This window comes from Paenibacillus baimaensis (assembly GCF_025567575.1).
In genome coordinates, this window is record NZ_JAOQIO010000124.1 from 115,344 (window position 1) to 173,014 (window position 57,671).

Consider the following 57,671-nt stretch of genomic DNA (forward strand, 5'->3'; position numbering starts at 1 on the left):
AGAGATGGGCACTATTTACCGGTTTCGTAATATAGTCAGAGGCTCCTGCTTCCAGACACTGCTCCCGATCTCCCTTCATGGCTTTGGCTGTCAAGGCAATAATAGGCAAATCCTTGAACTCAGGCTTTTCACGTATAGCTCGTGTAGTTTCATATCCATCCATTACTGGCATCATAATATCCATCAATACGATCTGAATATCGGGATTTTGCTGCAAAATAGTAATGGCATCATTACCATTCTCCGCCGCATACACCTTCATGCTGTGACGCTCCAATATCGTGGTCAGGGCAAAGATATTACGTATATCGTCATCGACAACAAGCACCTTTTTGGATTCGATCATCGCATCAGACTGTAAATGCTTTACGAGCGTTTCCCGCGGCCCTTCTGGAAGGTTCTCGGCCTTACGATGCAGGAACAAGCTTGTCTCATCCAAGATTTGGATCGGTGACTTGATTTCCTTTACAACGGCTGTTTTCATTAGATCTTCCAGATCGTTTGCTTCTTCAACTGTGTGTTTTCTGCTTGGATTGATAACAATAGGAAGATATTTGTTTTTGGAGCTCTTTTGCATTTCGCGAACCAGCTGAATGAATTTCATATCCGTCAAGTCATTGTCTACCAGCACACAATCAAAGCTTTTCGTTTTAAATTGATTAAGTGCCTTACGGGACGTGTCCACTGCCGTGATCTTAATGTCCTTATTATCAATCATGCTTACAAATTCTTTACGTCTTTGCTCATCACGTACCACTACTAACAGCTGACGAACCGTTTTATCCGCAAAGCTGTTCAGCTTATCGAGAGCATTGTCCAGATCTTCCTTCGTTACCGGTTTGCAAATGTAATCAAAGACGCCCTTCTGCATCAGTTGAATGACATCCTCCTCGACCGAGATGACACATACCGGAATGTCACGGACACTCATATCATTTTTGAGATGCTCAATGACAAGCCACCCGTCCGTATCCTTCAGATGCAAATCGAGAGTAATAGCGACTGGCTTATACTGACTAACAAGCTCCAGTACATTTGAGCCTTTATTAGTGATGATCGCTTTGATCCCTTTTTTGTGAAGTACATCCAGCAAAATTTCGTTGAATTTCTGATCATCTTCAATAATTACGAATACACGATCTCCAGGCTGAATGTCGTCCCGATCATCGATAATCAATTCCTCTATATTATTCTGGTAGCTGCGGTTCCGCTTCAATGGAGTTACATCTATGACTTCCGGGATATACTTCTGCTTCACATCGGAATCCGGCACATCGACATCCAAAGGCAGATAGAGGTTAAAGGTACTTCCTTTACCTGCTATACTGAACAGAGTCAGTTCACCGCCGAGCATGGTCGCAATTTCCCGTGATATGGCTAACCCCAGACCTGTCCCCCCGTATTCCCGATTCGTACTGCCGTCCGCTTGCTGGAAGGCTTCAAAAATAATTTGCTGCTTTTCCTTCGGAATTCCAATTCCTGTATCACTAACTGAGAAGCACAATACCATTTTGGCTCGATTCAGCAGATCATGATCAGGACTCCAATCATTCAATGCTCTGCGGATCAGCAGCATGACCTGACCTTGCTCCGTGAATTTGAACGCATTGGACAATAGATTTTTCAGAATCTGCTGAAGCCTTTTGGAGTCGGTCAATATGGTTTTAGGTACATTGGGTTCGATCTTGATCAAATAATCAAGTCTCTTGTTATCGATCATATGGCGGAAGGTACGATCCAATCCGTCGGTAATCTCTTTAATTGAGGTTTCGTTGAATTCAGGTGTAACCGTTCCCGACTCGATCTTGGATAAATCCAGGATATCGTTGATCAGATTGAGCAGATCGAATCCAGAGTCCTGAATCGTTTTGGCAAATTTCACCTGGATATCGGTCAGGTTCTCATCCGGATTATCGACAAGCTGTTCGGCGAGCAGCAGCAGCGAATTAAGTGGTGTTCTCAGCTCATGCGACATATTGGCCAAAAACTCCGATTTGTATTTGGAAGTCAGCACCAACTGCTCGGCTTTTTCCTCCAGGAAGCGCTTCGCTACCTCGACCTCATTGTTTTTGCTTTCCACCTCTGCCTTTTGAATAACGAGCAGCTTGGCTTTATCCTCCAGCTCTTCGTTAGTCGTTTGCAGCTCATTTTGCTGTTTCTGAAGCTCTTCGGTCAGAGATTGCGACTGCATCAACAGCTCCTCCGTCCGTTGGTTCGCCTGCATCGTGTTAATCACGATTCCGATGGATTCCGTCAATTGATCCAGGAAAGCCAGATCGATTTCGCTGAAGGCACGGAAGGAAGCCAATTCCAGGACAGCCAAGACCTGTTCCTCGAATATAATCGGGAGCAGCACAATATTAAGCGGTGTCGCTTCTCCCAAGCCTGAGGAGATCATCACATAATCAGATGGTACATTGGTTAGCAAAATCCGTTGATTCTCGATCAGACACTGCCCGACAAGACCCTCGCCTGCACGGAATTCATTCGATAGATGCTTACGCTGATGATAGGCATAGCTCGCAAACAGCTTCAATACAGGGACGCCGCTTACAGGCTCGTTAATATAAAAGACACCATGCTGCATAGATACCAACGGAGCCAGCTCACTCAAGATCATCCGGCACACGGCAAACAGGTCACGTTGACCCTGCAGCAGTCGGGAAAACTTCGCCAGGTTGGTTTTCAGCCAATCCTGTTCCGTGTTGATTCGGGTCGTTTCCTTCAGATTGCGAATCATTTCATTCATGTTATCTTTCAGCGTTGCTAATTCACCGGCTGTAGCGACATCAATGGTTCTGGACAAATCACCCTTCGTAACGGCCGTCGCCACGTTAGTGATCGCTCGAACCTGTGTAGTCAGCGTACTCGCCATATAGTTAACGTTGTCCGTTAAATCACGCCAGGTTCCCGCGGCACCCGGAACGTTCGCTTGCCCACCCAGTTTACCTTCCGCGCCTACCTCACGAGCAACTGTCGTAACCTGGTCGGCGAAGGTAGCGAGCGTATCGATCATATTATTGATCGTATCCGTCAACTCTGCGATTTCACCTTTGGCTTCCACTGTCAGCTTCTGCTTCATATTACCATTGGCAACGGCGGTTACGACCTTCGCGATTCCCCGCACCTGATCGGTTAAGTTCGTCGCCATAATATTAACGTTATCCGTCAAGTCCTTCCAGATCCCGCCTACGCCACGCACCTGGGATTGACCGCCAAGCTTGCCGTCCGTACCTACCTCACGGGCCACACGAGTAACCTCGGAGGCAAAAGAATTCAGTTGATCCACCATCGTATTGATTGTGTTTTTCAGTTCAAGCAATTCACCTTTAACATCTACGGTAATTTTTTTGGAAAGATCGCCATTGGCAACTGCTGTCGTCACTCCGGCAATATTGCGCATCTGAATGGTCAGGTTGCTCGCCATGTAGTTAACAGTGTCCGTTAAGTCCTTCCAGGTGCCGCCTACGCCTTTAACCTGCGCCTGACTGCCCAGCTTCCCTTCCGTACCTACCTCACGGGCTACACGCGTAACCTCGGAAGCAAACGTTGAGAGCTGATCCACCATCGTATTGATTGTGTTTTTCAACTCAAGGATTTCCCCCTGAACGTCTGCCGTAATTTTCTTCGACAGGTCGCCGTTCGCTACTGCTGTGGTGACGACTGCGATATTCCGCACCTGATTCGTCAAATTGGACGCCATGTAGTTAACGCTTTCTGTCAGATCGCGCCATGTACCGGCAACGCCTGTAACCTGAGCTTGTCCACCCAGCATCCCAAGCGTACCCACCTCACGGGCTACACGCGTAACCTCGGAGGCAAACGTCGAGAGCTGCTCCACCATTGTATTGATCGTGTTTTTCAATTCCAAAATTTCACCGCGCGCATTAACGGTAATCTGCTTGGATAGATCACCCTTCGCTACTGCCGTTGTGACTTCCGCTATGTTACGCACCTGGTCGGTCAATGTACCCGCCATGAAGTTAACGTTGTCCGTTAAATCCTTCCAGGTACCCGATACGTCCTTAACGTCGGCTTGTCCGCCCAGCTTCCCTTCCGTCGACACCTCACGCGCTACACGAGTTACCTCAGAGGCAAACGTCGAGAGCTGCTCCACCATCGTATTGATTGTGTTTTTCAGTTCCAAAATCTCGCCGCGCGCATTAACGGTAATTTGCTTCGACAGATCACCTTTTGCAACCGCTGTCGTAACTTCCGCTATGTTCCGTACCTGATCGGTCAATGTACCCGCCATGAAGTTAACGTTGTCGGTTAAATCCTTCCATGTGCCCGATACGTCCTTAACATCTGCTTGTCCGCCCAGCTTCCCTTCCGTGGACACCTCACGCGCTACCCGAGTTACCTCAGAGGCAAAGTTACTGAGCTGATCGACCATCGTATTAATCGTGCTTTTCAGCTGCAGGATTTCACCCTTGGCATCTACGGTTATCGTTTTTGACAAATCACCCTTCGCAACGGCTGTGGTCACTTCCGCTATGTTCCGTACCTGATTCGTTAAATTACTGGCCATGTAGTTAACGCTTTCTGTTAAATCTCTCCATGTGCCGTCAACTCCGCTTACCTCTGCCTGTCCACCCAGTATCCCTTCCGTGCCTACCTCACGGGCCATCCGGGTTACCTCGGAAGCAAATGTAGACAACTGGTCTACCATCGTATTGATTGTATTTTTCAGCTCAAGGATTTCACCCTGTACATCTGCTGTTATTTTTTTGGATAGATCTCCATTGGCAACCGCGGTGGTAACAACTGCGATATTACGCACCTGATTCGTCAAGTTGGAGGCCATATAGTTAACGCTTTCCGTTAAATCTCTCCACGTGCCGGATACACCCTTAACATCTGCTTGTCCGCCCAGCTTTCCTTCCGTACCTACCTCACGGGCAACCCGTGTAACCTCGGAAGAAAAAGTCGACAGCTGATCCACCATCGTATTGATCGTATTTTTGAGCTCCATGATCTCGCCTTTGGCATTAACGGTAATTTGCTTGGATAAGTCGCCATTCGCAACCGCCGTGGTCACTGCAGCTATGTTACGCACCTGATCCGTTAAATTGCTAGCCATATTGTTAACACCGTCGGTAAGATCCTTCCAAGTACCCGATACACCTTTAACATCCGCCTGACCACCCAGCTTGCCATCTGTACCTACCTCGCGCGCTACCCGTGTGACTTCCGAAGCAAAGGTGCTGAGCTGATTCACCATCATATTAATGTTGGTTGCCGTTCTTTGAAATTCCCCTGTCAGTGCGCGTCCTTCGAACTCTAGCTCGACCTTTTGCGACAAGTCTCCCTGGGCTACCGCGTTTATAACACGCACCATCTCACTGGTCGGCTGAATCAGGTCAATGACGAGACCATTAAGCGATTCGACTACGGTGTCCCATGAGCCGCCCGTATTTTTGTGTGAGAATCTTCGGGAGAGCTGCCCTTCCTTACCTACAACCTTGGCCACGGTCTGAACCTCGGTCACAAGGTTTTCCTGCATATCCATGATCTCGTTGAATGTATCAGCAATCTTGCCTGCAACACCTGTGTGATCATAAGGTAATCGATAAGAAAAGTTACCTTTTTTCAGTGCCATTAACGCATTAAGAAGCTCTCCAGTATCCAATACATCTTTGACCGATTCTCCATTCCATTCCTGCTCCGGCATTGTCAAGGTCCTTTCTATCCATAAATTTATAATCAGGTAAATGAGTTCCTTTTTCAGTTCGATCCAATGTGTAAGTTCCAGGCACAATAGTAGAGGAAATAAAGACACTAATACCCTATATTCTACACATTTTTACCCATAGTTACAAACCTCCTAGGTCCTTAAATGTGTAAAATGACACAATAAAAAAGAAGCCCATTTCGGCCCCTTTTTTAAGCAACAATTGGTGTAATTATCAGTCTTGGATCGATAGACCTATAGTAAGAATTCAGAGCTTTATTCCAATTTGGCACTCGTATAATCGTGGATAAGATCCATCTTCTGCTGCCATGCCTTGGCGCTTAGGTCAACCAGATACACCTCCGGATTGAGCTTCCGCAAATATTCCGGCCAAAACTGGGTAAGCTGCTGACGGTGGTATTCGCGAATTTGCTCCAGTTCAGGAAGCTCATATACCTGTTTGCCAGCTTGAAAAATCGGCTTGAGCAGTTGAACCGCGTCATAATTGTCAACATATTTGAATAAGTAAGGATGCAGCTTGTCGTACAGCTTCAGTCTCTTACCCTGTAATACTTCCGTTTCCCCAATAAGAGTCACACAATCGGCTTCTGCTTTACCGGTTTGCTTGCTTATAAGCCGATAAGCTTCCTTGATGCCAGGAGTGGATACCTTCTCGGGATTTCCCGAAATTTTGATCACAGGGACGAAAGCTCCCGCTTTTTCACGCGCAACGAGCTTGTACACACCTCCGAGAGAAGGTTGATCAGCAGCCGTAATCAGCTGTGTACCTACCCCCCAGCTATCAATCCGGGCTCCCTGAGCCTTAAGATTGAATATGATGTTCTCATCAAGATCGTTCGAAGCCACAATCTTTACGTAAGGCAAGCCCGCTTCATCGAACATCGTCCTTGCCGTCTTCGAGAGGTACGCCAAATCTCCGCTGTCCAGCCGAATCGCAGACATCCTTTTTCCTTGCTGCTCCATCCATTTGGCAACCTTGATCGCATTGGGAACTCCATATCTCAACGTATCGTACGTATCCACAAGCAGCGTCACCTGATTTGGCAGCGCTGCGGCATAATGGCGAAAAGCCTCTTCCTCCGTATCATGGTCCTGTACCCACGCATGAGCATGTGTACCTTTTGAAGGTATCCCGAACAGCATCCCTGCCCGCATATTCGAGGTCGCATCGAAACCGGCAATGTAAGCAGCCCGTGCCCCCCATATTGCAGCATCCGCTTCCTGGGCTCTGCGAGTCCCGAATTCCATTAACGTATCCTCGGGGGCAACCTGACGAATCCGCGAAGCCTTGGTCGCAATCAAGGTTTGGAAGTTCATAAAATTCAACAGTGCCGTCTCGACAAGCTGCGCTTCAAATATTTTTCCTTCCACACGGATCAGCGGCTCGTTAGCGAACACAATCGTTCCTTCAGGAACTGCGCTAATATTGCCTGTAAAGCGGAAGCCGCGCAGCTTTTCGAGGAAAGCCGGATCATATTCTTCCTCCTGCTCCTGTAAATAACGGATCGTTTCCTCATCAAATTGCAAATGGTTTATATAGTTAATAATTCGCTCGAGTCCGGCAAATACAGCATAACCATTACCAAAAGGGAGCTTGCGGAAAAAAGCCTCGAATACCGCTTGATGGGAATCCGTTCCGTTCTTCCAATGCGCATACATCATATTAATCTGATATTTATCCGTGTGCAGTGTCAAGTTATCATACGACATTTACAACCTCTCCTTCCACCACTCATCGTACACAGTGACAGCGGCATTCCGCTTGTGCTCGGTCCTTTGATAGCGTCGTTCAATAATATCCTTGGCAGCATCGGACAGCACTCCGCCTTCCAGATACGTATCGATTTCCTCATAGGTTACACCCAGGGCAACTTCATCCGGCAGACCCGGCTTCAAATCCTCAAGGTCCGCCGTCGGCTTCTTCAAATAGAGCAGCTCCGGACATCCCAAATGCTTGAGCAATTCCTTACCCTGACGCTTATTTAAGCCAAATATAGGGGCTGCATCGCAGGCACCATCACCATGTTTGGTAAAAAAACCGCTGACGGCCTCTGCCGCATGATCGGTTCCCAGTACCAGCATCCGGTAGTGGGCAGCCAGATCATACTGCACCTTCATCCGTTCTCTGGCTTTAATATTTCCCTTCAGAAAATCGCTCAGCTTCTCACCTGTCGCTTGCTCAAACTGGGCTGCTGATGCATCCACAGCAGGTTGTATATTGACAGTAATGTTTTTCGAAGGTTGAATGAAGGATAAGGCCATCTGTGCATCCGCCTCATCCTGCTGCACGCCATAAGGCAATCTGACTGTAATGAATCGATACCCTTCTCCGGCAATACCAGTAGGATCGGTTATCTCTTGATTCAGCTCATCTACAGCAATTTGCGCTAGCTTGCCCGTAAGTGTCGAATCCTGCCCTCCTGAAATACCGAGAACATAACCCTCCGCCTTGGTGGACAGCAAATAGCTTTTCAAAAAATCGACCCTGCGGCGAATTTCCTGGTCAGCATCAATCCTGGGAAGAACATGCAGCACTTCTTGAATGTGTTGTTGTACAGTTGGTTTGGTCAATATCTTCATCCCCTATATGATAAAATAGTTGCTCCAAGCGTATGTTGAAAATGCCCCAGCGCCCACTCATGTCCTGCCGGATTAAAGCTCGCAACCGCATCGCGATGCACAACAAGTTCAAAGCCTCGATTGTAAGCATCCACAGCCGTATGCAGCACACAAATATCCGTGCAGACCCCAATCAGGTGAAGCTCTTTAATGTCCCTTGCCCGCAGTTGAAGCTCCAGGTCCGTTCCGGCAAATGCGCTGTACCGGGTTTTGTCCATCCAGTAGATCTGGTCGCGATGGGTTTGAAATACTTCATCCAGTTTACCATATAATGCCCTTCCTTCCGTACCCCTAATATTATGAGGTGGGAACAGTCGGTGCTCCGGGTGATAGACGTCAAGCTCATCATGCAGATCGACTGCCATAACGACAAAATCATTGTGATTGACAAAATTGTCCGTAAGCTCGGCAATCCGCTGTTCAATCTCGATTCCCGGCTCACCGCAAGGCAGCTTCCCAACAACAAAATCAACCGTGTAATCAATGACAATAAGTGCTTTCATCGTAACCATCCTTCCACGAGTATAGTCTCAATAATATCATTATGACATTATCAGATTGTAAAAAGAAATCCGCAGCAGCTAAGAGGCTATATGCGGGTTATGAGTAAACCAATAAGAAAAGCTTCTGATCGAAGCCTATTCGGTCAAGATACATCCGTGTTTTAAATGTAGCTTTTCTTGCAATATCAGAATATTCAGCTCCGCTGAAAACTTATACATTCTGATATTATAAACAAGGTTTCAACTATCTCTTTTTGATACTTTCATTATGACATATTAAAAACATTTGTCAACCAGATTTTTCTTTAACCTCCGCCCATTAAACGAAGCAGTGCCTCCGGGAGCTGAAATTGCTGGTTGCTGACACGAATCTGATTCAGTTCCCCTTCAGAGCCTTGATCCTGATCCTCTTTGATTTCGGTAATTTCCTTATGCAGCCGCTCCATTTGCAAATCCAGCGCAGTTGCAGAATCTGCAGCCGTCTTCAATTCCTGAAGAAGCCGTGTCGGAACGGCCTGATTGTATTTATAAAAAATCTTGTGCTCCAGACTCGCCCAGAAATCCATCGCAATCGTCCGAATTTGCACCTCGACACATACTTGCTCCTGCCGATCAGACATGTATACTGGGATTTCAATCAGCAAATGCAAGCTGCGATAGCCATTGGGCTTGGGATTGCGAATATAATCCTTCACCTCAAGCAGTGTAAGATCACTCTGACTTTGCAGCATATCGCTGATTCGATATATATCGTTAATGAATGAGCAGGTTATCCGCATACCTGCAATATCCCGAATATTGTCTTTGATACTGGGCAATGAAATGCCAAAGCCCTTTTTGTACATTTTTCTCATAATGCTTTCAGGAGATTTCAATCTGGATTTCGTATGCTCAATGGGATTATAGTCATGCAAAAATTGAAATTCCTCTTTTAAAATTTCCAGCTTCGTATCGAACGCATCCAACGCAAATTTGTAAGCCATCATAAATCGCGTGATCTCATTTTTTAATAATTTGAACTGTTCCATCTGATTCGTTGACAAAGTTAATCTTCCTTCCTTAAGCCTAGTAGGAGAGCTATTTCAGCCTAACCATAATAAGTTCTTAAGAAAGCTTACACAACTCCGGGTGACAAAGCAACATTTGCTATTTAAATTCAATCGGACCCACATTCATTTTAAAAGTCCCGTCCGGGTAGAGCAACGGCGAATTCTCCGAGCCGCTCTTGGAGTACGTTTCAACATGGCTAATCCTCATCTCATCCTGATCGCTGAAATCAATTTGCGCAATGGCGACCCAGTAGGCAAATCTGTTGTTTTGCAATAGAGGAGCAGTCACTGTTTGTCCGGCATGATTATCCACCACAGCACGAGCCTTCATGGATTTAAAGCTGCCAATTCCATTGGACAGTGCGCTGTAAGCCGCAAAAAGTACATACCTCAGATCCGACGTGTTGTGAATGGTGACGGTTTCCATCCCTCCTGTTCGTGAATCCTTATCAAGCTCGATATACGGTGACTTGGAGGAGCTGCCCAACCGGCGGTAATATATTTTATTCGCTTCGCCCTTTTTCGTTACATAAAAGCAGTACAAGTCCAGATCCTTTTTCGGATTATCCCACTTCAGCTGGGCTGTAACCTTGGAGGTCTTCGCGATCGAAACGGACTCTTGTTTCTTCAGCTCTATTTTTCCGAGTAAAAAAGGCTTGGCAGTTGGGGCTGCGGAAGGCTTGGGAGTAACAATTGTCTCCGGGACAGGTTTTGTGGGACTAACAGGAATCTCGACAGTAGGCTTTGTTGGAACTATTGGTGCTTCACCAACAGGCTTGGCTGATGTGTCTGCCTGCTGCGGCTCATTGTCTGCTTCCTCAATCACCTTGATTCCATAATTGCTGCATAACGCCGATAAGCCACCATTAAACCCACTCCCGATAGCATTAAACTTCCATTTACCCTTATGCAAATAAAGTTCTCCTACAACTATCGCTGTTTCCAGCTTGAGCTCACTGCCGAATTCGAACCTGAACAGCTCCTTATGATTTAACGGGTCCTGAAACCGAATGTAGATTCGCGAAACCTGGCTAAAATGCTGGCTAAGCTTTTCACCCTCATAGATCGTCAGCGTAATGGCAATCTTCTGAATATCTTGAGGTAATCGGTTAAAGGCTATCGAAATTTGCTCCTTATCCCCTTGACTTGATTGTGTATGGGTAATTGCTCCATCCTTACTGCTCGGATTCCCATAAAAAATAAGGTTGTCATCCTGCTCACAAACTCCAGCGGCAGATAGCAAAAACGCAGCCCCATCTATGTCCATAGCCGAATTGGAATGCTCCCAACCCAAACCAATCATCACACTGGATAAATGATTGTCCTGATTGATATCTACCTTTTGTCCCTTTTGAATATGCATGGAAACCTCCTACTACATTTGCTTTTGTATAACGATCAGACATGTGCTGTCCGGCAAGCTCACAGGCTCGCGCTGCTCATTGAATATCCGGATTCTCGGACTTAGCGCCTCCGTATAACCGTCCTGAAGCAGGTGTCTGCTGACCACGATCCGGGCCTGCGGGCCGAGCACCGTATGAATGAAGCTTTCGTAAGCTGAGGGTGTAAAATATCCGAATTGCTCCTGTACCTCATGTACATAAGCCTCTTCACCCCACGTATATGTATACAAAAACTCCATCGCATCGTTAATCGGCATCTGCACCTCATGAGTACCCAGTCGCACGAATTGAATCTCTCTTCCGGCAAAATCCTTGGCATACCTCTCCAGCCATTGCATGCCTTCCCCATCCAAAAACGTGATGATCCGCTGCTGTTCGGTCGGCTCGCTCATAATGCCATCACGGATAATGATTCTCCCGCCGATGGGGATTACATCGAAGGCACTGCGCAGCGCTGCCGCAACTGTAGCATGATTATAGGTTTTACCCTCATATTCCACATACGAAAACAACTCATGCAAAATCGAAGAAAAAATGACAGTGTCAATGGAACCGGGTTTCACATATTCCTTCAAATTGAGTGCGTCACCCTGCAGTACCATCCACTGGCGATTTTCCAGCTGCCGCTTTCGCTCAAGCGCCTCAATCACATTTTGCGAAATATCGATGCCTATTACCTGTTTATCGGGAAACATATCCTCGATCAGATCCAGCATGACTCCGCCCCCAGGGCCAATGTCGACAACTTGATTACCCACAATAAAATCGAGAATAACCTTTTTGTAATCAGCGGTTTGATTCATCATCGATAAATATTCCTCTTCATTATGAAACCTGTCATAGGCATCACGACGCAGCTCAAACAGGTCAAACAGCATGAGTACCGCTTTCTCATACAAAGGTGATTTTTCGGCCTCTATACAAAACTGGATCAGCTTATCCGCCGCCGCGGAGAACTCCATATGAAAATAGACTGTATCCGATTGTGGACCTGCCTGCTTTAACTGTGGAGATAAATGCCCGCTCTTCGGAAAACGTGCCGAAGCAATGTCTTCAAAGGAGCATTCGCGCAAATATTTTTCTATGATTCGTTTCTTGTAGACATTGATTTTCTTTTGACCCCGATAATCATAATACATATCATTCATCATACGTTCGAAGCTGATATGGTCCGCCTGCTGCGTCGAATCCGAGCTAAGAATGATGAGAAACAGCTTGGTAAATTCCTCAAAAGAGAACTCATGAAGAGCCGCCTCTACGAACCACAGCGTCTTGCTGTCCAGCGCTTGAAAAGCCTCAATAACCGCTGGCTGCACTGACAGCTTGGCAAATTCTTGCTCAAAATTCTCACCTCTGGAAATCGAGCTGGCCCGCAGCCGCTTCAGCCTGTTGTGGAGCGAAAACCCACAATCTTCCTCCTGATCTATGATAAGCTCAATGACCTCAGCAATCTGCTGCGCTATCTCTACCCACAGCTCCGTCGAAACTGCCTCAAGAATGCATTGATTTAACACTAATAATAGTTCCTTTAGCTCACTAGCCGCGAGCAATCCATTCTGAATAAGCTCCATTAATGGGCGCTGAACCGCGAATGGAACCTCCCCGCGCAAATACTGGCCAATTAACCCGTGAGTCTGGATCAGCGTGCGGATAACGTGCCTCCTCGCCTCGCTATGCAACGGACTCGAATGCCACTCGTAAATTTCACTGGAACCGATATTATGAGCCATCAAATGTACGCCCTGCTTCTGCCACAGCACTCGCTGTCGTACCGTCCCGCCCTTGGCCACCTCAGACCAGATGAGCACCTCTTCTACAACTTCTTGAATCCAAAAGGACATCTGCAGTCGGTCGAGCGCTTCCAGCGACTTCTCCACATAATCCAGAACCGGATTCGCGTTAACCAAATCCTGAAGCGATTGGACCCGTTCGAGATTGACCATTCGTTCTTCCGCCGAGACGATATATTGCAGCCATGGATGCTCATTTAAGGACATGCTCTCATCTTGTTTGTAGGCTTGGATCGTTTCAAGTGAACGCAACATGAGTTTCTCTCCTTCTCTATCAATCTCTCTTCTAAAATTGAGCTGACCTCAGCGGAATGCTGAGGTTTTCTTGAAAGCGGATCGATCGTAACAACACCTCAGCCGTGTAACGCAAACGTTTACTTCAATATTTAGAACGTCGGACCTATTCGCCAAATCCCAAAATCGTTCTGCTTCAAGATTTCTGACTTTGTCAGTTTTCCCGAGCACACCTCGATAATCTCCTCGAAAATCCGATCTCCTACCTGTTCAATCGTTTCCGTTCCATCAATAATCGTACCTGCATTCATATCAATATTATCGTTCATTTTCTCAAATATGGCACTATTGGTCGCTATCTTGATTACTGGGACGATTGGAGAGCCAGTTGGTGTGCCCCTGCCTGTTGTGAACAATACGATCTGTGAACCGCCTGCTGCCATCCCCGACAGCTGTTCAATATCATGGCCGGGTGTATCCATCCATACGAGACCCTTTTTGGTCGGTTTTTCGGCATAATCAATCAATTCCTGCAGAGGCCTCGAACCGGACTTGTTCGACGCACCCAATGATTTTTCCTCCAATGAGCTAAGTCCGCTTTTAATATTACCCGGACTTGGGTTGCCGGTACGAATATCGATATTCATGGAGAAGGCCCGTTTCTCCATCGCTTCAATGACCTGATACACACGCTTCGCTACGTGATCATTAACCGCTCGCGCTGCAAGCAAATGCTCAGCCCCGATCAGCTCCGTAGTTTACGCCAGAATCGCGGTCCCCCCATGATCAACGATTTTATCACTGCAAAAGCCTACTGCTGGATTGGCTGACAGCCCCGAACAGGCGTCTGATCCCCCGCACTCCGTACCTACGATCAGCTCGCGAAGTCACATTCCACCCACCGCTGGCGCGAAGCCTCCTGTACCATTCTTGCGGCAATTTTGGCTACCTCGGCTATTGTGTACAGCGTACCCCCATGATCCTGGATCGAGACGGACCTCTACTGGCTTTCCAGTCTTTTGCAGCTCGGACGCTACACTTCGTGCCTGATGCGTTTCACAGCCAAGACCAAGCACAATCACCCCGTATACGTTGGGGTTTGCGGCTGTGCCTACATAGGTGCGGAACGTTTGATCATAATCCGTTCCTACCTGAGCACAGCCATGCTGATGTATAAAAGTAACCGTTCCATTCACAAGCTCTGTCACCCGCTGAGCCGTTTGGGTAGCACATACTATTGTTGGCAGAATCAGCACGTGGTTACGCGCCCCTACACTGCCATCTGGTCTACGGTATCCCCAAAACGTCCGTGTCTGTACATTAGCTGTCATGCTGCAAATCCCCTCTCCCTCTTTTACCTTCCAGATTATGAACGTGCACATGCTCACCTTTGCGGATAATACCTCTGACTGCAACTCCAATAACCTTGCCATATTTAATGATATCTTCACCAGCCGCAATCGGTACGACAGCAAATTTATGCCCGAACTCAATCGCCTCCGCCAGCTCTACCTGAACCTCAATTCCTTGACAGACAACATTCAACTGAGCACCAGCCGGAATTTCCGTAAGCGCTACCGCGACCTTATCCTGCGGTTTCATCATGACAGTGTGATAAGCGGTCATTGGGTTACCTCCATTCTATCAAAAGAAAGTATGATAACGATTACATACCCACTATATCACTCTTCTTTTCCGCGTATCAACCATGGATTTGAAAGCATCTATGACATTATACTCAACAAAAAAGAGCCCTGCTCAAACAAGGCTCCTTCGTTTCCCAACAACAGTCAGGGGTTTGCAATTTAATTTCTGCTAAATCCAACAATCGCAGCTAGAAAACGCAAAATGTATATAAACAAATTAATAAAATTCAAGTAAATATTCAAAGCAGCCATTGGCACAGCCTCAGGGCTTACTCCACCTTTATACTGGGACACATCGTACAATACCCAGCCGCTGAAAATAACAATTCCCAGCACGGACCATACCAAATTCATAGTCGAGCCCATCGGTATAAACAGCGAGAACAGGCTCATTACAATTAAACCGATCGTAGCGGCAAACAAAAATCCACCCAGAAAGCTGAAATCCCTTTGCGAGCGATAAGCATACAAGGCAAGCCCTCCGAATATACCCGCTGTTGCCAGGAATGCGGCAGATACCAGATTGGCCCCAAGGATGCCACCATAATTCGCAATGATCGGATACAGCGTAACCCCTGTAACTGCAGTAAAAATATACAGAAACGGATAACCGATCATTTTTCCGCGGAAACGCATGATGAACACGGATACGAGCATGACCAGCTCAATCACAACGAACAAGCCGATAAGTGAAGGTGGAATCAGCATAGCACCTGCAAGTGTCCCAACAAATGAGACCAGCAGGGATACCGCAAAAATCTGCATGATGTGTCCAAAGCTGCCTGTATGGGATTCCGTTAAAGTTCTATCCATCATTGTATTCACTCCTCTTCATATGTACTAACATTTTGAAACTATTCCTTGATTATACGACGGTGAAGTCAATCTCCAGAAAACGGACTACTTCATTTTTCCAAATATGTTCCACATAATCCACGTGAGCCGGATGGGTATTGTAGGCATCGTAGGCTGCTTGATCCTCAAACTCCATTGAAAATCCATAATCGTAATCGTTCTTGCTGCTCACCTGACGTAGCACTTGAAAATCGTATACACCTGGAATAACTTCAAGAATTGCTTTGCTTTTTGATAAAAATTGATCCGCCTGTTCCGACCCAGCCTCAACCTTTAAATTAAAAATAACCTTATGTTGAATACGTGCCACTGACATGGTATTTCCTCCATTCTCTCTATTCATATCCATTCCTTCTAATATCATACCAGAAATGCTACGTATCGTTCTACAATTAACTCTGTGCAAACAACGTTTTTTTGAAAATAACTGAATCATTCGATCCAATTTGGATCATTATGAAAAATATTTAAATAAATCAGACCAAAATGTATGAATTCATAGCAATAAAATGCATTTTATGATACATTATGTATCATGACGAATAAAGTAAATAAATGAAGGAAGGTTCGATTTATGTTCAATAGGCTGAGAGGTTTACTCGTATTCATTGTATTAGGACTCGGGCTCATCTACTGGATGATATGGACTTTGCATCCGGATAAGCATTTTACTGCAAAAGCTTTTCCCTTACTTGCTGTGCCAACCTCTTATACTGCAAATCATCATCCGAACGATGGCTCTAGCTACACCTTCCAGCTTAAACACCAGAACTATGCACAGCAATTAGTAAATACCTATATGGATACTTCAGCTCCAACCTCCTCGTCCCCAACTTCGGATCCCGACCTGAAATCTTTCAATGCTCTGTTAATTGGAGTGGATGCATTAGGCAACGAGAACTCACGCAGTGATGTCATTCTCCTGGTTCATGTCATACCTTCAGCACATAAAGCCGTCATCATTTCAGTACCACGTGATACGCAAGTCCATATAGCGGGAATAGGCAACACCAAAATTAACCATTCCCACATCCTCGGTCAAGCCCATGGCGGCAGTAAGGGCGGAACTGAAGCCGTCATTCAAGCCGTAAGTGATTTGCTGCAGCTCCCTATTCATTATTATGCGAAGACCAATTTCACAGGGTTTGAGCATTTGATCGATTCAGTTGGCGGTGTTGATGTGGATGTACCACACAATATGCTGATTTCGGACTCTCGCATTCTGCTGCGAGCAGGCACCCAACATCTGGACGGCAAGCAGGCTCTGTCATTTGTTAGGGAACGGTACTCTCTTGAGGATGGTGACTTTGGACGACAGGTGGATCAAACTCTATTGATCAAAGCCGTTGTTCATAAAATGCTGCAGCCAGAGCATCTGTCCGAGCTTCCCGGTCTGCTAGCCAAAGTAAAAGATGAAGTCGTTGAAACCAACTTTACAGACAGCGACCTCATCAGCCTAGCCTGGTTGTTTAAAGAGATCGAACGGGATCAAATCAGTCATATTCGGGTTCCGGGGCATCCAGGTATGGAACGCGATCCTTTAGTCGGGATGCCATTGTGGTACTGGATACCTGATTCGCAGCAGATCAGGGAAATCACACGCAAGCTTTCGCAATCCTAAACTCCAGGATTGTTCGAGAGGTTCAAATCATGGTATGATAGCTAGCACAATAATATCATGTCCGACAAGGATTAAGGAGCTGCCCATCATGAGTGTTCACGAAGCCATTACTTCCCATACCCAAAAAATGCACGCGCACCTGGAGGTTTTCCAAGTGCTGGACCTTAAGCGTGAACAAGCCATTGATCAAGCAGTCGCCCAATACGCAGCAGGTGAAGCGTTCACTGTTGACGAGATCAATCGATACGCTGTCGCTATTAATGAGCATGCCAAGCACGGCATCTCACCAACACGGACTTACATTACCAAAGACATGCTTATCGAATATGTGCAGCGAAGCAGACGTTAGTCTGCCTATCGCTGTAGCCCAAAACCCTTTAGCACCATTTCGTAATAATCCGCAGGATGCGGAACAAATTCGTCACATGTAAAGCTGCGGCTGACAACTCGCAGAGCTCCTGATTCATCAGGCTCAACACCAACAGCTTCAATGGTATCCTGACTGATTATTCCGTGGACAAGCCGCAGCACATCATGAATGAATACCCGATACAATCCCGTCACTTCATCCCCCTGAAGTCTATACGTAGTCAGTGCCTGATTCGTTCGAAGCCCATACACATGACAAAACTCCCTATCTATTAATTCAGGTTTAATACATTTATCACTACGATATATACCACACGATATCAGTTGATCGAACGGTACACCCAGACCTAGCTCCTCCTCCAGCTCCCGATTTCCGTCTTCCACACGTTCACCTGCCTGGAGATGACCGGCACAAGAAATATCCAGCATCCCCGGATACGTATCCTTGTCAGGATGCCGTCTTTGGAACAACAGTGCTGGACCGTCCTCTGAATCTGTTAATATCCAGCATTGAAATGTCTGATGCCATAGACCCTCCCTATGTACTTCTTGTCGAGACGCTGTTCCGATCCAATTCATCTTATTATCATAAATATCAAACCGTTCCTCTTCCATATCCCACCTCTTTTTTCTTATTGCCCTTAAACTCAAAGAATTCAACGAATAGTATAAAAAGTGATTCATATGAGAAAGAATAGGTTAATTATACAGGAAAATGATCTGCAAAAACGATAATGCTGCGCTACTTCACAATTACCTTGACTTACATAGGAGGCTAACTTAGAATGCGTTCACTTAACGAGCAATTCGCCAATGCCACTGAGGGCATGTTTTATACTTTTGAAGAAAAGGGTACATCCAAATTTATTGAGGTCAATAATGCATTCACCAAGCTTCTTGGTATTCCAAAATCCCGAATATTGAGCATGGAGCTTAACGATATTTTCGCGCCGGAATCTTTAAAAAAAATGCCACAAAAACAATTACGCCTGAATCAAAAAGGGTATTTGTACGCGGAAGAAACCCTGTGCGGAGATAACGGAGATAAGCTGACTGTCGAAATTCACAGTAGTAAAATTCGATGGGAGCAAAAGGACCTATACTTCCATGTCGTCAAAGAGATTTCCGAGAAAAAATGGCTTACCAGCCAAATTCGCAACAAGCCTGTCGTTGCCTCCGGTCTATTGACTGAGGATCTGGACATCACCGAAATAACTAACCATTATGAGCCATTGCCTTTTATCGAGCCCGCTCAAGGATTTGGTGGAATCTCCTTGCTTACCTTTATTGAGCAAACAGATTGCTTGAAGGTCAAACGATGCATTTCCAAGGTACTGGAATACCGTCAGGAAAAGCAGGTTACTTTTCAAACAGGAAGCTCCTATGCTGCAGATAGCATCAAACTGCGTGCGTTCTTTAAGCCTATTTTCAATGGCAACAATGAGCTTATTAAAATTGCTTTTGTACTATGTAGAGCCGATGGCGTAGAACAAGTAAGTGAAATGCCTATCTCACCCTTGCTTTTAGCATGTTTGTAGAATTTTCAAAATTAACTTGCAATTTGAACTGATAGATGGTATAGTTTATCATTGTATCAATGAATGCACCCCCATCTAGCTTTTCCTCGGTTCACTTATTGTTTCTCTACTCATAAAAATCATTCAAATTCCAACAACCCTAAGAATTTGTAACTGTGTTAACTGATTCACACTGGCGCGGTCTAGGAGCCGCAAGGATGAAAGAGAGGTAGGGCTTTCATTGTTTTAGAACACCTTGTTTTTATGTTTGACCGTAGTAGGCTGCATGACCTATTGATACACTCCAGAAGAGCTCTTTTATTCATTATGGCAAACCTTTGGCTGCAAGTAAGCTGCGTTGGAGCTCTTCTGTTTTATTTTCTTCTATTTTGTACCCAATTATTTACATAGTAGGACTAATATATCTGAAAATTCATATAAATCTTTCATGGCTTGTCACCTATTGACGATTTATGTTTAAAGGGATACAGTGTAATAAGGTAATTTTTTACACTACATATATAAGAGGTGGATGAAATGAATCAAGAAATTCCTTTAAACAAACCTGCGAATGGTTATCAGGATTCGTATGGACCCCAGGCACCGGTAGTACCCGTCAAAGAATGGATTATTGCACTAATTATTTCAGCTATTCCTATTGTCAACATTGTGATGTGGTTTGTATGGGCATTTGGCGGTAACGCGAATCCTAACAAACAAAGCTTTTTTAAAGCTTATCTACTGCTAGCCGCTATTGTTTTCGTTATCTACGCAGTGATTGCTGTCATCATTATAGCTACTGGTGTTACTGCTGGCTTAAATTCAGGAGTTTTTAGCGATATTTAAATCATTTAAACAAACGTATGAAGAGACTTACTCAATAAACGGGCGCAAGCCCGTTTTTGCGCGTTCAGACGCCTCCGGGACGGTAATCAATGAACATATCTGCTCTCCTGTAATGCTTTCACCATAAAGAAAAAAGGCACAGTCTTCTCATTGGTCGTGAGTGACAGTGCCTTTCTCATAGCAAAAGAACTTTTCAGCGGTCTTGGTTTGGCTTGGGCTTCCTCAGGTGGAACCTAAGGAGTATTATTCTCCAGCAAGCTGCTCATTGCATCAATGGCCTCCTGCTCATCCCTTCCTTTGGTTTGAATCGTAATTCGGGTACCTGTACGCATGGGGATCAGCAGCATTCCCAGAATGCTTTTTGCATCTAAATTTATGTTTTCCCGCTCAAACTTGATCGTGATATCCGAACGGTACGTGCTCGCTTTCTGGGCTACCATTTGTAAATATTGAGGCTGCATGTCGTGAGTAATTTCGATATCATGAACTCTCATTAAGACTCCTCCGTTCAAAGGTCTGCGTTGTTTAGTAGGTTCAATCATTATTGACTCCATATTACAACACAATTCCCGTTATGAGAAGTACATGCAATCGTTTTCATTGAATTTCATTGAATGCCTATAAGAGCGATGACTCAAAACAAAAAAACACCAACCCAGCAAAGCTTGCGGGCTTGGTGTCAGTGTTCAATATTCTTGCTTAGGACGAATAGATGGACTATTATCAACCTGATCCTGATTATCCGACTCAACGTAGTGCTTGAGTATTGCCAATTTATTTTCCCAATGCCGTTCATAGAAGGACAGCCAGCTCTTTAATTCAACTAAAGGCTCCGAAACAAGCTGATACCTTGTCTCTCGTCCAACCTTTCTTTCCCGGACAAGCCCTGCTTCTGCCAAAATTCGCAGATGTTTTGACACCGCTGTTCGGCTGATTGGAAAATGTCCACTTATGACTGTCACAGACAGCTCCTGGTCGACAAGCAATTGCAGCAAACTGCGCCGGGTAGGATCTGCTATCGCTTGAAACACATCATGCTTCGGTGAAACGATCGCATGATCAGGCTTCGACATAGGTGGCCAGTGATTTGGCAAGCCCAACCCAGCCTTGGGCCATATTGTCTCGAATCATCGTGTGAGATAACCCGAACTCTGTAACTTTCTCAGCATCCCAGCCGGAATGCGTCAGAGTAAATTCTGTTTTATCGTCGAGCTCCAACAGTTCAAACCTGATAGTCCAGTCTTTCCCCCATTGAAAAGCAAGACTATGAGGTGGTTCAACCTCAGTCACTTTACAAGGTGACATCCCGAATGGCCCCGCATTCACCAGAAATTCGTGTCCAGCAACTGGCTGAAAATCATTGGGCATGAACCATGCAGCAATGCCTTCTGAGGTCGCTACAGCACTCCATACTTTTTGAATAGGCGCATTAAAAACCATTTTTTGAACGATATCCGGTAATGATTGAAGTTTGTCTTCCATTTCAATAACCTCCATGTCAATGTTTAAAAGAATACGAAACTATTTGGTTTCGTATCATTATATGACACCTTAAGGTTTCATGTCAACTGCTTGGCCATCTATGATTATCCGATTAATTTTAACCCTACAGCCGAACACAGAATCATCGCAATGAACAAGAGTCGCCGCCATTCCTTCGGTTCTCCGTACATAAACATCCCTACTAACGCGGCACCAATCGTGCCAATTCCAGTCCAAACCCCGTAAGCAGTTCCCATAGGAATAGTTTTCATTGCATAAGATAAGAGCACAAAGCCAATACCAAAGGTAATGATCAGATATAAGGCCGCATCCCACTTCTTCATGGCCAAACGTTTAAGATTGATAACTCCAAGCACTTCAAGACATCCTGCTGCAACTAGTGCTAACCAAGGCATTACTGGCTCCCCCTCTCTGCTTCAGTTCCGGTTTCTTCTGTGGTGACGATCTTCAAGCCAATAACTCCGGCTAACAGTACTGCAATAAGCATAATCTTGGCTACGTTGAATGGTTCACCAAATATAAGCATCTCTACCAATACAGTACCACTGGTGCCAATACCGGCAAATACAGCATAAACCGTACCAACTGGCAAACGTCTTGCTGCCAAAATAATAACCAGAAAACTTATCACGATAGCTACCGCAGTAGCTGTCCATTCCAAAGCCGTTTCTGAATGCTTAAGGCCCGTTACCCATACGATTTCCAATATGCCTGAAAGCACCACATAAATCCAATAACGGTTCATATCTCAACCTCTCCTTCTTACGTCATCATCCTACCTAACGTTAATTAGTTTATAATATCACACATCTCAAGTTAATTGTCAATGCTCCAGCACAAGCTTTTCGTAGCTTTATATAATTCCAAGATTAGTGCTTGGAGAGTCCAACCCAAAAAGCCCGCAGTGTTTGCGGACTGGACTTGTGACACTATGGACTTCAGTTTTATGCTTCTTTTTGCAGCTTGCTTTTCGCTGCTTCGATTAATTGATCGTAAATATCATCATCTTCCAATAATTCCTCTACCGCTTCAATATCTTCCTCGCCACCAGGCTCGTTCAGGAAGTTCAAGCTATAGCTCCACTCTTTGCCTTTTTTGCTAAAAAGCATGATTTCATAGGGCTGCTTGTGATTCTCGACTGCAAAAGCAACCTTGCCTACATGTCCATCTTCTTTGCTATAAACCATACTTGCTTCCAATATTTCAACCAAGAGTATCATCCTTCTTTGTTTGTGATTCATTTAATCGTAACACATTACTGTAGGAAGAGCTATGTTAGTGTACTGGCGATAGCGGAAAGCCGCACGGCTAATCCGGCCATTGTATCGACAGAGGCAACCATTTGATTCGTAGCATCAGCTTGTTCATTGATTCGCTGTGCACTATTTTCGGATGAGCTTGTGATTTTATCCATATTGAGGACGATCTGTTCCGTTAAATCGGCGATTTTCTCGGCATTTTCCTTGGACTGGGCAGACAGCTTGCGAATCTCCTCGGCAATCACGCCAAAACCTCGACCATGTTCACCACTTCTAGCCGCTTCAATCGCTGCATTTAAACCGAGAATATGCGTCTGCGTTGCAACATTGCGTATGAACTCCAACATGACTCCGATATCTTTGGAAATAACCTGAACCTCTTTGATCTGTTGGGCAAGCTGTCTTTCGTTCGTATCGATCTCCCCGGCAGAAGCTGCGATATGCACAATGCTGCCCGACAAGCCCTGCGCGTTCTCGTGCAGCAACTTGGACACCTCTTGCAAATCGTTCCCGATCTGCTTAGCCAGCTCATTGTTCGTACTGCGAATCCGGCTGGATAAGCCCTTCATGACGCGCCAAGCCAGAACGATGTCTTCCTTCATCAGCTTGCGGAACGAATCCTCACTAAGCATGACAAGCTCGCTGGCTTGATCCACGATCGCAGTACCACTGCGCGGCATACCTTCGAGTAAAGACATTTCGCCAAAAAAGTCGCCTTGTCGAAGCCTTGCTACCGGGATGCTGCTGCCATTTTGCTCAAGAAAAATGTTGACTGATCCCTTAAGCACTACGTACATGTCCTCACCAGCATCACCGGAACGGAAAATAACCTCACCTGATTGCTTTGTAATAACCTGGCCCGCTTCTTTTAACAGCTGCTCATTCATTTCCATAGTTATCTACCTCTACCTCTACCTCAATGGTTTGTCTTTGTAGGTACCACTCCTTCTTACATATTCTATGAATATTCGACCAATTCCTTTATTGCCGTTGTGTAAATGTTTTGTTCAGTTACTACCCTTATTCATGCTCTAAGCGTTTCATAAAATCCTCTACAGCACTGTAACCCTGCTGACGCAAATACCAGTTGTTCGCTGCAGCTTCAATGAGCCCAGCCACATCACGCCCCGGCTGCAGCTGGATTTCGATATGGGGAATGCGTACGTCCATATACTCGGTAAATTTCTGTTCAAGCTCTAGCTCATTATTAAGCCGATGATCCTCCCATTTGGTCAGCTCGATATCCAGCACGATCCGGGTTTCATCCTGAAAGGCTCTGCGCCCATACAGACGGGAAACATTCACAAGACCAACACTGCGCAGCGCCAGGAATTCCTTGGTTTTGCCATTATGTGTGCCTACAATCGTCTCGGAGCTGATCTTGCGCAATACCACGATATCATCTGCTACTAGCCGATGCCCACGATGGATTAGAGTATGGGCCGTCTCGCTTTTGCCGACTCCTGACTTGCCGCGGAGCAGAATACCGATTCCAGACACGTTGACGCAAACGCCATGAATCGCGATCTCGGCTGCCAAGGCCTTGGCCAAATACGTATCCATCAGATCCACAAATTTATAGGTCGGCTCAGGGGTACGAAGTAACGGTATGCCCTCTTCCTCGCAGTATTTTTTTAAATATTTCAACCCTTCCTGATTACGTGTGACCACGAAGCACGGTGGATGATATTTAACCACATTTCCAATCCTTAAGTTCCGTTCTTCTTCACTTAGCGTGTGCAAATAATTGATTTCTTTCCTACCTAACACCTGAACGTGTGCATGAGAGAAAAAGTCAAAATAGCCAACAAACTCGAGACCCGGTCGATGAGTCTTGGGCTTGGAAATCATACGCTGCAGCTGACCATGGCCGGCTAGTACTTCCATAGAAAAACGGTTTAACAAATCCTGTACAGTGACGGTTTTCATTGTAGCTACACTCCCCTTAACGAATTATTCGATACTTGTTTCTATCTATATGAGTCTTACTTGGCATAAGGTCATTTGGTTTCAACAATCTTTTTCATTGCTTCAATATCAGCGTCCTGAAGAGCTTTGTCACTGTAGCGCGCTTGTTCGTATACGACTACAATCGGACCGGATGAGGTTGAGGATTGCCTCTTTCCCCAGCGCTGAATATCGTGACTGATTTCCTCCGGAGTCAAATGCTTCTGAAGCTTGTAGCCTTCCTTAGTATGCTTGAGAAGCCATTCACGGTACAAATATCGGGCACGCTCGCGATTATCCATCGCTGCCCACTTCCCTTTAGGATGAAACTGTCCTTGGAGCCACTGCTTGATATTGCCGGTTAGGCTGTTGTTCAAGCTTTTCCAATCCATCAGACTTTCGACGTCATCCTCATATCCGGTATCTTGCTGTTGCATTCCCCTTTGACCCAATCGGAGCATCAGCCATTGAACAAGTCGCTTGATCAACGGAGGAAGTTTTTTGGCTGCTACATATAGCAGGACGAGCACCCCAACAATAAGCGCTGCCCCCACGATGATCATCAGAGCCTTTTCGAGCCATTGCAGCCAGGCGGCAGGAGGAGGTGTTTCTCCAAGATTCATAGAAGGCGGCGGTGCCACCTCATTATTGACGGGAGGCGGCTCGTTGGATTGACTAAATAATTGCTGAAGCCAAGCAATTATTTGATCTCTTAGCCATAGCAGAGCGGCTTGCAGCTTTCGTATAAACACAATAAGGACGACGATGACTAAAACCAGCACGATCAGAACACGATTTTGCAGCAGTATCCCAGCAGCAAGTACGGGCTCTTTGCTGCCGGATAACGTTTCCTGCTTCATCATGGTCTGATTGGTCATCAGAAAAGTGATCGCCAATGCCAATAACCCAAAGCCTGTCACAATGGACAAATAGGGCTCAAACGATGGTACAAACTGGAGCACAACGGATGATATAAAATAGATGACCAGACCAACAGCATATAACGTAACAGGAAACATCATACTCCACGGAATGGTAACCATGCGCGCGCCGCGGTACATACATACAGCTGCGATGGGCAGCGTAATAAAAATAGCATAGGTAGATCCAGACACGATGTAAGCTGCTATGGCTCCGAGACAGATAACCATCGCCAGCATCGCAAACATTTTACCGATATTCAGAAGCTGGTTCACTGCGAACCCGACAGCATAACAAACGGGCAGTGTAATCAGCCACAGCCATAGGCTGACATTCTCAGGAAACAAGTACACACCTGTCACCAGCAGCAAAGGAATAACCATGAGCAGTTCTGTACTGCCTCTAAGAGCGGCCAGTCCGATGCCAGTCCATCGCGTATGGGTATTCATCAGACGACACCTGCCTCTTCCTTAGGTGCTGATTCCTTATTGAGCATCAGCAGCTCTACAGCATTCCCGCTGCGGCGAAGCTGTTCAATGGGCTGAATCATTTTCTCGCTCATATAAGCTGAAATGACGACAATGTCCAAATTGGTAGCTCCTTGCTCCGCAACCTCCTGAAGTAAATCATCAAACGGGATTCGTCGTCCTGCAACGAGCTTGGCCATTGTTTCTAATAAAAAGGTCATCTGCGCAGGCCCGTTTCTTGCTTCAATATATACGGGATCTCTTGGTAAATCAATCAGATGCGCATTGGTACCGAAGCCTGTTTCCATCCCCTGATCAATAGCCTGGGCAGCAATGGCCGCAGCGTAGGAAATGCCCTGCTCGAACAGCTCCTCATCGTTGACCTGACTCCACATTTTGGCATGATCCTCGACATTCAGCAATATCATCAGACGATGATCGGCGGTATAGTCCAACTGATGCACCTGCAGGCTCCCACTGCGGGCTGTAGCCTTCCAGTTCACACCTTTTAAGGGATCACCGTAGCGATACTCCCGTGCACCCGAAATCATAAAAGGGTCCTCTACAATCCAGCGGCGAACACTGATATCACCCTGCCAGCTGTGTGAAGGCAGACTGAGCACATCCAGATCAGCCAGCTTCGGATAGACGAGCAGCTCCACATTCAGCGCAAGCTTAATCGTATTCCGATACACACCCAGCAAGTCACCACATGTCATAGATGCTGTATTCAGACGGTAGCAGCCCCGCTTCTTACATACAATCCGATGTCGTCTCGTAATCTGCGTAAAGGGCATCAAGCTGAACAGGCTTTTGTGATTCTGAAACATCGTACCGTCACTAATATCCAAATTACTCTGGTTTTGAAATTTCAAACCCGCATGAATCAACGATTCAAGTCTGAGCCAGGGTACTGGCACCCAATTCCGATTGGCAATTCGCTCCACCAGTTCAACCTCTTCACCCTCAAAGCAGGCCTGGGTACCAAAAAAACGCTCGTATTTGAGCCCCTTCTGACCCCAGTAGCGGAACACAAGTCCCTGCGTGACAACGATGATAAGAGCCGTTAATATAAACCAATGGATTCCCATACAACCACATCCTATCCGGAAATCAGGCTATCTTCAGTAGGCACGGGTACATCCCGCAAAATAGCGGCAACAATGGCTTCACTCGCCTCGGTGCGGGAACGGAGCGATCCCTTCACGATCAGTCGATGAGCAAGCACAGGCTCTGCCATCGCTTTAATATCATCAGGCGTAACGAAATCCCGACCTTTCAGTATCGCCTGCACCTGCGCAGCTTTAAGTAAAGCTTGGCTCCCGCGCGGACTGACTCCGGTTGAAACTTCACTATGAGTCCGGGTCTTCTCCACAATAGCTATCAGATAGGCCAGTATATCATCACTCACCTTCACTTGGGAATAGCTGTCCTGCGCGGCGACAATTTCTTCTGCATCGGCCACACCAAGGATGGCAACGAGCGGATTGGCTTCTTTAAAGCGTTTCAGGATTTGGATGCCTTCTGCAGCATTGGGATATCCCATCTTGATCTTGAACAGGAAGCGGTCAAGCTGGGCCTCTGGAAGCGGAAAGGTTCCCTGATTTTCGACCGGATTTTGTGTTGCGATAACAAAAAAAGGTCGCGTAAGCGTTCTTGTTTCACCATCTATGCTCACTTGTCTTTCCTCCATGCACTCCAGCAGAGAGGACTGGGTTCGTGGTGTCGCACGATTAATTTCATCAGCCAGCAGCACATGAGTGAACAGGGGCCCTGGCCGGAATTCGAATTCAGACAGCTTTTGATTGAAAAAATGGATACCGCTTAAATCCGACGGCAGTAAATCGGGAGTAAATTGTATTCTTTTAAAGCTGGCCCGAACCGACTTTGCCATCGCTTTGGCCAGCAGCGTTTTGCCTGTTCCCGGCACATCCTCCAACAGCACATGCCCCGATGCTATGATGGCAATGAGCAGCTTATCAATGACATCCTCTTTTCCGACAACCACCCGATTGACATTATCTCTGATGCTCTGGGCCAAGCTTCTAATTTGCGTAAGCTGCATACAAATAACCTCCATCGATAATTAAGCATGAATGAATCCTTTGTAATCGTTTGCATTTTAAATGTACCATAAGCGCCGCTGGTGTGCACCTTCCTCGTTTATTGCCACATGCTTTTTATAATGAATGTCCACTCAGCATAAATAATCCTTTAACCGTATCCTGTTATGGACAGTCATTTTACATTATAATACAATTATTAATGCTTCATAAATTGTAGATAAGCGAAGATCGTGACAAGAAGGATGGGGAGGGTAATTGGTGGTTTAATGAAGATACCTTTGAAGATTAAGCAAATGTTCATAAGTATAACGATCCTGCCATTTTTTATCGTGTCTGGATGTGCTGGATTAGGGGATTATGATGTGCAGCTCCCCAATAAGCTCACTGTAATTCGAAGCTCTGCCCACCAGGTTACAATTTCTCCCCAGATAACCGAGTCGAGCTGGGGCGCTCCTTTAATTCCGACAAAAGTTGTCGAGGTCGGATGGGATGAGAAGTATATCCTAGCCAAACAGTAGGATTAAAAAATGATCCAAAGAGCACAAATGGGTATCAGATTCCAGATGATTTAAAAGTGAGTTACTGGATCATTGAATCGATCACTAAGAAAGTATTTGGCCCCATGGATGAAAGAGAATTTAACATAAAGAAAAAAGAGTTAAAAATTTCTGACGATGTGAAACTAAAGGATGTGCAAAGTTACAGGTCATGAGAAGCGGCAATAGCAGTGAGCTACAATGGAGCAATCATTGAATCAGGAACTGTTGCTCACTTGAACTACACTGCTGCCCGCCTTCTTTTGAAAATCAACCTTTCCGATACGCCCACAACTACCAGCAGGACAGTAACAAGTAAACCCAGAACAAGGGGAGACAAACTGTGAGCCACGAATATGCATAGAAGTAAGGCTACCGTACCTAATATGTAGGGTAAGCAATACTTTCCGGTTACCTCACGCTTAAACAGGGTATTGCCAATCAAATAGATCGCTGGACCGCCAACAATCGCACAGATCGTTTTCGTGTCCATATGCCCTAAGGGATGTGCCAGAACAAGCTCATCACCAACCGCTGTTACAATAATTCCAGCGGCAATCGGTAAATGCAGGTAGGTATAAGCGAGGCGCGCCAACCGCCCCGGATCGTTGGAATGTGTAATCTTGTGGTGGCCCGAGTGTGCGCTTGAATCAAAATAAATCCACCACATCGCTACACTGCCAACAAAGGTAATCATGAATGAAAACAAGTTGACAGAGGTCCAGGGCAACGTGCTGAAGGTCGAACCGGTTACCAGAATCGACTCACCCAAGGCTATAATGACAAACAATCCACACCGTTCGGCAAAATGAGCCCCCTCTACCTTCCATACACTTGTTGGTGTACAACCAAGCCTCGGCACCCAAAAACCTACAGACGGTGACATGTACTCAAGCACCAACGCCAATATCCATAACATATACCGAAGCATCTGGCTTTCCACGATACCTCCGGCTATCCAGAAAACACCGGAGACAATAAGCCATACCAGAATCCTGACAAAGCTAAGACGCAAATCCTGATGATCCTTCCCCACTCCCCAAACCATAAATGCAGTTCGTCCAACCTGGATAAACACATAAGCGATAGCAAAGGTCAGTGCCCTTTCCCCAAAAGCGTCAGGTATCGAAGTTGATAAAATCAAACCTGTTAGCATCAGACCAATGAGCGCAATCCTCACCGGCAGCTTCTCCGGGTCCAGCCAATTCGTGACCCATGAGGTGAATATCCATACCCACCACACCGCCATCAGCAAAAATAAGGTATGCAGTGCCCCGATTAAACTAAAATGCTCCAGCAAATAATGTGACAGCTGCGTAACGGCAAATACAAAGACCAGGTCAAAAAACAATTCAATAAACGTAACCTTGCCGTTTTCATGGCCGGATCCGCCTCTCATAAGACTCAACGATTTCACCATTATTTAACTCCCTATTATATCGAATAGAAATCCACTACCTATCTCTTATGCCATAATAAAAGATTTATTGGTAACAATCAATTGCGTGTTTGTTAATAAACAGCTGGATTCAGGACGGCAGAGACTGATTCCGATTTGCAATATCTTCTCTCTGTACTATACTTAAACGTATCTGTACATAAATTTGAGGTGCTTACTAATGAATATTTTGAAAGTAAAAGACCGTCAGGAGCTGGATAAAAAAATACCTACGATGCCTTGGTACGTAGAGAAATTTATCAATTTCAAGCTTCCAGACCTCTCCCCTTCCTCACTGCTGGAGTATGTGCGGGATTATGAAACCTTTTTCTCGTGGATGCTTGCGGAAGGTCTGGCTGAAGCCGATTCGATGAAACAGTTACCGATTGAAGCACTGGAGAAGCTGCATATGGAAAGCATCGATAACTTCCGGATGTTTTTGATGACCCGTACCGAGCATACGAACAGCCGCGTTACGATTTCGCGCAAGCTGTCCTCGCTTCGTTCGTTATTTCATTATTTAAGTCAAATCGCCGAGGACGAAGAGTTTTATCCTCTGCTAAAGAGAAATGTGATGGCCAAAGTCGAGATCAAGCGGACCCATAAACCGAAGGATACGGCAGCCAAGCTTGAAGGCAAGCTGCTGCAGGAGCAGGAAATACATGAATTCATAGCATTTGTTGAGCATGGGTATGGTGAAGAGGTTGCTGGGAATAAGCAGGCCCTGTACTCCTACCACATCAACAAGGTTCGTGATGCCTGCATTATCAGACTGGTGCTGAACTCGGGTCTTCGTGTCTCGGAGGTTGTTAATCTGAACGCCGACGATATCGATCTTAAGAAAAAGCTTGCTTATGTATACCGCAAGGGCTCTAACGATGACACTTTCAAAACGCCAGTATATTTTCGTCAGGATGCAACTGAGAATCTTATGGCCTATATGGACATGCGGCAGACGCAGTATAAAGCTCCACGTAAAGAAAAAGCCCTCTTTCTTGCCATTGCAAACGGCAAAAAAGAAGGGGAACGGATGACCAAGCGAGCCATTCAGGAAATGGTCATTAAATATGCCAAACGGTTCGGCAAGCCTTATTTGTCAGTTCATAAGCTGCGGCATTCATTTGCTACCGATTATTACCTACGAAACGATTTATACAAAACTCAGGAGCAGCTGGGACACGCTTCGCCGGAAACTACACAGATTTACGCCCATTTGACTGATAAAACGATGGCGCAAGCGATTGATAATGAGAAAGAATGAGACCATGTAGACAGCCCTGAGAATCCATGTGAACGACTACTTACCTAGCATGCTTATCTCTTCACCCATTCATTACCATTTAGACCGATAAAATGATACCAGACGGCACTCTGTCCTGTGTCCCACTTCTCAAACGCGTGTACGGCTTGTGGGCTATAGAAACCTTTGGCATGAGCTGTTTTGTCTTCAATAGGATGGTCAAAGGTTTGATCCTCCAAGGTCAATTGTAGCTCTTCATCTGTAGGCACGATCCCGATAGGACGTTCTAATAAAGCTCGCTCTGGATTCACCCATTTGTCTCCCTGAGGTGTCTTTACTTGCTTCCATTGCTCCCCTGAAGCTTCGAAGGCTTCGTACTCCCCAGGCTGAAGCCAATAAATCATACTATTATCTAAAGTAGGCTTTTCAAAATAACGGGTTTGGACTGGCAATCGGACAGTTTCCTGAACAGGCTTATAAGAAATGACTGCTTGATTGCGGGGAGCTACCCAACGATCACCTTGCGGCAGCTGGAATTTATACCACAGCTCTCCACCTGGACCCAGGAAGCCATGAGTATCCCATGTCCCCACTATTGGCAAGGTTTGCGGCAGCAAGGGCTCAGCAGCGGCTTCGATACGATAAGGATATGGATATGCCGTTTCCGCTGCTTCCAGCTTCAGATCAAACGAAATCGGTGTTACATGAATATCCTCAACCAACGTTGGTTTCAGCAGCCATTTATCCCCGAGCCATGTATGTATCCGATACCAGCTGCCACCACCACCCAAAAAAGACATGGCATTAGTGCCCCGTAATTGCGAATACGTAATAGAAGCATCGGATTGCAGCCTTTGTGGAGCTAACTTTAAACCGTTTGGCAGCGTATTAGGCTGATCATACAAATAAGTGTCAAAAATCGTCGTAATCCATCGTTCCTCCTCATGCAATAATCCGTTCATTACCCGATCATCTGCACGTATCCACATGTTGCCCAGCCACGTGGTCTCAATTAAATACCAAGTAATATCAACAGGCGCATCCGGTCTCCACTCTCGATCAACGTCAACAACCTTCACCGATTGCAGCGGGCCCAGGCTTGCCAAAGCTTCCTTGGGATTGTTGTAGTCCTTGTACAACTCCGTGTCTGCCACAATTGTAATGTACTGGGGCTTTACGTTGATCACTGCCCCTGCAGGGCTTGGGGAATTAGAAAATGCCAGCAAACATATTCCCGTAGTTACAACAAATCGTATAAAAAAAGAACCTCGGGCAGAAAAATTCATTATTCACACTCCTCGTCAACTTTATTACATAAACGGTAGTCATATCCAATAAGTTGCGAGAAGTACCAATAATTTACTTAAATTTCACAAAATATAATGTAGTTATTCCCCTATATATCGGGATGACCCAATCCCTTTCGTTGATATTCTGAGGGAGAAACACCTTTTTGCTTCTTGAACACTTGTGTAAAATATTTATAATCCCGAAAGCCGACATTCCAGCTAATTTCATACAGAGCCGCAGTGGACTTGGCTTGCAGCTGCCTCGACGCCTCCTCGATCCGAATTCGATTCAGAAATGCCGTATACGAAACGCCCATTTCCTGCTTGAATTTATGGCTAAAATAGTTGGGAGACTGTTGAATATATGCTGCCACTTCTTTTACAGAAATATCTTCATGAAAATGATCGTGCATATAGCTGATTGCCTTGGCTACGCCTTTCATATTCGGGAATCGTTGAACATATTGTACTTGCTCATAAGAAATCCGATACAGCTGGAGCACATAGCTGCGAAAACCTTCAATCGATTCGATCTGCTCCAATGAATGATCACGATTCCACTCTGCATGGTTAGGCTGGATAGAAACACCTGGCATTCGTTTCAGCTCCTGCTCAGCAATCCAAGCATATTGTCTGCATATCCCACGTACTTCCCCCAGCAGCCGGTTCCGTTCTAGCAAGAACACGTCGAATTCCCTGTTGATGCAGCTTTGTAAAGAGGCGAAGGAAGGCTCATGGAATCCTCTTGAGAGTTCATCCTCTGGCGGTGTATAGGTTCTACTCCGTACTTCTTTCCGGTCAGGAACCTCGTAATAATAATACATGGTCCGGGGGCCACCGTATAACCTCAATTGAATAGCTTCCAGCGCCTGCTCATATAATCTGGGGAGATGCGCTATTCCTTCTTCGTTGCTGATGCCTATCGTCATGCTAATATGGCAATGCTCCAGCAGCACCGTTTGAACCTGCTTCCACCATTTCTCCAGCTCAAAAGCACGGTTGTCCGAGTTCATAATCAGCATATAGTCCCTGGAAGAAAGCCTATGTATCATCCCTGGTATTTTGTGAGCTTCTGTATCTAACAATTGTTGAATTCTTTCTTGATGATGAGTAAGAACGTCTCCAAGCACCGCATCCGCTTGCAAGTAACAAATCCGAAGCGGAATCCCAGGCTTCCACTTGATATTGAGAGTAAGCAGCTCTAATATATTCGGTGTCTCTGTGAATGTGTTGCTTACAATATCCCGAACAAGGCGTTCACTCCAATATTCATGGTACCAGGTGACCTGACTTTTTTCTTTGTCGATCGTTTCGATAGCCTTCTTGACCAGATTGAGCAATCGTTTTATATTGACAGGTTTTAACTCATAATCGATGACCCCATATTGAAGAGCTTCCTTGGCATACTCAAATTCGGAATAACCACTCAAAATAATAAACTTGCAGGAAGACGATAAGTCTCTCACAGATTTGATCAATGCCAGACCGTCCATCCTCGGCATCCTAATATCCGTGATAATGATTTCGGGATTGTGCTGCTTGAAGAGCTGCAGCGCGGTAACCCCATTGTCCGCAATATACACCTCATTCAACCCCAATGATTTCCAATTCATACCTTCCTGCAAACCCGTTCGAATTTGAATTTCATCATCGACAATAAGCATTTTCATAACGTATGTATCACCTCGATTATATGCCTATACGCCATCGTGTCTTAAAACTGCCGGAAGTACAATTACTACCTTCGTCCCTATGCCAAGCTCACTGCTAAAAAGAATCCCAAATTCAGGTCCATACTTCAACTGTAGACGGCTGTGTATATTTTTAAGCGCATAACTTGAATGTGACTCCTCACCGTCAAACAGCCTGCGGATACGGTTCTCATCTGCCCCGATTCCATTATCCTCTACACAAATTCGGGTAAAAGCCGCCTCCTGTACAATCGAAATACGGATGAAGCCTTGCTCAATCCTATCCGCAAAGCCATGCTTGATTGAGTTCTCAACCAATGGCTGTAAAATAAAATGCGGGCACTCGTACTGAAGCATGTGCTCCTCAACTTGTACCTCGAACTCATAAATGTGATTGAACCGGAAATTGAGAATGATCATATAATTGCGCACATGCTCTACCTCTTGCTCAATCGTGGTGATTTGATGCTCCTGGGTTAACGAATATCTGAACATGTTGGAGAGCACCTCCAGCTGATCGGCAACTGAATCCACCTGATGCCTGATAGCTACCCAACGAATGGATTCAAGCGTGTTATACAAAAAATGAGGATTAATTTGCATGCTCAGCATTTGCAGCCGGGCTTCCTTTTCCTTTAATTGACTGTGATACACTTTATCAATCAGATCTTTAAGCTCCAAGCCCATGGCTCTAAAATGAAACACCAGTTGTCCGATTTCATCCTTTTGTTGCACATCGAGCTTAATTTCCAGATTGCCGCGCTTAACTTTATCCATTTCGCGCTTCAGCAGCTTGATGGGTCGAATAATGCGGTTGTTTTGGATAACGGAGAAAATAATCCCAAACAGCAAACAGATCGACAGTGCGACAACAATCAATATCCCGAGAAACTTCTGCGGTTCATTAATTTGCGAGTCTGGAACCACTTTGATCACATGCCAACCTGGATTTGGCAGCTTATAATAAAATACAGAAACTTTTTCCCCATTGATCGTAGAGCGAAAATTCCCCTCAATGCCAGACATAACCTGCTGAACATAGGGCAGCTGTCCGATATGGTTTCCGATCTCACTTTTGTTCTTGGAAGACACGATTTGCCCATTGCCGTCGATAATAACCATTCCGTCATTTTGCCACGCATCATTCTCTGTGTAAGCCTGCTCCAGCGCTTGTTCGGGGATGGTTAATATTTCAACAGAAATAACAACAAATAAATTAAGATCATTAACGGCTCTAAACAAAGAGACGACATATTCATTTTCATTCGGATTTTGATAGGAATGCAGCTTATAGGTGCCGGTCCATACCGGAACTCCTTTTTGTTGGATCGCTTGCTGGAGTAAATCCTGGTTAACCTCATTCTCATAGTAACCGAACCGGTAAATCGGCTTCGTATTGTTTATAAGGAGAAAAGAGTGCAGGTAAGGCTGCACTCTAATTTCCTGCTGCAAAAAATAATTGAGACCATTCGTACGCACTACGAATTCATACGGATAAGATTGCTCGTTCAAGTTCGATAACTGCTGGACATCTTCATTGCCCAACAACTTATCAGATAAATATTCTGTATTGGAGACGATTTGATTCAAGCGAAACTCGGTTTGCTTAAAAGATTGAAAGACGGCCTCTCTCGACTTGGAACCGATAATATCGGACGAAATCGCGAGGATTAAGAAGGACGCTGCCATTAAGGGAAGGATAACAAGCACAAACAAATACACAAAAAATTTGGTTTGGATAGACATGGTTTATATTCTCCAATTGGTATCACCCTTTTACTGCACCGCTCGTTAATCCTCTTACAAAATACTTTTGTGAACATAAAAATATGACAACGAGCGGAACCATGACAATACATATGGCCGCGGAAAGCGGTCCCCAATCTGTGCCCATCTGCGTTTGAAAAGCAATAATGCCAAGTGGAATGGTTCGAAATACCGAAGCTGACATGGAAACGGTTGTCCAGAGCAGCTCTCCCCATAACCCAAAATTCAAAATAGCCACCGTCAATAGTGTAGGAATCATGATCGGTACGATCACTTTTACAAAAACGAGCATATCGTTCGCCCCGTCGACCTTGGCTGCTTCAAGCAGCTCGTTCGGAATGGATTGAAAGAAATTACGCAATATAAACGTTGCCGTGGGCACCCCCCATCCAATAAACGGAAAAATAAGCGTATAAGCTTCATTTAACAGCCTAAGCTTACTCATCATGATATAGAACGGCATAATGATCGATTCAGATGGAAACATCGTTGGAATGAGAATGAACAGCATCAGGAACTCCGCCTTGGGAATACGTAATCTCGCCAAAGCATATCCTGCCAATGAGGCAAATAGCACGATGCCGATAATGGAAATCGATACAACATAGGTACTGTTTAATAAATAGCGTCCGATCCCGCCGTCAATGAGTGCCTTCGAATAATTAAACCACTCGATACGTACCGGCAGTGCCCATATATTCTGAAGAAACTGCTGTGTGGATTTAAAAGATGTCATCAATACAAAGAGCAGCGGGAATAACGTGAGCAGCGTCAATAGCAGAACGGTAACTCTGGGTATCCAGACGATGGCTGTGGTTTCCCTATTAATATTCATACGTCTCTCCCCCTAGTAACCGTCTCGCTATAAGTACAGTCAACAGCAATATTCCTGTAAACAAGGCTCCCATCGATGCTGCATAACCGAATTCATTGTAATTGAATGCAGTATCGACCATATACAAGGATACTGTCTTCGACATTGTCCCTGGACCGCCGTTCGTTAAAATTCTCACCGAGTCGTAAGTTCGGAAGGCTGTGATCAAGGACAGCACCACGCACAATTGGATAATTGGCTTAAGTAATGGAAGCACAATGAGTATGAATTGACGCATGTATCCGATACCATCCATTCTGCTTGCTTCAAATATGGACTTCGGTATAAGCTGCATGGCCGTGAAACAGAGCATCATCGTAATGCCCATATTCTTATACACGTCTACAAGTACAATACTTGGCAGGACGGTTTCCGGTTCACCCAACCATACCCGCGTCAAATGCTCCAAGCCAATCGCTTCCAGTGCTTGATTCAATACGCCTTCAGGACTATAAATAAAAGTAAACAAAATCGCAATAATCGTTGTCGGAACCATCGAGGGAGTGAAAAGAGCAAATCGGTAGAACGCTCCCTCTTTATTCCCCAACTGGTAGATCAGGGCTGCCAGCATAATGCCGATAACGACAGAAAACAAGGTGATAAAAATGCCCAGGAAAGTTGTATTATAAAAGCTAATAAGAGCAGTACGGTCAGCAAAAATATGAATGTAATTATCGAATCCAATCCAGTTTCTCGTTAGAAACCCATCCCACTCCTGGAAAGACAAAATCAAGTTCCATATGAAAGGAACATAGGAAACAAACAGGATCAGGAACAAGACAGGAGCCAAAAATACAAATCCAAGGACTGTACTGCCGAGTAAATTACCTTTACGGTTGTTCATCCATGTTTCTCTCCATTATCTAAACTTAGCTATGTTGTCACTTCTTTTTAAGTGCTTCTTGACGTAAGGCTTCCAGATCGCTAATAATTTCTTTGAAATCGGAGCCCTTCAGGAAAAGTTTAGGTAAAAGCTGGTTCCTGAAATATTCATCGATCTTGCTATCCACATAGGTGAATCCCGGCGGGTTGGTAATCGCATGCTTATACAAAGCACCAATCTGAGTAACTATAGGATTCGTATACTTAACATTCAAGTTGGAAACCAGGAAGCCCGCATCCGCATGAATTTGCATATATTCCTGGCTGGTCAGTTTTTTGATAATTTCGACTGCAGCTTCTTTGTTGGCTGCGTTCGCCGGAATCATAAATCCGTCCGCACTGCCTGTGTAAGCCAGCTTGTTGCCCATGGTCGGAACCGGTAAAGCAACGACTTTAAATTTCGAATTCGTTGTTACTGTTGCCGCAAGTGAGGAGGCTTCGCCAATCATAGCTACTTTACCTTGGTAGAAAGCGGATTGCTCCTCGTCACGCTTAATCGTCAAAGCGCCCTTACCCGGGTACCAGTAATCGTTATCATTTAATTTTTTCAGGTTTTCAAGCATCTTGGTAAACATAGGGTCTGCGATTGGAATTTGCAGCTTTGATAATTCATCCAGCTTGTTCTGTGCTTCCCCAATGCTTTGTAAACCTTCCCGCGGTAAAATGATGGCTTGATCGTTAGCTGCACCGAACGGATATACGCCGGTCTTCTCCTTGATTTGCTTCAAGGTATCCAGGAATTGCTCCCAGTTCCAGTTGTCCGGAATTTTAACTCCAGCTTTATCCAGAAGATCCTGGTTGGCGTAGATGAGTGGGAATACACCACTGATCGGAACACCATAAGTTTGCGAGCCATACTTGCCAGTGTCCAGCATGGAGGTAAATTGCTTTCTCCATTCGCCACCGTTCGCATCCAAATACGGTGTTAAATCGGTTACCATCTTGGAGTCAATCATTGTCTTCAAATTGTTGGGCCAATACGCATAAATATCTGCCGGCTGTCCGGAAGCGATACCTGTCTTAACGACTTTTTCCAGGTTACCCCAATCCACCGGAATCGTTTGAATATCGTATTTGCCTTTGAAATCTGCTTTCAGCTTTTCAAGCATGGGGACAAAAGAAGGAAATTCTTTAATGTCACCGTAAAGCACTACTTTTTTGGGAGCTCCACTCGTGGAGCCTTCGGGCGGCTTGGCCGCATCCGGTTTCTTTGCGGTGTCCGATGTACCCGTAGCGGAATTACCAGAATCTTTCGCACATCCAACTAATGCGGTCATGGACATGAGAAACACTGAAAAGACTAACAACCCTTTTTTCAAATCGAATACCCCCAGCTTATTGATATCGCCATTACCGATTCTTTATTATTGTAAGGGTTTTCTTTTTGAAGCAGTAGGTGACAAAACTTCGATAAGTTCGATAATTCTACGAATGAAGATTGGTATGAAAAGAGCCCTTAGCAATTACACCAGGGGCTTCTCCATAATAACCGATAACGACTCCAATCATTTATTCAGACGGATATTTCATTCCCCATCCACCGCGAAGCGCATCCATTGTTCTCATAATGCCTAACGATTCATCCAGCGGCATAATGTCGCTTTCAATTTTTCCTTCTCGAAGACAACGCATCGCTTCGGCTGCTTCATACATGTAACCTATCGGTGCAGCGCAATCCTCAAAGCGCTCTACCTGTTTTCCGTACACGGATAATTCCGCTGTTTTGGCATTCCAGAATGACGGCACTCGAATTTCACCTTCCGTTCCGGAAATAATGGTTTCGTGCTTTGTTTTTATACGAAGTGCCGCCATCAGGTTGGCTGTTTGTCTTCCCTCATAGCCAAATAAAGCTGAAAATTCTTCATCCACGCCAGTTGTCCCGATATGAGCCAGACTTTGAATGGTAGAAGGCTGCGTGCCATATATCATCGAGATAAAAGATACACAATAAATGCCGACATCCAATAAAGTCCCTCCAGCGAGCTTCGGGTTAAACAGTCTACTTTCCGGTATCCATTCAGCACGATTACCGAATCTTACATCAACCATACGTACGTCCCCGATTGCTCCGCTCGCCAGCCATTCCCTCACTTTATGAATCGTCGGTAAAAACCGCGTCCACATAGCCTCCATAAGGAATACCTGCTTCTCGCGGGCAACTTGGATCAGTTCCTCCAATTCGGCTGCATTCACTGTGAACGACTTCTCACAAATTACGGCTTTACCACCCAATAGGCAAGCTAACACGTTCTCTCTGTGCTCAGAGTGCGGAGTTGCCACATAGATGATGTCCACATTCGGATCCTGAATAAGTGCTTCATAGCTGCCATAAGCATTCGGGATGTTGTGCTTCAACGCGAATTCAGCTGCTCGTTCCTCGGATCGTGAACCCACAGCGACGATCTGCGCTTCCGGAAGATGCGCCAAATCTTTGGCAAATGCATTTGCGATACGGCCTGGACCAAGAATCCCCCATTTGATCTTTTGATTCATGGATAAACACCTCGTTTTATAAAATTAGTCATGCTTCAACCTATTCTGTAAGCGGTCATGGTAGTAAATGATTTGAGTAGTTAGCTTAAAGATTAAATTAATTATAGTCCATATTAATTTTAAGCACAATATATCAATTTAATAAGCTGTTCAAATAAATACGATGAATGGACAAACCTAAATAAAGGATAACCACAAGGCTATCCTCCAAACGTACAAACTATCACTTTCCTATCATTTCAACTAATGCCTGCTTGTTGATCTTGCCACTCAGGTTTACAGGGAATTGAGCAATCTCAATGAATTTGCTGGGAAGAATGCCTGGGAAAATGTACTGCAATAAATGTTCTCTGAGCTGTGTGGTGGTGACAGGCTCCGTTGTCGTATAGTAGGCTAATAATTTTCTGTTACTGCCACTATTACCTATACCCAGCACACAGGCATCATGAATAGAGGAATGCGTCATTAGGTGCTTGCGAATGGTTTCGGGGTGCACCAGAATACCGTTGATTTTAAGCTGATCATCAATTCTGCCGCCATAATCGACTCTTCCATCCTCCAGCCATCTTCCCATGTCTCCTGTTCGGTACAGAAGTTGACCGGATTCATACGGATTCACGATGAATCTCTCTTGCGTCAGCTCCTCGCGGTTCAGGTATCCTGCAGCCAATCCGTCTCCTGCTATGCAAATTTCTCCCCATACGCCAACCGGGCAAAGCTGCAGCCACCGATTCAACACATAGATCCTCGTATTGGCAATCGGCCTGCCTAAAGTCACTCTATCTTCCTCAACATCCGAGGCCAGAGCGTCCACTGTCGCCTCTGTCGGGCCGTAATGATTGTAAAGCTTATAACCCCTTTGAATGATGCGGTCCTTAAGCTCCCGTTCCAGAATATCTCCACCTGTGATGACGACTCGAACACTCTCCAATTGATCATCGTCTGCAATCAGTGGCAGCAAGGTAGGTACGAGCGGTAAGATGTGCACCTGGTGCTTATCGATAAAATTGCGAAAAGCTGCCTTATGGAGCAGCAATTCGCTTCTTATAAGAATCACGGTTCCACCGTTAAGTAAAGGTCCGAATATCGATTCCACCGAAGCGTCAAAGGTCAGGTTGGCGGACTGAAGCGTTCGAGTATTACTCGTGATGTGGTATTTCGTACCTAACCAGCAGCAGAAGTTAACGACTCCCTGATGCCCTACCATGACTCCTTTGGGGGTGCCTGTCGTTCCTGAGGTGTAGATGACATAAGCCAGATCAGAAGCACGGCCTTTCGCTAAAAGGTTGGTTCCATTACTATTTTCAATTTCATAAGACATCGGATCGTAAGGATTAAGCAGCTCGACACCTATAGAATCGGACAAGGATTGCGTCACAGCGATGCAGGTTCCACTATCTGCCAATATCATACGGGTAAGTGCTTCTGGTGACCGAACGTCAATAGGCAAATACGCTGCACCCGATTTCAATATCGCCAGAAGCCCAATGATCATCTCCAAAGTACGATCTGCTGTAATGGCCACAATGCTGCCCCGTCCTGCCCCCCTACTTCGCAGCTTAATTGCCAATTGTGTCGATTTCCCATCCAGCTCCGCATAGCTGATGCTCTCTTTGTTGCATACCACCGCAATCTGTTCAGGATAAGCAGCCGCCTGCATCCCAAAACGACTGTGAATTGTTTGATCCTTCGCATAATCAGTTCGAGTTTGATTAAAAGCATAGAGCAGCTGTAAACGCTCTTCGGGCACAACCATATCTATATCCTTGATTGGTGTCTCTTCATCACGAAGCAGGGCTTCATAAACCTTCATCAAATGCCCCTTAAAACGATCAGCTGATATTTCGCTATGCAAATGCCAGTTCTGCTGCCTATCGATGTCCATGATGATCTCAAGCTCACTCTTCCAGGGAACCTCCAATTCTGAAACCGAGAAAGCTTCGGTGTTCCGAGCGAAAGTAACAGATACACCATTGACTGCTTCATAGGGAGCTATAGCTTCACGCAGCTTCTCTTTCCATTCCTTGAACGTATCCTCTATACAAACCGGTATGTCTATACTAATGATAGGCTCTCCTGCAAACCCTGTGTTTTTACAGGTCCATACAGGCATATCATGTGTTGTGTGGATGAACAGTTGAAGCTGATCGGGATCATGATATTTCAACAGCACAATACCCCAAGCCATATGTAAATAAGAGAATATCATCGCAATCCCCCTCCTTGTTGATAGACAGAGGTAAGCTTTCCCTTAAATTGAATCACTGCATCCGCTAATACTTGATCTCCCTCGGCATGCTTAACAAGACGCTCCTCCAGCCGACCCCAGACCTTGTCTACGGGAAGCAGCAAACCTTTTAAGGCGAGATTGACTGTAGCTCGCCAGCCATCCATATAACTTGACACTGCCTGACGGACAGCAACCATCTCATCGTTAGGGCCGGGTGGAAGTGGGGTCACATCAAATATGCGGATCAAACCACTTAACCGATGCTGCATATGCCGGGTTCCCTTGAGAATTTCGCACTTGCGGATCGGTGGCAAAGTCGAGGCGATCAGTTGGTTAGCGAAGGAACCGAGGTGAAAAGTATCCGTCTGCAGCATCCGGCCCGTATACATCAGTGCCTGCTCCTCTGAAATCTCGCTGCACCTCGGCTCAAGGGCTTGGTAAGGCATTCTCATCGCTTCATGCGCCTGTCGCAAAGCTTTGCCAGCCATCGCACCCTGGAAGGCAGGATGATCATCGTAAATTCGGTACTCACCATTGGGCAATATTTGCTGTACCCATATATAATGTCCGGCATGCTCTTGACCGTAAAAAACCTTGGCATGCGGCAAATAAAATAAATCACAGGGAAGAAGTACCTGAAGGCCGCTCCGCAGCGCGTCGTCGATCCAGCCGCTATTGTACTGCCGTCGAATCCCATACAGCTCAAACAGCTGCCGCTCCGTCGCCAATACACGCGTCAAGTCAAAATCCACATCTACTTCCGACCATTCAGGTATAAAAGCCCATCGATCAATCATCGCTGCATAAGCATGCACCTGCGGATATAAAGCCAGCAGCTTATCGATATAGCAATCCACCCATTGCTGCTTCATAGCTCCAAAGAATCCACGTCTAATTTGGCGCAGATCCGATCAACCATATTCCGCACAGTGGCAAAATTTTCGAATAATAGCTCTTCATCATCAAAAACAATCTCAAATCTCGTTTCAAATTCAATGACAAGGTTCATGGAATTAAATGAATCCATCCCGAGACTGGCCAGATCCTTATCCAAAGTCAGAGCTTCATCCGTTTGCAATACCTCCTGCACCTTGCTGCAGACGAAATCCATAACCGAGTCCTTGTTTACAATCGTTTGGCTCATTCTATGATCCCTCTCTTTTCTTATAGCAATTATATGCTCAATATTATTTTACATTTATATCCAGTTAGTATAATCAAGCTCAATACCACCAAACAGTTTACCCATGGTGAGATCTGTTCGATACCGATTTAATGTCCATCTTTGCATCGTATTGCGATTCATTCCCTCCCACTTGCGCAGATACGTAGTATACAATAGCAGATGGCGCAGCAGCATCCAATCCGGTACGCTTTGTACCAGTGCCTTGCTTACGGTTTGATGGTGAGAATAACCCTCCAATACATGATGCATAAAATGTTTGGCAAACGACGCTTTATCTGCTGTAGAGCGATCACCATCGATAGCGTAATACATGGCGACAGCGATATCACTGGAATAATGATGATAGGCCATCCCATCAAAATCAAAAACGATCATCCTGCCCTCATGAACATGAAAGTTGCGATGATGCAGATCATTATGGATCAATCCAAACTGGTCCGGGTGCTCAGGAAGCTGCTTAAGCCTTAACAGGCAGGGATTCAAGGCTTTGCCAAGCAACGGATCAGCAGCAACCTTCAACAACGCAGCATGATATAATTCATCCTCATCCCATCGATGCCGTTTCCACTCCGGTCTGGACGGTTTATACTGTGAGGTAACCTGATGCAGCTTGCCGAGCAGTTGTCCCCACTGCTGGAACAACTCCGGTCCCCATACCTCCAGATTAGCGGGCTGCCCTTCGGCCCATTCCAATGCGTATGCCCAATAATGATCACCGATTGACTCTACATAGCTGCCGTTTAACGAGACAATCGCCCTTGCCACCGGTACGCCATGGTCCGCCGCAAAGTGGACAAAATCGATTTCCCCCAAAATGTCAGCTTCTGTCCGATGCTGCCGATCTATGATTTTGAGTACATACTGTTTTCCTCGATCAGCCCAGGCATATACGCTGCTCTCAAAGCTTTCCAATGGTATAAACCGGGTATTCGCCTCAGCGAACCTGCTGCCGGCATCAAGTATCACTTTCGCGTCAATTTGGTTGTTGGTAGTCCTCATATCAGTTTGCGTTCTCCAGATGGTCGAGCAGTTGTTCCAGAAAATCCTTCTCGTAGGCTTTAAGCTCTTCAATCCCATGAATGGCTCTGGCGATATTGCGAGGGTCCTGCACAATACGCTGCTTGACACAAAGCTGGTGAACGATCATCGTTTTTCTTAATACCTGCTCCGCCATCGCGATAAACCTGTCATCGGTCATATAATAGTTGGCAAATAAGTATTTCATCCTCTCTATCATCAATTTTTTATGATTCACCAATGTTTGCAAAGCTTTCATATGGATGATCGGTTTGTCGCTATCGCGCTCCAACTCCAAAAATTGAATCAGTAAGTCATAAGCTCTTAAGCCGAACCAGAAATCGATTCGCTTGGGATTCCTTTCCGTTACCGGCTTGGATAACAGGTGCTCTTCCAACGATCTTATAATTAATTTGATGTCAAATTCGAATATGGGCGTGTTCAGAGCCTGATACGGAAACTGGATAATTTCCAGTGTTTGGCTGGCACGCTGAGTTACCGGACCCGCATGGGCAAGCGCTTCTTGAAAGAGCTCAAAGCTGAGCGTCCGGTTTGTAGTAAAGACAGGTGGATCGCCAAAAAATCCGGCAATTCGGAACAGTCTTTGATCCCAATCATACCCATGTACCAATACATGATGGACAAGATGGTATTTAAGATAAGCATGCATGCCAGGAATATAAAATTCATCCAGCGCGATCGCCAAATACTGCTGCTTGTTCAGACAATCCACGAACAATTCGATACTGTCAGTGAACCATGACCGCAACTGATCTGTGTGTAATTTGGAGACATAAGTGTACGGCAGGCTGTGAAAATGAGAGGAAGTAGCCAGGTGAATGAAATTGCCCTTATCAAAATGCGGAACGCCGAATATATGAATATAATTGGTAACTATCCACGGCAGCGATTTGTCCTTGCGTGTCAGAATGATGGCTTGAGAAAATGCGTGAAACGAATGCACATCGATAATAGGAACCTCCAGTGGGAGGTTAACCACACGGTTATCTGTTATCATCGCGATCTCCTTTCATTGGACAGCTCTGTCCATAAAGTACTCCAGCCATTTTTCATGTGTCTGAAGCAGCGACATATATCGTTCCTGGAGCGGCTGCAGCTTATGCGGCTGTATGGACAATCCGATTTTGTACAGCTGGTATAAACTTTTTTTCCATTCAATGCGGTTGTTATGAAGCTGCAACAGCATCCCTTCCGAATCTCCGACTCGGTCCCTATGCTTCCCAATAAATTGTTCGAAGTAATCCAATTGATGCAGGATGCCACCGATTCGCAGGCAGTAATACATGTTTTTGCAGGTGTCCGTAAACTCCGCAGGCTTCATGTCAATCAACCGTGACCAATCAGCCACATAGGCTCTATAGGCCTCCAGCCCTTGATAACGTCCTTCAGGCAAATGATGTCTGTGATTAAAGCGTTTGATGCTCGCGATTGCCCTGTGATACCGTTCATCGGCATTCGAGGCGGTTTTTTGAAAAGGATCGACCTCAAACCAGGCGTATCCCCATATTCCAGCAAGCAGCTGTGACAGCGATAACGGACCTGTGTAGGATAACGTTTGTCCGAAACCATCAAGAAAGGAGGTATCCGCCACCTGTGCGACTTGATTGACTTCATCGATTCCAAATAAAAGTAAAATATGATTACGCTCTACACCATCACGAAAAACAGCATGATAATCCAAATAAGGACTGCGTATAAAAATCAGGATTATCCGATTTTCCTGTAAAATCTCGCGAAAGATGTCCAGCACCGCAACCCCGACCTCAAACGTAAATTGGGCACACAGCCCGTAGCAAGCGGCAAACTGTTGGAGGATCGTCTCCTGAGATGCAAGCCACATCGTGCTCAAATTTCCATTGTATTCGAGATTCATGCCGTCGCTTTGAAAATAAATGTCTGCCTCCGCTACCTCCATGTCCAATTCGGGACGTTCTCTGATCAACAAGTGACGCAATCCCGAAAACAAGCAGTGATGTCCGGACTGAATTGTAAAATCATTCACAATGCACATTGACATGCTGGCTTAACGACTCCTTCCACCCTTTACGCTCACTTAATGACATTGCCGACTGTTAGATGCTTGGATTGGATGGGAAGGACAACATGCGTACTGATCCGCTCCAGCTCCTGCGTGCTGATCAAGCCTGATAGTATAAAATAATTCACGCCAATCCTATGAAATCGGCTAATGGTTTGCCGTACCTCCTCGTAAGATCCGACAATGGAAAAGCCATTCGAAGTATTCAGCTGTGACAAACCTGGCCATAACGTCGACGAAGGACTCCCTTCTGCTTGTGCATGTTTGGATTGTGCATGTTTGGATTGCGAATAATAATTATGATATTTGGAAATACCGACCGAGTCACTATTGTTGCGAAACAAACGGTTCATCCTTTTTTCAAACGGGCTGGCGCTCTCCAGAAATTGATAGGCAGCCTCCCACGCTTCTTCCGTCGTTTCCCGCGCAATAATATCGATCATGATTCCACAATGCGGATTTGGATTCAGATTCGTACGAAGCTCAGGTAACCATTCACGAAAGCTTGTAAAATGCTGCTCAATTTCGTCAAGCTCATGCCCGAATACCAGATAACCATCAGCAAATTCAGCCGCAATAGCCATCGCTTCCTGCGAGCTGCCAGCCATGAACAGCCTGCCAGTCGGTACGTCCCGTTTAGGAAATAGCTCCGCATTTTGCACATCGAAGCAGTCTCCATGATAGTGAGTAATCCCGCCCTGCTGCAAACGGAGGTAAAGATCGATGAATTCTTTGGTTCGCTTATAACGTGAGGCGTGGTCACCGGCCCGGGTCATCTTTCCAAGCTCGACCTGCGAGCTGCCTGTTACAACATTCAAATCAATGCGTCCAGCTGAAATCAAGCTTAATGTGTTAAAAGCTTTGGCAGTCGTCGTTGGCAGGCAATAGCTCGTGTTCTGCGCAACGAGAATACGGATTTGCTCAGTTTCCTGCGTTAACACCGTAGCCATAATCCAGGGGTCCATATAAGAGTTGGCGTTAATCAGTAGCACCGATTGAAATCCGCCTGCTTCCGCAAACTGTGTCTGCTGTAGAATCGTCTCCAAATTACCTTCCGGCAGCATCCAGCAAAATTCCATATGCGTCACCCGCCGATTCATTTGATTTGTTGATATTTGCCGACCAGTTCCTGAATTCGGCGAAGCGTGGATACATTCTCAGTTAACAAATCATCATCATCAATTTCGATGCCATAGACGATTTCCAGCTCGACCACCAATTCAACGACAAGGATCGAGTTCAGATTGTATTCGATCAAATCATCATCAGGTTCAATCGATTCCAGCACTTCACGCTCCTGCTTAAGCACCCGCTCCAATATATCCAGAAGCTCTGTATCGTGAGTTGTCCTTGGTATGATTATGGTTAACACCTCTCTTATAGATGTAGTTCAAAAAGTCCCCTTTGATCACGAAGTTTCACTGAAAGCCTACTCGGCATCGAATCTTGCATTCAGGCTCGAAGTCCGGTGCTCATATAGGTTTGCATAAACTCTGCTCCTCCTTCTTTACAGCTTACGAAGCGAGTTTTCTACGAAAACTTTTACTTCTCGGTGCTGAAAGGCGACTCTTTGAACTTGCACGTATAGAAACTGGTCATAAATAATGCCGTCCATCGATGATCTTTTTGCCTTGATACAGGTTTTGCTTGTCTTTAAAATCCCTCCATGCCGTAACAATAGTCAGTACCTCGCTGCGATTCACAACCTCCTCTACAGAGTCCGCATACATGATGGGTAATCCGTAGGCATTGTGGAAATTTTCCATGGCCATTGGATCATAAGCTACAATCCGACTATAGCCGCGGTCCAGCAGCAGTCCAATAATATCCCTGGATACCGCACCTCGGACATCATCGCTTTCCGGTTTGAACGACAATCCAAGGATGCCAATCGTACCCTCAGGCTGGACGGACGCAGCAATTTGCTCGACAATATGCCTTTTAATATCCTCATTGACCTGCAGCACCGCTTTCAGCATCACAGCCTCATGTCCGTAATGGCCTGCATGTGCATATAAGGATAACGTGTCCTTGGGCAAACAATAACCGCCAAAACCGCAGCCAGGAAATACGTAGTCTGTCATTTTTGCGGGATGTCCCTGCCATCGCTTGTCTTCATGGAGCAGGTGAAACACCTGTGTGATATTGATATGGCCAATTCGGGCAGCGATCATCGACAATTCGTTAGCAAAGCTGATCATGGTAGCCAGCAGTGCATTGGAGGCATATTTGACAAACTCGGCGGTATGCGCGGATACACAATGGATGGGAACTCCAAAATTCGCATAAAGCTCACGTACCCGCCGTGCTCCTATAGGATCAACCTCTCCAATGATAATGCGATCCGGTTGCACAAAATCATTCCATGCCGAGCCCTCACGCAGAAATTCCGGGTTATGGGCCAAGCCTATATTTTCCCCGATCCGATAGCCCCGATTTTCCAAAAGCAGTTGGACAACATCCGTTGTCGTGGACGCTGGAACCGTCGATTTGATCACGATAACAGGGTAAGGCTTGGGCTGCGCTAGCTGCTCCAATGCATCCAGACATGCACGGACTGCACGCTGCAGATCACCCAAATCGGTTTCACCGCTCAATGAACTGGGCGTTCCAACACATATAAAAAGGGTATCGGCTTGAGCTACAGCCTCTGCCATCGTATCGCATACGATAAATCGGTCTCCGCCGTATCGCTCCAGCTGCTCCTGAAGGTGTGGCTCATGAAAAGAAATCCGCTTGCCCTTGTACAGCTCCCGCTTACGCTCATCCGCATCATAGGCAAATACTTGCTGACCTGAACGATGAGCCAGCCCCAACCCCGTCGTAAGTCCAACAAATCCCAAGCCCATAACCGCAATCATGAATGAACCTCTTCTCTTTCTTGGGCCAGAAAGGACAAATACCGTCTTACTCCCTGCTCGACATCGATTCCAGGCTGAAAGCCAAGCAGTTGTTTCGCCTTGGCTATATCAGGACATCTGCGTGATGGATTACCGGTTAAATAATCCTTTTCCAGCGATGGCTGATAGCGGATTGCACCTGAGTAGCCCCACAGCTCTAAAGCCTGTTCGCGAAAAATGCTGGCCAGCTGCAGCACCGTAATCTCCGGTCGATCCATCCCGATATTGAAGCAGTCGAATTGTTCATAGGTCAATACCTTAATGTAACCCGCAATCGCATCAGCAATATAACAAAAGGTGCGGGTAGGCGTCCCGTCTGAATGGATCACCAAATCCTCATGCGACAGCACCGCCTGGGCGAAATCCGCGGGTACTCTTTTATCCCCAACCGCCATACCCGGTCCAAAGTTATTGAACGGTCTGACGATCCGTATTGGCATCTGATACGTCTGATGATACACATAACATAGCGTTTCACCCATACGCTTCGACTCATCGTAGCAGGCACGCGGACCGAGTGAGCTCACGTTGCCCAGATAGGTTTCCGCGGTTGGAATGCTTTCCTGCACAGGATCACCATATACCTCACTGCTGGAGAAAAACAACAATCCATCCAGCGGACGATGACGGTAAAATTCCAACAGATTGTTCAGTCCCAGCACATTGGCATGAATCGTTTCAATCGGGAACTGGCGATAATAGGTAGGAGATGCGATTGACGCCATATGAATGACATAGTCCGCCCGATGTGCTGCAGGTATCGAGTCCAGCTTATCGACGGCAATATCAAAGCTGTATACCTCGATATCGGCTTCATTGCGGGAAAGCTCCTCCAGCCATGATGGTCTGCCCGAACGGAACGTATCCAGCAGGATAAGTGATCGATATTGGATTCCCTGTTGTTTCAAGTAGACGAAGTACTGCGTTAAATAAAAGCCGATAAATCCGCCGCAGCCGGTGATCACAATCGTTTTTCCTGCAAATCGGCCCGCTTTCTCTGTTTGCCCAAATATATAAGCCAGATCCTCAAGCATAATAACGTTTCCGGTCATCAAAGGCACCGCTCCTTTTCAGCATTCTGATCTCCAGCTATACGACTGGTTTTCCAAGGCACATTACCGGAAGCCCACAAGCTTTCCAAATGCTGTTTATCTCTCATCGTGTCCATGCACTCCCAGAAGCCGGTATGCCGATAAGCCATCAATTGCCCATCTTCAGCCAAGCGAGTCAACACATCGCTCTCCAGCACCTCTTCATCGCTGCTCAAATAATCAAGCACACCCGGCTCAAATACAAAAAAACCGCCATTAATCCAGCTCTCTGTATCCAGCTTTTCTTTAAAGCGCACGACCTGATCTCCCAGCAGATCGACGGTACCAAATCGCGCTCGCGGCCGTACCAGTGTCAAGGTTGCCAGCCTGCCATGCGAACGGTGGAAATCCATCAGACGCGTCATATCCACATCACTCACGCCATCACCGTACGTCACCATAAAGGTCTCCTTGTTCAACTGATCCCTTAACCGATACAAGCGTCCACCTGTCATGCTATGAAGTCCAGTATCCACGAGGTGAACAATCCAATCCCTTTCCGGCCGCTTGCTAACCTCAACAGCAGAGCTGGACATATGGATAGAAAAATCATTTTGCAAATACACGTAATTCAAAAAATACTGCTTGATAACCTCAGCCTTGTAGCCAAGTGCGACGATAAATTCCTTGAATCCGTAAGCTGCATACCCCTGCATGATGTGGCATAAAATCGGCAAGCCCCCGATCTCTACCATCGGCTTGGGCTTAAGCACGGTTTCTTCCCCCAATCGGGTACCCAGGCCGCCTGCGAACAATACGATTTTGGTCATTATGGGTCCACCCCGCTTCTTCTATCAGATAATCGGACATTAACCGCTTGCACTGGTGTAACTACGAATGGCCACGTTCCAGAGCTTACGGGAAATGAACAAAAACACAATCGGAGCCGCGATAAACCAAACCATATAGGAGATATCCAGCTTATCCATGGCATACAAGGGTGAAAAGTTGGTGATGATAAACACCGGAAACAGGAACATCCCCGCCTGCTGGATCGAACGTCCGTAGATGTTCATGGGTACATGATTCATATCCCAAATGGCCGTCGACATCTGATTAACCGCATTGGTATTGACTGTCCAGAACGAAATCAGTGAGGGAATCAGGAAAATCGCGTACTTGAGCACCACACCCACGAATATAAAAGCGATAAACCCGAACACTTTAACAGGCGTTACCGGAATCCCCATTCGACTCCAGCCGATCACGATCATCGCTATGCCGGCTACCACATTTGTAAAGGAGTATCCGAAATCGATTCTGCGCAGCGTAGCAATGAATTGCAGCGAGACCGGCTTGGTGATCAGCATATCCAGCGTGCCGTCGCGAATATGGTTGCTTAGCATCATAAAATTGGAATAAAAGAATAAGCAGTAAAACCCGGTCATCATCGTAAATGAGCCTACATACATCAGCAGCGCGTCCGGGGTGTACCCATTAATGACGACGCCTACCCGGAACGCAACCAGCACATAAATCAGCTTGATACACAAATAAGCTATCTCGATCGTATTGGCGAACAGGAAATTGATCCGATATTCCATCTGCGCAATAAAGCAGTTTTTTACGAAAATCAGGTAGATGTACCCGTATTTTTTCAACGTTTTCATGAGTCAGGTCTACCCTCCTACGGCAACATACTTTTTCATTCCAGTGTTCCACAGAATACTCGATAACAGTGCAAATACTGCAATCCACATGATCTGCATGACCAACCCTTGACCGATCTGCTCCATGGAGAGCTTGCCGCTCAGCAGTTGAATCGGAAAATACACCACATAATTGAATGGCAACATCAGCAATATCTTTTGCATGCCAGGACTGTACACATCAAGCGGAAATAGTCCTCCGCTCGCAATCGTAGCCAGCAACCCGAAGGTTTTGAACGCTCCGTTGGATTCGATAAACCAGAACGCTATCGCACTCAGACTGTAATAAATAAAAAAATTCAGCAGCAGCGAGAAGGGTACCACGCATAAGAACAGCAGTACCTGCTGACTGTGGACCGGGAACCCGAGCCACAAATTCAATACCCATACCACCACCATCGAAATCGATAAGATCGCCAGCATTTCAATCGATTTCTCGCCCAGAAAGCAGCAGATCCGATAAGCAAAATAGCCAATGGGCTTAATCAAATATTTGTTCAAGCCGCCATCCTTGATATCCCGCGCAATTTCGAACTGAAAGCCAGTCCCTATCAGCTTGGTCATCAATATCGCAAGAATAGAGTAAGCAATCAACTGATTGTAGGAATAACCGAACACCATCGATTGATTAGAGCTTGCGAACACCGCTTTCCAAAAGAAAAATTGAATAATAATCGGGAATATGCAGCTGAACAGGCTCAGGAAAAAGTTTGTGCGGTATTCCAGAACCTTTTGAACACCGAGCGAAAAGCTCTTAAGATATTTGCTCGGCATGAGCATGCTGTTCACCGCCTCTTTGATACAGCATCGCAATACCCTCTTCAATCGGAATGTCCTCAATAGTAAAATCGACAACAGGCAGATGATCGAGCACCCAGCGTGACAATCGCTTAATATCGTGCTTTTCGAACTCGATTGTGACGAGCAGGTCCTTGACCTCCTTCACATTACCGACCTGCTGAAGCGTTTGAGCATCAACGGGATGGGACAGCACCAGCTTCATAATTTTTTTATGCCCGAGAATATTGTTCACTTCGTTCAGGCTGCCATCAAAAATCACTTTACCGTGGTTAATAATAATCGTTCGTTTACACAAATCCTCAATATCATTCATGTAATGGCTGGTCAGCAAAATGGTTGTTTTCCGGTCCTGATTGTAATATTTGAAAAACTCCCTGATCTTGCGCTGCGACAAAATATCGAGACCAATGGTCGGTTCATCGAGAAACAGCACCTTCGGTTTATGAATCAGAGCGGCTATCAGCTCCATCTTCATGCGTTCACCGAGCGATAACCTGCGTACCTGTACCTTCAACAAATGCTGAACATCGAGCAGCTCCGAAAGCTCGCCCAAGGTGTCGTTGTATTGCTTGTCATCCACTTCATAAATGCATTTGTTCAAATAAAGAGATTCGTTGGCTGGCAAATCCCACCACAGCTGGTTTTTCTGACCCATAACAATCGAGAACTGCCGTTTAAAATCATTTTTACGCTCCCAAGGTGTATACCCAAGTACAGTTGCACTGCCGCCGCCCGGATACAAAATACCAGAAAGCATTTTCAGCGTAGTTGTCTTGCCTGCTCCATTAGGTCCAAGAAACCCGACAACCTCGCCTTCCTCGATTCCGAACGAAATATTGGAAACGGCATCCTTGATCAGCTTTTCTCTCCGAAACAGGTTGCTGAACGAGCTTTTCAAGCCCAATTCCTTATTGTAATAGCTGAATGATTTGGACAGCCCGTTCACTTCAATAATCATCATCAGGTCTCCTTTAGCTTGGTGAGTACTCCCCATAGGAAGAGATTTTTAGATTAATATCATTAATTATTATCCACATAAATTAAATATGCTTTAACGAGGAGACTCCATGTAAATACAGTACATTGCACTTGGAGCAGGCTGGTGTCAGCCCTCCGCTATTGATCGTTTCACGTATTTTGTCGTAAGCCTCCGAATTCCATATTTCCGTCAAGCTTTGTTCATGCAAATTGCCTACGGAAAACTCGGAGAAAAACTTGCAGGCCGAGATGTTGCCGTTCGGTGTTACATCAATTCTCGTAGCCAGCGCCAGACAATCTGTTGCACAGCGGCTTGTCATCTCGTCCCCAGTGACGAAAGCTTTGATTTCATCGAATTCCAATCCTGGCTGATAACGTAACCGTGTTTCCCACACACGTTCATTCATTTTGTTCAGCTGCTCCATCAAGGGGTCCAGATGCTTGGTGTCGATTTTATACTTGAATGCGTGCCAGCTGTTGCGCTGATGCTCATCCAGAGGACGAAGCCAGTCAAAGTGATCGCTGAAATAATCGTCCATTTTCACCGAGGTTTCATTCGAGATATACCACGGGAAAGTTAGCAGCACGAGGTCAATCCCTTTGGCTTCAAAGCTTTCCATCAGATCATACAAATAATAAATATTAGCGTTATTAATAACACTATGAACGGAAATTCGCCCTTTGAATAACCCCTTTTCCCGCATCTCCAGCAGCAAATCTATCGTTTCCATCGTTTTCTTGAACGAGCCCTTGCCACGGATCAAATCATGATCAGCTTCAAAGCCCTCCAATGCTATGAGCAGCTCCAAATTCTCGGATATCTCATTGATCGAATCGATAAATTTCTCGGTCAGCAGTCCGTTGGTACAAATCGTTGTTTCTCGTGAATCTTCTTTCAGTAGATCGAGGATTTCGGCAAAGCGATGATGGAACATGGGTTCACCGCCCCACAAATACAGTCTCGATTGTAATGCCTTGGTATCATCGAGCAGCTGCTTGATGATTTTGATATCGATATCCAGGTTCTGCTCTGCGGTATCCATATGGTGATGATAGCCTGATTCGTTCCATTGATAGCAATGCTTGCAGCGTAAATTACATCGATTGGTCAGCTTGATCGCCACAAACTCAGGCAGCACTGTTTTGTATTTGGGATTATGAGCCTTCTCACGGATTGGAACTGCGATATTACGGATCGTGCGTTTGAGAATTTCAAAAGATTTTTGATCCATCTTCGTTCTCGTTTTTGGCTGCATCGTCCATCCCTCCAGATATTGAATTAATGGCTCGGTTTTTCGTTGTAATACAGACAGCAGCCGGGGCATATGGAAAAAAGCTGCTTTTTCAAATATTCGCGGTATTCTTTATATTTCGGACCATTCCAAATGTCCAATAAACCTTGTTCATTAACGTTGCCGAGCGTCAGATCATAAAAATTATGGCAGGAGGTTACGCCGCCTCTGGCATTAATCTCCGTGCTGATCCAGGGAAACACGCAGCGTTTTTTCATATTGGTGACCTGCTCCCATTTGGCATTAAAATAATGGCGAATATTGTCTTCGCTTATGACCTTGGGATAAGCATTGAAATAACGGCCGCTGTCCTTGCAAAACTTCTCGATCAGCTTGAGCTGTCTGGCCAAATCCTTGGCATCAATGCTGCTGAAGTGCGCAGGACTGCTGATAAAGCCTCTGGCAATAGGTGCTGAAGGGACGTCGAACTGCTCTTTAAGCACCGTGGCGTAATGCTCGTAGCGCTCTTGTGTGACGTACTGCTGAAGCTCTACACTGATACAGTCAATCATGGACATATCAAGGCTTTCGAAATAAAAACGTTCCAAATGCTGATGATTAATCGGTGTTACCGCTGTGCTGATCCCGATTTTTGGATAGATCGAGCCTTTGCTTTCACGCACCTCGTACAGCTTACGGATACCCTTCATCGCTTTCTGGAAAACGCCCTCTCCCCGCTGTGCATCATTAATTTCCTCAGGACCATCGAGTGAGACCCATATCCGTTCAGGTGCATACTCAACCAGCATTTCCGCGTGACGCTCCAGCAGGGTACCATTCGTCGGAAAATGAACGCTGCTATGATGATACTTAATCGATTCCAAAACTTCGTCGATCCATGGGTAAATTAATGGCTCGCCGCCGTACAGCTCATAATAGGGCCTTGCCGGACTGCAATCCTCAATAATTTTTTTGACTACGGCCAGATCCAGCTTCTTCAATTCCGGTTTTTCTTTATAAGCGCCATTATCTCCCCACTCAAAGCACATTTTGCATCTCAGGTTGCAGGACTCGAGAAGCTGCAGGAACACCCATTTGGGAATACCGCGATCCAGACCCGGCTGCTGCTGTATCGTTTCGGTTTTAATCAGCATGAACGATCCTCCCTTGTTCTTGTAAGTGGTGAGCTTGAATAAGCACCTCCGTATAGCTCGGTGTAATCGATCTTTGCTGAATTAGATTATGGTGAAGCTCATGCAAAATCTCCTCGGAGAAGCCGCTTTGCTTCCAATCCTCATACGAGACACCGAAGCCTTTAAGCGCCCACAGCTCGGCATTGCGCTTCTCATGGGAACCAAACGGCTCCAGCATTATAACGGGAGTTGCCGAAGCTAGAGAGTCCATCAGAGTCCCTGCCCCTGGCTTACTTATGATCGCTTTGGCTTGGCGGATAACGTCATATAGACCATGATGAGATTCCAGATTCGTATACTTGGGCTCTTCCATCGGCTTAATCTCGGCGAATAACGGAAGATCGTGTTCTCCTTTGGGGCCCTTACGCCAAGCTGTCCACGAAGGGGCATTCATGAAGTAACGGTCACCCGACCTCGGATCCAACGTCTCCTCCCACTCATAAGCAACAATATCGAGCTTGAATCCAAGCTCCTGAAGCTCGGGAATCTTACCCTGATACGTTCCCATTCCCCAGCCGCCCCCGTGAATCACATACCGGTGATGACGGTCACTTAATGGGATGACAGCGTCTTCTCCCACAGGAATGAAGCAGGCGATGATGCTACTCGATGCCTGATAGAGCCATACGTCATTGTAGGGCTCATTATATAGCGGGTTAAACTTCTTCAAGCCTTTCCACGATGGAGATAAATCAGAATCCACATAGAGCAAATCGACTTGCAAAACGTGCTTACTATCGTCCTTACTTCCCTCCTTCAGCTTGGCCCGGTACAGGTCCAGAATGTAGACCCAATGTCCGGATAATGCAATAAAA

54 protein-coding genes and 1 pseudogene (2 of these 55 cut by a window edge) are annotated in these 57,671 nt (G+C 45.8%); 7 read left to right on the plus strand and 48 right to left on the minus strand.

What is annotated here, in order from left to right; all coding sequences use genetic code 11:
• From OB236_RS36910 to OB236_RS36960, 11 genes and pseudogenes are all read right to left on the minus strand, one after another.
• On the minus strand, window positions 1-5,674 hold the 5' portion of the coding sequence (locus OB236_RS36910; protein WP_262688497.1) for a HAMP domain-containing protein. Its footprint begins 95 nt before the window's first position; only the first 5,674 of its 5,769 coding nucleotides appear in the window; the start codon lies at window positions 5,672-5,674; its stop codon lies beyond the left edge, outside the window.
• Window positions 5,675-5,950: 276 nt separating this feature from the next.
• Entirely contained in the window at window positions 5,951-7,405 is a 1,455-nt protein-coding gene (locus OB236_RS36915; RefSeq protein WP_262688498.1) for a nicotinate phosphoribosyltransferase, read from the minus strand.
• Window positions 7,406-8,266 carry an ammonia-dependent NAD(+) synthetase gene (gene nadE / locus OB236_RS36920; RefSeq protein WP_262688499.1) on the minus strand — a complete coding sequence of 287 codons (861 nt, stop codon included), beginning with the start codon at window positions 8,264-8,266 and terminating at the stop codon, window positions 7,406-7,408. It lies immediately after the preceding gene.
• Window positions 8,267-8,271: 5 nt separating this feature from the next.
• Window positions 8,272-8,817, minus strand: a complete 546-nt coding sequence (locus OB236_RS36925; RefSeq protein ID WP_262688500.1) for a cysteine hydrolase family protein — start codon at window positions 8,815-8,817, stop codon at window positions 8,272-8,274.
• Between the two features lie 305 nt (window positions 8,818-9,122).
• Entirely contained in the window at window positions 9,123-9,860 is a 738-nt protein-coding gene (locus tag OB236_RS36930; RefSeq protein WP_076228736.1) for a GTP pyrophosphokinase, read from the minus strand.
• A 103-nt stretch (window positions 9,861-9,963) separates the two neighbouring features.
• Entirely contained in the window at window positions 9,964-11,229 is a 1,266-nt protein-coding gene (locus OB236_RS36935; protein WP_262688501.1) for a TerD family protein, read from the minus strand.
• Window positions 11,230-11,241: 12 nt separating this feature from the next.
• Window positions 11,242-13,314 carry a class I SAM-dependent methyltransferase gene (locus OB236_RS36940; RefSeq protein ID WP_262688502.1) on the minus strand — a complete coding sequence of 691 codons (2,073 nt, stop codon included), beginning with the start codon at window positions 13,312-13,314 and terminating at the stop codon, window positions 11,242-11,244.
• Window positions 13,315-13,445: 131 nt separating this feature from the next.
• Window positions 13,446-14,624 (minus strand): annotated as a pseudogene (locus OB236_RS36945) (UxaA family hydrolase).
• A complete protein-coding gene (locus OB236_RS36950; RefSeq protein ID WP_262688503.1) occupies window positions 14,614-14,919 on the minus strand; it encodes a UxaA family hydrolase in 306 nt (101 codons plus the stop codon). The pseudogene OB236_RS36945 and the gene OB236_RS36950 overlap by 11 nt, the downstream one beginning before the upstream one ends.
• 179 nt (window positions 14,920-15,098) lie before the next feature.
• Window positions 15,099-15,755: a Bax inhibitor-1/YccA family protein gene (locus OB236_RS36955; protein ID WP_262688504.1), complete on the minus strand. Its 657-nt coding sequence runs from the start codon at window positions 15,753-15,755 to the stop codon at window positions 15,099-15,101.
• 49 nt (window positions 15,756-15,804) lie between these two features.
• Complete coding sequence (locus OB236_RS36960; RefSeq protein WP_262688505.1) at window positions 15,805-16,110, minus strand: Dabb family protein; 306 nt, start codon at window positions 16,108-16,110, stop codon at window positions 15,805-15,807.
• 258 nt (window positions 16,111-16,368) lie between these two features.
• Between OB236_RS36960 and OB236_RS36965 the strand changes: the two genes are divergently transcribed.
• Both OB236_RS36965 and OB236_RS36970 read left to right on the plus strand, forming a co-directional pair.
• Window positions 16,369-17,415, plus strand: a complete 1,047-nt coding sequence (locus OB236_RS36965) for an LCP family protein (protein ID WP_262688506.1) — start codon at window positions 16,369-16,371, stop codon at window positions 17,413-17,415.
• Between the two features lie 88 nt (window positions 17,416-17,503).
• Window positions 17,504-17,764 carry a YpbS family protein gene (locus OB236_RS36970; protein ID WP_262688507.1) on the plus strand — a complete coding sequence of 87 codons (261 nt, stop codon included), beginning with the start codon at window positions 17,504-17,506 and terminating at the stop codon, window positions 17,762-17,764.
• A gap of 5 nt (window positions 17,765-17,769) precedes the next feature.
• On the opposite strand, the gene OB236_RS36975 is transcribed toward OB236_RS36970, so the two are convergent.
• A complete protein-coding gene (locus OB236_RS36975; protein ID WP_262688508.1) occupies window positions 17,770-18,399 on the minus strand; it encodes an NUDIX hydrolase in 630 nt (209 codons plus the stop codon).
• Between the two features lie 170 nt (window positions 18,400-18,569).
• On the opposite strand from OB236_RS36975, the gene OB236_RS36980 reads away from it, so the two are divergent.
• Together OB236_RS36980 and OB236_RS36985 are read left to right on the plus strand one after the other, a co-directional pair.
• Entirely contained in the window at window positions 18,570-19,322 is a 753-nt protein-coding gene (locus tag OB236_RS36980; RefSeq protein WP_262688509.1) for a PAS domain S-box protein, read from the plus strand.
• 516 nt (window positions 19,323-19,838) lie between these two features.
• Window positions 19,839-20,147, plus strand: a complete 309-nt coding sequence (locus tag OB236_RS36985) for a hypothetical protein (RefSeq protein ID WP_076228726.1) — start codon at window positions 19,839-19,841, stop codon at window positions 20,145-20,147.
• 233 nt (window positions 20,148-20,380) lie between these two features.
• Here the strand turns inward: OB236_RS36985 and OB236_RS36990 are convergent, their stop codons facing one another.
• From OB236_RS36990 to OB236_RS37040, 11 genes are all read right to left on the minus strand, one after another.
• Window positions 20,381-20,641 (minus strand): HPr family phosphocarrier protein, encoded by a 261-nt coding sequence (locus OB236_RS36990; RefSeq protein ID WP_076228725.1) that lies wholly within the window; start codon window positions 20,639-20,641, stop codon window positions 20,381-20,383.
• Window positions 20,642-20,833: 192 nt separating this feature from the next.
• Window positions 20,834-21,220 carry an ArsR/SmtB family transcription factor gene (locus OB236_RS36995; protein WP_262688810.1) on the minus strand — a complete coding sequence of 129 codons (387 nt, stop codon included), beginning with the start codon at window positions 21,218-21,220 and terminating at the stop codon, window positions 20,834-20,836.
• Complete coding sequence (locus OB236_RS37000) at window positions 21,207-21,629, minus strand: SRPBCC family protein (RefSeq protein WP_262688510.1); 423 nt, start codon at window positions 21,627-21,629, stop codon at window positions 21,207-21,209. The genes OB236_RS36995 and OB236_RS37000 overlap by 14 nt, the downstream gene beginning before the upstream one ends.
• A 104-nt stretch (window positions 21,630-21,733) precedes the next feature.
• On the minus strand, window positions 21,734-22,045 hold the full coding sequence (locus OB236_RS37005) for a DMT family transporter (RefSeq protein WP_076228722.1): 312 nt from the start codon (window positions 22,043-22,045) through the stop codon (window positions 21,734-21,736).
• A complete protein-coding gene (locus OB236_RS37010; protein WP_262688511.1) occupies window positions 22,045-22,395 on the minus strand; it encodes a DMT family transporter in 351 nt (116 codons plus the stop codon). Before OB236_RS37010 ends, OB236_RS37005 begins: the two co-directional genes overlap by 1 nt.
• A gap of 199 nt (window positions 22,396-22,594) precedes the next feature.
• Window positions 22,595-22,861 (minus strand): hypothetical protein, encoded by a 267-nt coding sequence (locus OB236_RS37015; protein WP_372237340.1) that lies wholly within the window; start codon window positions 22,859-22,861, stop codon window positions 22,595-22,597.
• Window positions 22,862-22,920: 59 nt separating this feature from the next.
• Window positions 22,921-23,802 (minus strand): methyl-accepting chemotaxis protein, encoded by an 882-nt coding sequence (locus OB236_RS37020; RefSeq protein ID WP_262688512.1) that lies wholly within the window; start codon window positions 23,800-23,802, stop codon window positions 22,921-22,923.
• Between the two features lie 127 nt (window positions 23,803-23,929).
• Window positions 23,930-24,838 (minus strand): HPr(Ser) kinase/phosphatase, encoded by a 909-nt coding sequence (gene hprK, locus OB236_RS37025; RefSeq protein ID WP_262688513.1) that lies wholly within the window; start codon window positions 24,836-24,838, stop codon window positions 23,930-23,932.
• 71 nt (window positions 24,839-24,909) lie between these two features.
• Window positions 24,910-26,226 carry a hypothetical protein gene (locus tag OB236_RS37030; RefSeq protein ID WP_262688514.1) on the minus strand — a complete coding sequence of 439 codons (1,317 nt, stop codon included), beginning with the start codon at window positions 26,224-26,226 and terminating at the stop codon, window positions 24,910-24,912.
• Window positions 26,226-27,335, minus strand: coding sequence for a DUF58 domain-containing protein (locus tag OB236_RS37035; protein WP_262688515.1), 1,110 nt, complete (start codon window positions 27,333-27,335; stop codon window positions 26,226-26,228). The genes OB236_RS37030 and OB236_RS37035 overlap by 1 nt, the downstream gene beginning before the upstream one ends.
• 11 nt (window positions 27,336-27,346) lie before the next feature.
• The gene (locus OB236_RS37040; RefSeq protein ID WP_262688516.1) at window positions 27,347-28,309 is read right to left on the minus strand and encodes an AAA family ATPase; all 963 of its coding nucleotides are present in this window, start codon (window positions 28,307-28,309) and stop codon (window positions 27,347-27,349) included.
• A 267-nt stretch (window positions 28,310-28,576) separates the two neighbouring features.
• On the opposite strand from OB236_RS37040, the gene OB236_RS37045 reads away from it, so the two are divergent.
• Window positions 28,577-28,828, plus strand: coding sequence for a DUF3997 domain-containing protein (locus tag OB236_RS37045; RefSeq protein WP_262688517.1), 252 nt, complete (start codon window positions 28,577-28,579; stop codon window positions 28,826-28,828).
• 38 nt (window positions 28,829-28,866) lie between these two features.
• Window positions 28,867-29,022, plus strand: coding sequence for a DUF3997 domain-containing protein (locus OB236_RS40285; RefSeq protein WP_408638570.1), 156 nt, complete (start codon window positions 28,867-28,869; stop codon window positions 29,020-29,022).
• A gap of 65 nt (window positions 29,023-29,087) precedes the next feature.
• Here OB236_RS40285 and OB236_RS37050 read toward each other — a convergent pair whose 3' ends face one another.
• Window positions 29,088-30,266: a low temperature requirement protein A gene (locus OB236_RS37050; protein WP_262688518.1), complete on the minus strand. Its 1,179-nt coding sequence runs from the start codon at window positions 30,264-30,266 to the stop codon at window positions 29,088-29,090.
• A gap of 199 nt (window positions 30,267-30,465) precedes the next feature.
• On the opposite strand from OB236_RS37050, the gene xerS reads away from it, so the two are divergent.
• Complete coding sequence (xerS, locus tag OB236_RS37055; protein ID WP_262688519.1) at window positions 30,466-31,545, plus strand: tyrosine recombinase XerS; 1,080 nt, start codon at window positions 30,466-30,468, stop codon at window positions 31,543-31,545.
• A gap of 53 nt (window positions 31,546-31,598) precedes the next feature.
• Here xerS and OB236_RS37060 read toward each other — a convergent pair whose 3' ends face one another.
• The 24 genes from OB236_RS37060 to OB236_RS37175 all read right to left on the minus strand — a co-directional run.
• A complete protein-coding gene (locus tag OB236_RS37060) occupies window positions 31,599-32,810 on the minus strand; it encodes a hypothetical protein (protein ID WP_262688520.1) in 1,212 nt (403 codons plus the stop codon).
• A gap of 110 nt (window positions 32,811-32,920) precedes the next feature.
• The gene (locus OB236_RS37065; RefSeq protein WP_262688521.1) at window positions 32,921-34,483 is read right to left on the minus strand and encodes a response regulator; all 1,563 of its coding nucleotides are present in this window, start codon (window positions 34,481-34,483) and stop codon (window positions 32,921-32,923) included.
• Between the two features lie 27 nt (window positions 34,484-34,510).
• Window positions 34,511-36,250, minus strand: a complete 1,740-nt coding sequence (locus OB236_RS37070; protein WP_262688522.1) for a cache domain-containing sensor histidine kinase — start codon at window positions 36,248-36,250, stop codon at window positions 34,511-34,513.
• Between the two features lie 22 nt (window positions 36,251-36,272).
• Complete coding sequence (locus tag OB236_RS37075; RefSeq protein ID WP_262688523.1) at window positions 36,273-37,106, minus strand: carbohydrate ABC transporter permease; 834 nt, start codon at window positions 37,104-37,106, stop codon at window positions 36,273-36,275.
• Window positions 37,096-37,989, minus strand: coding sequence for a carbohydrate ABC transporter permease (locus OB236_RS37080; RefSeq protein WP_262688524.1), 894 nt, complete (start codon window positions 37,987-37,989; stop codon window positions 37,096-37,098). The genes OB236_RS37075 and OB236_RS37080 overlap by 11 nt, the downstream gene beginning before the upstream one ends.
• 37 nt (window positions 37,990-38,026) lie before the next feature.
• Complete coding sequence (locus tag OB236_RS37085; protein WP_262688525.1) at window positions 38,027-39,346, minus strand: ABC transporter substrate-binding protein; 1,320 nt, start codon at window positions 39,344-39,346, stop codon at window positions 38,027-38,029.
• A gap of 190 nt (window positions 39,347-39,536) precedes the next feature.
• Window positions 39,537-40,520, minus strand: coding sequence for a Gfo/Idh/MocA family protein (locus OB236_RS37090; RefSeq protein WP_262688526.1), 984 nt, complete (start codon window positions 40,518-40,520; stop codon window positions 39,537-39,539).
• A 223-nt stretch (window positions 40,521-40,743) separates the two neighbouring features.
• Entirely contained in the window at window positions 40,744-42,729 is a 1,986-nt protein-coding gene (locus OB236_RS37095) for a non-ribosomal peptide synthetase (RefSeq protein ID WP_262688527.1), read from the minus strand.
• Window positions 42,726-43,622: a hypothetical protein gene (locus OB236_RS37100; RefSeq protein WP_262688528.1), complete on the minus strand. Its 897-nt coding sequence runs from the start codon at window positions 43,620-43,622 to the stop codon at window positions 42,726-42,728. Before OB236_RS37100 ends, OB236_RS37095 begins: the two co-directional genes overlap by 4 nt.
• Entirely contained in the window at window positions 43,619-43,894 is a 276-nt protein-coding gene (locus OB236_RS37105) for an acyl carrier protein (protein WP_262688529.1), read from the minus strand. Before OB236_RS37105 ends, OB236_RS37100 begins: the two co-directional genes overlap by 4 nt.
• 54 nt (window positions 43,895-43,948) lie before the next feature.
• Window positions 43,949-44,935: a phosphotransferase enzyme family protein gene (locus OB236_RS37110; RefSeq protein WP_262688530.1), complete on the minus strand. Its 987-nt coding sequence runs from the start codon at window positions 44,933-44,935 to the stop codon at window positions 43,949-43,951.
• 1 nt (window position 44,936) lies between these two features.
• Window positions 44,937-45,971 (minus strand): hypothetical protein, encoded by a 1,035-nt coding sequence (locus tag OB236_RS37115; protein ID WP_262688531.1) that lies wholly within the window; start codon window positions 45,969-45,971, stop codon window positions 44,937-44,939.
• A gap of 12 nt (window positions 45,972-45,983) precedes the next feature.
• Window positions 45,984-46,991, minus strand: coding sequence for a hypothetical protein (locus tag OB236_RS37120; protein ID WP_262688532.1), 1,008 nt, complete (start codon window positions 46,989-46,991; stop codon window positions 45,984-45,986).
• A gap of 32 nt (window positions 46,992-47,023) precedes the next feature.
• Window positions 47,024-48,091, minus strand: a complete 1,068-nt coding sequence (locus OB236_RS37125) for an LLM class flavin-dependent oxidoreductase (protein ID WP_262688533.1) — start codon at window positions 48,089-48,091, stop codon at window positions 47,024-47,026.
• 17 nt (window positions 48,092-48,108) lie between these two features.
• On the minus strand, window positions 48,109-48,384 hold the full coding sequence (locus OB236_RS37130) for a phosphopantetheine-binding protein (RefSeq protein ID WP_262688534.1): 276 nt from the start codon (window positions 48,382-48,384) through the stop codon (window positions 48,109-48,111).
• A 223-nt stretch (window positions 48,385-48,607) separates the two neighbouring features.
• Window positions 48,608-49,873, minus strand: a complete 1,266-nt coding sequence (locus OB236_RS37135) for a UDP-glucose dehydrogenase family protein (RefSeq protein ID WP_262688535.1) — start codon at window positions 49,871-49,873, stop codon at window positions 48,608-48,610.
• Complete coding sequence (locus OB236_RS37140; protein WP_262688536.1) at window positions 49,870-50,964, minus strand: NAD-dependent epimerase/dehydratase family protein; 1,095 nt, start codon at window positions 50,962-50,964, stop codon at window positions 49,870-49,872. The genes OB236_RS37135 and OB236_RS37140 overlap by 4 nt, the downstream gene beginning before the upstream one ends.
• Window positions 50,964-51,773: a glucose-1-phosphate cytidylyltransferase gene (gene rfbF / locus OB236_RS37145; protein ID WP_262688537.1), complete on the minus strand. Its 810-nt coding sequence runs from the start codon at window positions 51,771-51,773 to the stop codon at window positions 50,964-50,966. Before rfbF ends, OB236_RS37140 begins: the two co-directional genes overlap by 1 nt.
• A gap of 39 nt (window positions 51,774-51,812) precedes the next feature.
• Window positions 51,813-52,613, minus strand: a complete 801-nt coding sequence (locus OB236_RS37150) for an ABC transporter permease (protein WP_240418568.1) — start codon at window positions 52,611-52,613, stop codon at window positions 51,813-51,815.
• 9 nt (window positions 52,614-52,622) lie between these two features.
• A complete protein-coding gene (locus OB236_RS37155; protein ID WP_262688538.1) occupies window positions 52,623-53,432 on the minus strand; it encodes an ABC transporter permease in 810 nt (269 codons plus the stop codon).
• Window positions 53,407-54,414, minus strand: a complete 1,008-nt coding sequence (locus OB236_RS37160) for an ABC transporter ATP-binding protein (RefSeq protein WP_262688539.1) — start codon at window positions 54,412-54,414, stop codon at window positions 53,407-53,409. Before OB236_RS37160 ends, OB236_RS37155 begins: the two co-directional genes overlap by 26 nt.
• Window positions 54,415-54,493: 79 nt before the next feature.
• A complete protein-coding gene (locus OB236_RS37165) occupies window positions 54,494-55,687 on the minus strand; it encodes a radical SAM/SPASM domain-containing protein (RefSeq protein WP_262688540.1) in 1,194 nt (397 codons plus the stop codon).
• A 23-nt stretch (window positions 55,688-55,710) separates the two neighbouring features.
• Window positions 55,711-56,817 (minus strand): radical SAM protein, encoded by a 1,107-nt coding sequence (locus OB236_RS37170; RefSeq protein ID WP_262688541.1) that lies wholly within the window; start codon window positions 56,815-56,817, stop codon window positions 55,711-55,713.
• A protein-coding gene (locus OB236_RS37175; protein ID WP_262688542.1) for a glycosyltransferase crosses the window boundary here: on the minus strand, window positions 56,807-57,671 show its 3' portion. The gene runs 296 nt beyond the window's last position; only the last 865 of its 1,161 coding nucleotides appear in the window; its start codon lies off the right edge, out of view — the gene reads right to left on this strand; the stop codon is at window positions 56,807-56,809. The genes OB236_RS37170 and OB236_RS37175 overlap by 11 nt, the downstream gene beginning before the upstream one ends.

Excerpts from the sequence above, each read along its gene's own strand:
- OB236_RS37095 (WP_262688527.1), bottom strand. The coding sequence starts at position 42,729 with ATGATATTCTCTTATTTACATATGGCTTGGGGTATTGTGCTGTTGAAA.
- OB236_RS37090 (WP_262688526.1), bottom strand. The coding sequence starts at position 40,520 with ATGAATCAAAAGATCAAATGGGGGATTCTTGGTCCAGGCCGTATCGCA.
- OB236_RS37170 (WP_262688541.1), bottom strand. The coding sequence starts at position 56,817 with ATGCTGATTAAAACCGAAACGATACAGCAGCAGCCGGGTCTGGATCGC.
- OB236_RS37165 (WP_262688540.1), bottom strand. The coding sequence starts at position 55,687 with ATGCAGCCAAAAACGAGAACGAAGATGGATCAAAAATCTTTTGAAATT.
- OB236_RS36980 (WP_262688509.1), top strand. The coding sequence starts at position 18,570 with ATGCGTTCACTTAACGAGCAATTCGCCAATGCCACTGAGGGCATGTTT.
- OB236_RS37005 (WP_076228722.1), bottom strand. The coding sequence starts at position 22,045 with ATGCCTTGGTTAGCACTAGTTGCAGCAGGATGTCTTGAAGTGCTTGGA.
- rfbF (WP_262688537.1), bottom strand. The coding sequence starts at position 51,773 with ATGACCAAAATCGTATTGTTCGCAGGCGGCCTGGGTACCCGATTGGGG.
- OB236_RS36915 (WP_262688498.1), bottom strand. The coding sequence starts at position 7,405 with ATGTCGTATGATAACTTGACACTGCACACGGATAAATATCAGATTAAT.
- OB236_RS37120 (WP_262688532.1), bottom strand. The coding sequence starts at position 46,991 with ATGTCAATGTGCATTGTGAATGATTTTACAATTCAGTCCGGACATCAC.
- OB236_RS37030 (WP_262688514.1), bottom strand. The coding sequence starts at position 26,226 with ATGAATACCCATACGCGATGGACTGGCATCGGACTGGCCGCTCTTAGA.
- OB236_RS37035 (WP_262688515.1), bottom strand. The coding sequence starts at position 27,335 with ATGGGAATCCATTGGTTTATATTAACGGCTCTTATCATCGTTGTCACG.
- OB236_RS37000 (WP_262688510.1), bottom strand. The coding sequence starts at position 21,629 with ATGGAAGACAAACTTCAATCATTACCGGATATCGTTCAAAAAATGGTT.
- OB236_RS37050 (WP_262688518.1), bottom strand. The coding sequence starts at position 30,266 with ATGGTGAAATCGTTGAGTCTTATGAGAGGCGGATCCGGCCATGAAAAC.
- OB236_RS37155 (WP_262688538.1), bottom strand. The coding sequence starts at position 53,432 with ATGCTCATGCCGAGCAAATATCTTAAGAGCTTTTCGCTCGGTGTTCAA.
- OB236_RS36925 (WP_262688500.1), bottom strand. The coding sequence starts at position 8,817 with ATGAAAGCACTTATTGTCATTGATTACACGGTTGATTTTGTTGTTGGG.
- OB236_RS37105 (WP_262688529.1), bottom strand. The coding sequence starts at position 43,894 with ATGAGCCAAACGATTGTAAACAAGGACTCGGTTATGGATTTCGTCTGC.
- OB236_RS36960 (WP_262688505.1), bottom strand. The coding sequence starts at position 16,110 with ATGTCAGTGGCACGTATTCAACATAAGGTTATTTTTAATTTAAAGGTT.
- OB236_RS36965 (WP_262688506.1), top strand. The coding sequence starts at position 16,369 with ATGTTCAATAGGCTGAGAGGTTTACTCGTATTCATTGTATTAGGACTC.
- OB236_RS37060 (WP_262688520.1), bottom strand. The coding sequence starts at position 32,810 with ATGAATTTTTCTGCCCGAGGTTCTTTTTTTATACGATTTGTTGTAACT.
- OB236_RS36985 (WP_076228726.1), top strand. The coding sequence starts at position 19,839 with ATGAATCAAGAAATTCCTTTAAACAAACCTGCGAATGGTTATCAGGAT.
- OB236_RS37040 (WP_262688516.1), bottom strand. The coding sequence starts at position 28,309 with ATGCAGCTTACGCAAATTAGAAGCTTGGCCCAGAGCATCAGAGATAAT.
- OB236_RS37140 (WP_262688536.1), bottom strand. The coding sequence starts at position 50,964 with ATGACCGGAAACGTTATTATGCTTGAGGATCTGGCTTATATATTTGGG.
- OB236_RS36935 (WP_262688501.1), bottom strand. The coding sequence starts at position 11,229 with ATGCATATTCAAAAGGGACAAAAGGTAGATATCAATCAGGACAATCAT.
- OB236_RS36975 (WP_262688508.1), bottom strand. The coding sequence starts at position 18,399 with ATGGAAGAGGAACGGTTTGATATTTATGATAATAAGATGAATTGGATC.
- OB236_RS37150 (WP_240418568.1), bottom strand. The coding sequence starts at position 52,613 with ATGAAAACGTTGAAAAAATACGGGTACATCTACCTGATTTTCGTAAAA.
- OB236_RS37135 (WP_262688535.1), bottom strand. The coding sequence starts at position 49,873 with ATGATTGCGGTTATGGGCTTGGGATTTGTTGGACTTACGACGGGGTTG.
- OB236_RS37020 (WP_262688512.1), bottom strand. The coding sequence starts at position 23,802 with ATGGAAATGAATGAGCAGCTGTTAAAAGAAGCGGGCCAGGTTATTACA.
- OB236_RS36970 (WP_262688507.1), top strand. The coding sequence starts at position 17,504 with ATGAGTGTTCACGAAGCCATTACTTCCCATACCCAAAAAATGCACGCG.
- hprK (WP_262688513.1), bottom strand. The coding sequence starts at position 24,838 with ATGAAAACCGTCACTGTACAGGATTTGTTAAACCGTTTTTCTATGGAA.
- OB236_RS37080 (WP_262688524.1), bottom strand. The coding sequence starts at position 37,989 with ATGAACAACCGTAAAGGTAATTTACTCGGCAGTACAGTCCTTGGATTT.
- OB236_RS37065 (WP_262688521.1), bottom strand. The coding sequence starts at position 34,483 with ATGAAAATGCTTATTGTCGATGATGAAATTCAAATTCGAACGGGTTTG.
- OB236_RS37070 (WP_262688522.1), bottom strand. The coding sequence starts at position 36,250 with ATGTCTATCCAAACCAAATTTTTTGTGTATTTGTTTGTGCTTGTTATC.
- OB236_RS36950 (WP_262688503.1), bottom strand. The coding sequence starts at position 14,919 with ATGACCGCTTATCACACTGTCATGATGAAACCGCAGGATAAGGTCGCG.
- OB236_RS36995 (WP_262688810.1), bottom strand. The coding sequence starts at position 21,220 with ATGTCGAAGCCTGATCATGCGATCGTTTCACCGAAGCATGATGTGTTT.
- OB236_RS37115 (WP_262688531.1), bottom strand. The coding sequence starts at position 45,971 with ATGATAACAGATAACCGTGTGGTTAACCTCCCACTGGAGGTTCCTATT.
- OB236_RS36990 (WP_076228725.1), bottom strand. The coding sequence starts at position 20,641 with ATGAGAGTTCATGATATCGAAATTACTCACGACATGCAGCCTCAATAT.
- OB236_RS37045 (WP_262688517.1), top strand. The coding sequence starts at position 28,577 with ATGAAGATACCTTTGAAGATTAAGCAAATGTTCATAAGTATAACGATC.
- OB236_RS37110 (WP_262688530.1), bottom strand. The coding sequence starts at position 44,935 with ATGAGGACTACCAACAACCAAATTGACGCGAAAGTGATACTTGATGCC.
- OB236_RS36955 (WP_262688504.1), bottom strand. The coding sequence starts at position 15,755 with ATGATGGATAGAACTTTAACGGAATCCCATACAGGCAGCTTTGGACAC.
- OB236_RS37100 (WP_262688528.1), bottom strand. The coding sequence starts at position 43,622 with ATGAAGCAGCAATGGGTGGATTGCTATATCGATAAGCTGCTGGCTTTA.
- xerS (WP_262688519.1), top strand. The coding sequence starts at position 30,466 with ATGAATATTTTGAAAGTAAAAGACCGTCAGGAGCTGGATAAAAAAATA.
- OB236_RS37010 (WP_262688511.1), bottom strand. The coding sequence starts at position 22,395 with ATGAACCGTTATTGGATTTATGTGGTGCTTTCAGGCATATTGGAAATC.
- OB236_RS37125 (WP_262688533.1), bottom strand. The coding sequence starts at position 48,091 with ATGGAATTTTGCTGGATGCTGCCGGAAGGTAATTTGGAGACGATTCTA.
- OB236_RS37075 (WP_262688523.1), bottom strand. The coding sequence starts at position 37,106 with ATGAATATTAATAGGGAAACCACAGCCATCGTCTGGATACCCAGAGTT.
- OB236_RS37160 (WP_262688539.1), bottom strand. The coding sequence starts at position 54,414 with ATGATGATTATTGAAGTGAACGGGCTGTCCAAATCATTCAGCTATTAC.
- OB236_RS36940 (WP_262688502.1), bottom strand. The coding sequence starts at position 13,314 with ATGTTGCGTTCACTTGAAACGATCCAAGCCTACAAACAAGATGAGAGC.